The organism is Citrobacter sp. Cpo071, from assembly GCF_030332765.1.
GTDB classification, from domain to species: Bacteria; Pseudomonadota; Gammaproteobacteria; order Enterobacterales; family Enterobacteriaceae; genus Citrobacter; species Citrobacter portucalensis.
This window is the reverse complement of sequence record NZ_JAOWHE010000085.1, coordinates 219,766-276,652: the sequence shown is the minus strand read 5'-3', so window position 1 is coordinate 276,652 and position 56,887 is coordinate 219,766. Positions and strand designations below refer to the sequence as shown.

Annotated in this window: 57 protein-coding genes and 2 pseudogenes (1 of these 59 cut by a window edge); 31 read left to right on the top strand and 28 right to left on the bottom strand. The window is 50.8% G+C overall.

Annotated elements, in window-relative coordinates; all coding sequences use genetic code 11:
• The 3 genes from dgcJ to OGY09_RS18460 form a co-directional block, all read left to right on the top strand.
• A protein-coding gene (dgcJ, locus tag OGY09_RS18470) for a diguanylate cyclase DgcJ (protein ID WP_032943106.1) crosses the window boundary here: on the top strand, positions 1–1,281 show its 3' portion. 210 nt of this gene lie to the left of the window's left edge; 1,281 of the gene's 1,491 nt are visible here — the last part of the coding sequence; its start codon lies off the left edge, out of view; the stop codon is at positions 1,279–1,281.
• Positions 1,282–1,325: 44 nt separating this feature from the next.
• Positions 1,326–1,829 (top strand): YbaK/prolyl-tRNA synthetase associated domain-containing protein, encoded by a 504-nt coding sequence (locus OGY09_RS18465; RefSeq protein ID WP_032943105.1) that lies wholly within the window; start codon positions 1,326–1,328, stop codon positions 1,827–1,829.
• A gap of 138 nt (positions 1,830–1,967) precedes the next feature.
• Positions 1,968–2,414, top strand: coding sequence for a DUF441 domain-containing protein (locus tag OGY09_RS18460; RefSeq protein WP_003832453.1), 447 nt, complete (start codon positions 1,968–1,970; stop codon positions 2,412–2,414).
• Here OGY09_RS18460 and OGY09_RS18455 read toward each other — a convergent pair.
• Positions 2,391–3,189 (bottom strand): annotated as a pseudogene (locus tag OGY09_RS18455) (AraC family transcriptional regulator). The gene OGY09_RS18460 and the pseudogene OGY09_RS18455 overlap by 24 nt on opposite strands.
• Positions 3,190–3,288: 99 nt before the next feature.
• Here OGY09_RS18455 and OGY09_RS18450 point away from each other — a divergent pair.
• Positions 3,289–4,476: a CynX/NimT family MFS transporter gene (locus tag OGY09_RS18450; RefSeq protein ID WP_032943103.1), complete on the top strand. Its 1,188-nt coding sequence runs from the start codon at positions 3,289–3,291 to the stop codon at positions 4,474–4,476.
• Positions 4,477–4,513: 37 nt separating this feature from the next.
• On the opposite strand, the gene OGY09_RS18445 is transcribed toward OGY09_RS18450, so the two are convergent.
• A complete protein-coding gene (locus OGY09_RS18445) occupies positions 4,514–5,221 on the bottom strand; it encodes a CTP synthase C-terminal region-related (seleno)protein (RefSeq protein WP_020996459.1) in 708 nt (235 codons plus the stop codon).
• 198 nt (positions 5,222–5,419) lie between these two features.
• On the opposite strand from OGY09_RS18445, the gene OGY09_RS18440 reads away from it, so the two are divergent.
• Positions 5,420–5,767 (top strand): DUF488 domain-containing protein, encoded by a 348-nt coding sequence (locus OGY09_RS18440; protein WP_003832445.1) that lies wholly within the window; start codon positions 5,420–5,422, stop codon positions 5,765–5,767.
• A 7-nt stretch (positions 5,768–5,774) separates the two neighbouring features.
• On the opposite strand, the gene OGY09_RS18435 is transcribed toward OGY09_RS18440, so the two are convergent.
• The gene (locus OGY09_RS18435) at positions 5,775–6,023 is read right to left on the bottom strand and encodes a putative hemolysin (protein ID WP_275399025.1); all 249 of its coding nucleotides are present in this window, start codon (positions 6,021–6,023) and stop codon (positions 5,775–5,777) included.
• A 186-nt stretch (positions 6,024–6,209) separates the two neighbouring features.
• Here OGY09_RS18435 and OGY09_RS18430 point away from each other — a divergent pair, with 186 nt between their 5' ends.
• From OGY09_RS18430 to yoaJ, 3 genes are read left to right on the top strand one after another with little or no spacing between them, the layout of a single operon-like run.
• Positions 6,210–7,235: a GGDEF domain-containing protein gene (locus OGY09_RS18430; protein WP_032943100.1), complete on the top strand. Its 1,026-nt coding sequence runs from the start codon at positions 6,210–6,212 to the stop codon at positions 7,233–7,235.
• 47 nt (positions 7,236–7,282) lie between these two features.
• Positions 7,283–7,381, top strand: coding sequence for a YoaK family small membrane protein (locus OGY09_RS18425; RefSeq protein WP_032941789.1), 99 nt, complete (start codon positions 7,283–7,285; stop codon positions 7,379–7,381).
• A gap of 2 nt (positions 7,382–7,383) precedes the next feature.
• Positions 7,384–7,458, top strand: a complete 75-nt coding sequence (gene yoaJ, locus OGY09_RS18420; RefSeq protein WP_095533175.1) for a protein YoaJ — start codon at positions 7,384–7,386, stop codon at positions 7,456–7,458.
• A 48-nt stretch (positions 7,459–7,506) separates the two neighbouring features.
• Here the strand turns inward: yoaJ and OGY09_RS18415 are convergent, their stop codons facing one another.
• Entirely contained in the window at positions 7,507–7,755 is a 249-nt protein-coding gene (locus OGY09_RS18415) for a GlsB/YeaQ/YmgE family stress response membrane protein (RefSeq protein WP_003832440.1), read from the bottom strand.
• A gap of 361 nt (positions 7,756–8,116) precedes the next feature.
• Here OGY09_RS18415 and fdhF point away from each other — a divergent pair, with 361 nt between their 5' ends.
• Entirely contained in the window at positions 8,117–10,264 is a 2,148-nt protein-coding gene (gene fdhF / locus OGY09_RS18410; protein ID WP_032943098.1) for a formate dehydrogenase subunit alpha, read from the top strand.
• Between the two features lie 52 nt (positions 10,265–10,316).
• Here fdhF and OGY09_RS18405 read toward each other — a convergent pair whose 3' ends face one another.
• The 11 genes from OGY09_RS18405 to OGY09_RS18355 all read right to left on the bottom strand — a co-directional run bounded on the left by OGY09_RS18405 (position 10,317) and on the right by OGY09_RS18355 (position 18,712).
• The gene (locus OGY09_RS18405; RefSeq protein WP_032943096.1) at positions 10,317–10,961 is read right to left on the bottom strand and encodes a hypothetical protein; all 645 of its coding nucleotides are present in this window, start codon (positions 10,959–10,961) and stop codon (positions 10,317–10,319) included.
• Positions 10,962–11,178: 217 nt separating this feature from the next.
• Positions 11,179–11,361: a DUF1869 domain-containing protein gene (locus OGY09_RS18400; protein WP_003832433.1), complete on the bottom strand. Its 183-nt coding sequence runs from the start codon at positions 11,359–11,361 to the stop codon at positions 11,179–11,181.
• 3 nt (positions 11,362–11,364) lie between these two features.
• Positions 11,365–11,727 carry a DUF1971 domain-containing protein YeaR gene (yeaR, locus tag OGY09_RS18395; protein ID WP_003030735.1) on the bottom strand — a complete coding sequence of 121 codons (363 nt, stop codon included), beginning with the start codon at positions 11,725–11,727 and terminating at the stop codon, positions 11,365–11,367.
• A gap of 173 nt (positions 11,728–11,900) precedes the next feature.
• Positions 11,901–12,539, bottom strand: a complete 639-nt coding sequence (gene leuE / locus OGY09_RS18390) for a leucine efflux protein LeuE (RefSeq protein WP_003832429.1) — start codon at positions 12,537–12,539, stop codon at positions 11,901–11,903.
• A gap of 139 nt (positions 12,540–12,678) precedes the next feature.
• Positions 12,679–13,329, bottom strand: coding sequence for a metal-binding protein ZinT (gene zinT, locus OGY09_RS18385; protein WP_032943095.1), 651 nt, complete (start codon positions 13,327–13,329; stop codon positions 12,679–12,681).
• Positions 13,330–13,386: 57 nt separating this feature from the next.
• A complete protein-coding gene (locus tag OGY09_RS18380) occupies positions 13,387–13,923 on the bottom strand; it encodes a phospholipase D family nuclease (RefSeq protein WP_032943093.1) in 537 nt (178 codons plus the stop codon).
• 31 nt (positions 13,924–13,954) lie between these two features.
• Positions 13,955–14,542 carry an ATP-binding cassette domain-containing protein gene (locus tag OGY09_RS18375; protein ID WP_008784505.1) on the bottom strand — a complete coding sequence of 196 codons (588 nt, stop codon included), beginning with the start codon at positions 14,540–14,542 and terminating at the stop codon, positions 13,955–13,957.
• The gene (locus tag OGY09_RS18370) at positions 14,526–15,320 is read right to left on the bottom strand and encodes an ATP-binding cassette domain-containing protein (RefSeq protein WP_032943092.1); all 795 of its coding nucleotides are present in this window, start codon (positions 15,318–15,320) and stop codon (positions 14,526–14,528) included. Before OGY09_RS18370 ends, OGY09_RS18375 begins: the two co-directional genes overlap by 17 nt.
• Positions 15,314–16,126: an ABC transporter permease gene (locus OGY09_RS18365; protein WP_008784503.1), complete on the bottom strand. Its 813-nt coding sequence runs from the start codon at positions 16,124–16,126 to the stop codon at positions 15,314–15,316. The genes OGY09_RS18370 and OGY09_RS18365 overlap by 7 nt, the downstream gene beginning before the upstream one ends.
• Positions 16,116–17,090, bottom strand: a complete 975-nt coding sequence (locus tag OGY09_RS18360) for an ABC transporter permease (protein WP_032944402.1) — start codon at positions 17,088–17,090, stop codon at positions 16,116–16,118. Before OGY09_RS18360 ends, OGY09_RS18365 begins: the two co-directional genes overlap by 11 nt.
• On the bottom strand, positions 17,090–18,712 hold the full coding sequence (locus OGY09_RS18355) for an ABC transporter substrate-binding protein (RefSeq protein ID WP_122973783.1): 1,623 nt from the start codon (positions 18,710–18,712) through the stop codon (positions 17,090–17,092). The genes OGY09_RS18360 and OGY09_RS18355 overlap by 1 nt, the downstream gene beginning before the upstream one ends.
• Before the next feature lie 395 nt (positions 18,713–19,107).
• On the opposite strand from OGY09_RS18355, the gene OGY09_RS18350 reads away from it, so the two are divergent.
• The gene (locus OGY09_RS18350) at positions 19,108–21,195 is read left to right on the top strand and encodes a TonB-dependent receptor (protein WP_032943091.1); all 2,088 of its coding nucleotides are present in this window, start codon (positions 19,108–19,110) and stop codon (positions 21,193–21,195) included.
• Between the two features lie 116 nt (positions 21,196–21,311).
• Here OGY09_RS18350 and OGY09_RS18345 read toward each other — a convergent pair whose 3' ends face one another.
• Both OGY09_RS18345 and pdeG read right to left on the bottom strand, forming a co-directional pair.
• Positions 21,312–21,509 carry a hypothetical protein gene (locus tag OGY09_RS18345; RefSeq protein WP_003832412.1) on the bottom strand — a complete coding sequence of 66 codons (198 nt, stop codon included), beginning with the start codon at positions 21,507–21,509 and terminating at the stop codon, positions 21,312–21,314.
• 169 nt (positions 21,510–21,678) lie between these two features.
• Positions 21,679–23,202, bottom strand: coding sequence for a cyclic di-3',5'-guanosine monophosphate phosphodiesterase PdeG (gene pdeG / locus OGY09_RS18340; RefSeq protein WP_020996464.1), 1,524 nt, complete (start codon positions 23,200–23,202; stop codon positions 21,679–21,681).
• A 241-nt stretch (positions 23,203–23,443) separates the two neighbouring features.
• Between pdeG and OGY09_RS18335 the strand changes: the two genes are divergently transcribed.
• Positions 23,444–23,716, top strand: coding sequence for a hypothetical protein (locus tag OGY09_RS18335; protein WP_003832409.1), 273 nt, complete (start codon positions 23,444–23,446; stop codon positions 23,714–23,716).
• Positions 23,717–23,803: 87 nt separating this feature from the next.
• A pseudogene (locus OGY09_RS18330) lies at positions 23,804–23,923 on the top strand (cytochrome b); the annotation flags it as partial.
• 60 nt (positions 23,924–23,983) lie between these two features.
• Here the strand turns inward: OGY09_RS18330 and OGY09_RS18325 are convergent.
• The 3 genes from OGY09_RS18325 to icd form a co-directional block, all read right to left on the bottom strand.
• The gene (locus OGY09_RS18325) at positions 23,984–24,238 is read right to left on the bottom strand and encodes a hypothetical protein (RefSeq protein ID WP_032943089.1); all 255 of its coding nucleotides are present in this window, start codon (positions 24,236–24,238) and stop codon (positions 23,984–23,986) included.
• Between the two features lie 10 nt (positions 24,239–24,248).
• Complete coding sequence (locus OGY09_RS18320) at positions 24,249–24,734, bottom strand: Ail/Lom family outer membrane beta-barrel protein (RefSeq protein WP_032944396.1); 486 nt, start codon at positions 24,732–24,734, stop codon at positions 24,249–24,251.
• A gap of 521 nt (positions 24,735–25,255) precedes the next feature.
• Positions 25,256–26,506, bottom strand: coding sequence for an NADP-dependent isocitrate dehydrogenase (gene icd / locus OGY09_RS18315; RefSeq protein WP_003030769.1), 1,251 nt, complete (start codon positions 26,504–26,506; stop codon positions 25,256–25,258).
• Between the two features lie 202 nt (positions 26,507–26,708).
• Here icd and rluE point away from each other — a divergent pair, with 202 nt between their 5' ends.
• From rluE to roxA, 9 genes are all read left to right on the top strand, one after another.
• Entirely contained in the window at positions 26,709–27,332 is a 624-nt protein-coding gene (gene rluE, locus OGY09_RS18310) for a 23S rRNA pseudouridine(2457) synthase RluE (protein WP_003832405.1), read from the top strand.
• 34 nt (positions 27,333–27,366) lie between these two features.
• Positions 27,367–28,305: a hypothetical protein gene (locus OGY09_RS18305; protein ID WP_286590761.1), complete on the top strand. Its 939-nt coding sequence runs from the start codon at positions 27,367–27,369 to the stop codon at positions 28,303–28,305.
• A gap of 9 nt (positions 28,306–28,314) precedes the next feature.
• Positions 28,315–28,776, top strand: coding sequence for an NUDIX hydrolase (locus tag OGY09_RS18300; RefSeq protein ID WP_008784446.1), 462 nt, complete (start codon positions 28,315–28,317; stop codon positions 28,774–28,776).
• 53 nt (positions 28,777–28,829) lie between these two features.
• On the top strand, positions 28,830–29,936 hold the full coding sequence (mnmA, locus tag OGY09_RS18295) for a tRNA 2-thiouridine(34) synthase MnmA (protein WP_003832402.1): 1,107 nt from the start codon (positions 28,830–28,832) through the stop codon (positions 29,934–29,936).
• 34 nt (positions 29,937–29,970) lie between these two features.
• On the top strand, positions 29,971–30,612 hold the full coding sequence (hflD, locus tag OGY09_RS18290) for a high frequency lysogenization protein HflD (RefSeq protein ID WP_003832401.1): 642 nt from the start codon (positions 29,971–29,973) through the stop codon (positions 30,610–30,612).
• 3 nt (positions 30,613–30,615) lie between these two features.
• Positions 30,616–31,986: an adenylosuccinate lyase gene (gene purB / locus OGY09_RS18285; protein WP_032943086.1), complete on the top strand. Its 1,371-nt coding sequence runs from the start codon at positions 30,616–30,618 to the stop codon at positions 31,984–31,986.
• A 196-nt stretch (positions 31,987–32,182) separates the two neighbouring features.
• Positions 32,183–32,854, top strand: a complete 672-nt coding sequence (phoP, locus tag OGY09_RS18280; protein WP_003846709.1) for a two-component system response regulator PhoP — start codon at positions 32,183–32,185, stop codon at positions 32,852–32,854.
• Positions 32,854–34,317 (top strand): two-component system sensor histidine kinase PhoQ, encoded by a 1,464-nt coding sequence (gene phoQ / locus OGY09_RS18275; protein ID WP_008784442.1) that lies wholly within the window; start codon positions 32,854–32,856, stop codon positions 34,315–34,317. The genes phoP and phoQ overlap by 1 nt, the downstream gene beginning before the upstream one ends.
• Before the next feature lie 92 nt (positions 34,318–34,409).
• Positions 34,410–35,531 carry a [50S ribosomal protein L16]-arginine 3-hydroxylase gene (roxA, locus tag OGY09_RS18270; protein ID WP_032943034.1) on the top strand — a complete coding sequence of 374 codons (1,122 nt, stop codon included), beginning with the start codon at positions 34,410–34,412 and terminating at the stop codon, positions 35,529–35,531.
• Positions 35,532–35,633: 102 nt separating this feature from the next.
• On the opposite strand, the gene pepT is transcribed toward roxA, so the two are convergent.
• Positions 35,634–36,860, bottom strand: a complete 1,227-nt coding sequence (pepT, locus tag OGY09_RS18265) for a peptidase T (RefSeq protein WP_032943033.1) — start codon at positions 36,858–36,860, stop codon at positions 35,634–35,636.
• 250 nt (positions 36,861–37,110) lie between these two features.
• Here pepT and potA point away from each other — a divergent pair, with 250 nt between their 5' ends.
• From potA to OGY09_RS18240, 5 genes are all read left to right on the top strand, one after another.
• The gene (gene potA, locus OGY09_RS18260) at positions 37,111–38,247 is read left to right on the top strand and encodes a spermidine/putrescine ABC transporter ATP-binding protein PotA (RefSeq protein WP_003832287.1); all 1,137 of its coding nucleotides are present in this window, start codon (positions 37,111–37,113) and stop codon (positions 38,245–38,247) included.
• Positions 38,231–39,088: a spermidine/putrescine ABC transporter permease PotB gene (potB, locus tag OGY09_RS18255; RefSeq protein WP_032943032.1), complete on the top strand. Its 858-nt coding sequence runs from the start codon at positions 38,231–38,233 to the stop codon at positions 39,086–39,088. Before potA ends, potB begins: the two co-directional genes overlap by 17 nt.
• Positions 39,085–39,864 (top strand): spermidine/putrescine ABC transporter permease PotC, encoded by a 780-nt coding sequence (potC, locus tag OGY09_RS18250; protein ID WP_003030794.1) that lies wholly within the window; start codon positions 39,085–39,087, stop codon positions 39,862–39,864. Before potB ends, potC begins: the two co-directional genes overlap by 4 nt.
• A 27-nt stretch (positions 39,865–39,891) precedes the next feature.
• Positions 39,892–40,938 (top strand): spermidine/putrescine ABC transporter substrate-binding protein PotD, encoded by a 1,047-nt coding sequence (gene potD / locus OGY09_RS18245; protein ID WP_032940124.1) that lies wholly within the window; start codon positions 39,892–39,894, stop codon positions 40,936–40,938.
• Positions 40,939–41,075: 137 nt separating this feature from the next.
• The gene (locus OGY09_RS18240; RefSeq protein ID WP_032943030.1) at positions 41,076–41,582 is read left to right on the top strand and encodes a methyltransferase family protein; all 507 of its coding nucleotides are present in this window, start codon (positions 41,076–41,078) and stop codon (positions 41,580–41,582) included.
• A 21-nt stretch (positions 41,583–41,603) separates the two neighbouring features.
• Here OGY09_RS18240 and cobB read toward each other — a convergent pair whose 3' ends face one another.
• From cobB to lolC, 5 genes are all read right to left on the bottom strand, one after another.
• Positions 41,604–42,425 (bottom strand): Sir2 family NAD+-dependent deacetylase, encoded by an 822-nt coding sequence (gene cobB, locus OGY09_RS18235; protein ID WP_003832281.1) that lies wholly within the window; start codon positions 42,423–42,425, stop codon positions 41,604–41,606.
• A 15-nt stretch (positions 42,426–42,440) separates the two neighbouring features.
• Positions 42,441–43,352, bottom strand: a complete 912-nt coding sequence (gene nagK / locus OGY09_RS18230) for an N-acetylglucosamine kinase (RefSeq protein WP_020996481.1) — start codon at positions 43,350–43,352, stop codon at positions 42,441–42,443.
• Between the two features lie 89 nt (positions 43,353–43,441).
• A complete protein-coding gene (lolE, locus tag OGY09_RS18225) occupies positions 43,442–44,686 on the bottom strand; it encodes a lipoprotein-releasing ABC transporter permease subunit LolE (protein WP_003030804.1) in 1,245 nt (414 codons plus the stop codon).
• Positions 44,686–45,387, bottom strand: coding sequence for a lipoprotein-releasing ABC transporter ATP-binding protein LolD (lolD, locus tag OGY09_RS18220; RefSeq protein ID WP_003832278.1), 702 nt, complete (start codon positions 45,385–45,387; stop codon positions 44,686–44,688). Before lolD ends, lolE begins: the two co-directional genes overlap by 1 nt.
• Positions 45,380–46,579 (bottom strand): lipoprotein-releasing ABC transporter permease subunit LolC, encoded by a 1,200-nt coding sequence (gene lolC, locus OGY09_RS18215; protein WP_032943027.1) that lies wholly within the window; start codon positions 46,577–46,579, stop codon positions 45,380–45,382. The genes lolD and lolC overlap by 8 nt, the downstream gene beginning before the upstream one ends.
• A gap of 261 nt (positions 46,580–46,840) precedes the next feature.
• Here lolC and OGY09_RS18210 point away from each other — a divergent pair, with 261 nt between their 5' ends.
• The 3 genes from OGY09_RS18210 (at position 46,841) to ldtC (ending at position 52,590) form a co-directional block, all read left to right on the top strand.
• On the top strand, positions 46,841–47,905 hold the full coding sequence (locus OGY09_RS18210; protein WP_032943025.1) for an acyltransferase family protein: 1,065 nt from the start codon (positions 46,841–46,843) through the stop codon (positions 47,903–47,905).
• Positions 47,906–48,022: 117 nt separating this feature from the next.
• A complete protein-coding gene (gene mfd / locus OGY09_RS18205; RefSeq protein ID WP_032943023.1) occupies positions 48,023–51,469 on the top strand; it encodes a transcription-repair coupling factor in 3,447 nt (1,148 codons plus the stop codon).
• A gap of 155 nt (positions 51,470–51,624) precedes the next feature.
• The gene (gene ldtC, locus OGY09_RS18200) at positions 51,625–52,590 is read left to right on the top strand and encodes a L,D-transpeptidase LdtC (protein WP_032944376.1); all 966 of its coding nucleotides are present in this window, start codon (positions 51,625–51,627) and stop codon (positions 52,588–52,590) included.
• 86 nt (positions 52,591–52,676) lie between these two features.
• Here the strand turns inward: ldtC and bhsA are convergent, their stop codons facing one another.
• The gene (gene bhsA, locus OGY09_RS18195; protein ID WP_003030810.1) at positions 52,677–52,934 is read right to left on the bottom strand and encodes a multiple stress resistance protein BhsA; all 258 of its coding nucleotides are present in this window, start codon (positions 52,932–52,934) and stop codon (positions 52,677–52,679) included.
• Between the two features lie 243 nt (positions 52,935–53,177).
• Between bhsA and comR the strand changes: the two genes are divergently transcribed.
• Positions 53,178–53,813, top strand: a complete 636-nt coding sequence (gene comR / locus OGY09_RS18190; protein WP_008784432.1) for a TetR family copper-responsive transcriptional repressor ComR — start codon at positions 53,178–53,180, stop codon at positions 53,811–53,813.
• 254 nt (positions 53,814–54,067) lie between these two features.
• Positions 54,068–56,248 carry a TonB-dependent siderophore receptor gene (locus OGY09_RS18185; protein ID WP_275399028.1) on the top strand — a complete coding sequence of 727 codons (2,181 nt, stop codon included), beginning with the start codon at positions 54,068–54,070 and terminating at the stop codon, positions 56,246–56,248.
• Between the two features lie 57 nt (positions 56,249–56,305).
• Here OGY09_RS18185 and OGY09_RS18180 read toward each other — a convergent pair whose 3' ends face one another.
• Positions 56,306–56,845 carry a glycine zipper 2TM domain-containing protein gene (locus tag OGY09_RS18180; protein WP_003030814.1) on the bottom strand — a complete coding sequence of 180 codons (540 nt, stop codon included), beginning with the start codon at positions 56,843–56,845 and terminating at the stop codon, positions 56,306–56,308.
• Positions 56,846–56,887 lie beyond the last annotated feature (42 nt).

Below are 56,887 nucleotides of genomic sequence, written 5' to 3'. Positions count from 1 at the left end.
CCTCAGGGACCTGCTTCTCTCGAACAGCAAAAAGTACTTTGCAACGCTTTCGACAGCGTTAACGGCACTCATGGGCTCAATCTCACTAAGCGCAACTATCTGCCATTACACGGTACGTTGCAGACCACCTCAACAAAATGTAGCGAACAGCTTGATGACATTTTTCTGCTGCCCTCTTTTGATCGGGCGGTCAATGTTAATCGCCAGCAGAAAGATTACGGTCAGGGATTAGGGACGCTGGAGTATAAATTTCGATATTACGTCGATCTCAAAAATAACTACGTTTATTTCTATGATGTGATCGACTCGCGGAAATTTGCGATACACAACTGGTCGTTTTTGCAAAAAGGTACGTTGGGAATCGACCAGAATGATATTGACGGTATTTTTACTGGCCGCACGGTGATCTCCAGTATTTATGAAGATAACCTGACCGAGAAAAAGGTGATGAGCTTTTTAACACCGGTCTACTATGCCAGTAAGCTAAAAGGCGTGGTGATGGTGGATATTAATAAAGAGAATTTACAGAATATTTTCTATACCAGCGACCGCCCTCTCGTCTGGCGTTATCTTAACGTAACGGTCTCTGACACCAGTTCAGGTAAAGAGATCCTCGTTCATAAAAGTGAAACCGATCTGTTCCGCTATGTTCACTATGAGAAGGACATACCTGGCGGTATACGTATCACCCTCTCACTTGATGTTATGTACTTTATTGTCTCGTCCTGGAAGATATTCGCCTTCTATCTACTGGCAACGATATTGCTGTTGAATATGGTCAGAACGCATTTTCGTTTGTATCATAACGTCACACGGGAAAATGTCAGTGATGCGATGACAGGGCTCTACAACCGTAAAATTTTAACGCCAGCGCTTGAGCAGCGTTTGCAACAGTTGGTGAACACGGGAACGCTCGTGACCTTTATCGCCATTGATTGCGACAAACTAAAAGTTATTAATGATACGTTGGGGCATAAGGAAGGCGATCGCATTATCACCATTTTGGCCAAAGCTATTCAAACGTCCATTCGCAAAAGCGACTATGCCATCCGCCTCGGCGGCGATGAGTTTTGCATTATCCTCATCGATCACCCCAGTGAATTAACGCCCCGCCTGCTGGAGAGGATTCGTTATAACTTACAAATTATTGCGCAAGATAGATCAATCAGCTTCTCTGTCGGGATTTATAATATGCAGCCAAACGACACCATTGATGATGCCTACAAAGCATCTGATGCACAGCTCTACCTGAACAAACAGAAAAAACGCACCGATGCGTAATTATTTTTCTGACAGGATTTTCATTGTTGTACCAGGAGTAAGTCATGACGGAAGTAAACAAAGGTAACGCAACGCACCAGCGTTTAATCTCCCTGTTGTCAGAACACGGTGCGACCTACCGCGTAGTCAGCCATGAAGCCGTAGGCAAATGTGAAGCTGTCTCTGAAATTCGCGGTACCGCACTGGGTCAGGGTGCAAAAGCGCTGGTCTGCAAAGTAAAAGGCAACGGCGTCAATCAGCATGTTCTGGCGATCCTCTCTGCCGATCAGCAGGCCGACCTGAGCCTGTTGGCCAGCCATATTGGCGGGTTGAGAGCGTCACTTGCCAGCCCGGCGGAGGTAGATGAACTGACTGGCTGCGTATTTGGCGCTATCCCACCGTTCAGTTTTCATCCGAACCTCAAGCTGGTCGCCGACCCGCTGTTGTTTGAGCGTTTTAATGAAATTGCGTTCAATGCCGGAATGCTGGAAAAATCTGTGATCATGGATACCGCAGATTACCTGCGCATCGCGCAACCGGAATTAATCCCGTTCCGCAGAGAACAATAACTGCACAAGTTAGCAGTAAAAAACATCGCTTCGTGCGTTAGCCCAAAAAAAATCATAATCATTAAAAAAAGCCTGTTCCGTCACGCATTTACGCGTACAGTAAGCAGGCTTATTTTTTCTTTTGGCAAGGAAACTACGATGTTTGATGTCACTCTGCTGATCCTGCTCGGACTGGCAGCTCTGGGCTTTGTCAGCCACAACACCACTGTCGCTGTTTCAATTCTGGTGCTGATAATAGTCCGTGTTACCCCACTGAATACCTTCTTTCCCTGGATTGAAAAACAGGGCCTGACCGTCGGGATTATAATTCTGACCATTGGCGTCATGGCGCCGATCGCCAGCGGAACGCTACCGCCCTCCACGCTCATCCACTCCTTTGTGAACTGGAAATCACTGGTTGCTATTGCCGTTGGGGTATTTGTCTCCTGGCTTGGCGGACGCGGCGTTACGCTAATGGGCAGCCAGCCTCAGCTTGTTGCTGGTTTACTGGTGGGCACGGTACTGGGCGTGGCGCTGTTTCGCGGTGTGCCAGTGGGGCCGCTTATTGCGGCAGGTCTGGTCTCATTGATTGTTGGGAAGCAGTAGCCAGCCCGTTCAGGTAACGGCCTGGTGTCTGTCCCAGGCCTTTTTTGAACATAGTGATAAATGCCGTGGTCGAATCGTACCCGAGCATTTGCGCGACCTGTTGTACATTGCGACCATCAATTAACGCCTGCAGCGCCAGAATCAGCTGGAGCTGGTGACGCCAGCGGCGAAAACTTAACCCCGTTTCTTTGACGACCAGGCGAGCAAGGTTACGTTCACTCATCGCAAATACGCTGGCCCATTGCCCCAACGTCTGCCATTGTGCAGGCTCTCTCGCCATCGTTGCGACCATTCTGCGAATTTTCGGGTGATCGGAAACCGGCAACTGCATTTGCTCCTGGGGTTGCTGCGGCAGTTCATCAAACAACACTTGCGTCAGCCGCTGGGTTGCCGGCTCCAGCCGTTGGGCATCCGTTTTGGATGCCAGCGCCAGAATAAGCTCCCGGCACAACGGAGCAATTTTCAGCGTGCAGCAACGATCGGGCATCACGACGGCCTGCGGCTCAATAAACAAAAAGCACAATTGTGCGCCAACGGTAACGTGGTTGCTGTGTGGAATTTCACCGGGGATCCACACCGCATATTGCGGGGGCACCATCCACATAGCATTCTCAACCTCACAGGTGATCGCGCCATGCAACGCCAGAATCAACTGGCCTTTACGGTGCTGATGCAGCGGACTGAAAAGTTCATCTTCCCGGGCCTGAATACAAAACGCCACCGCCGCATCGTGGTGAAGATCGGGTTCGTATCCATCCAGCCTCAGTCCTAACATAAAAATGTCCGATTTAAGCGATAAACTGTCATTTTAGCTTGATTCATCCATTGAGTAAAAACGCTAAGGTATCGCCTCGCCTGACGATATGAGAAAAAAATGACAAATACTCCTTCCTCCCGTGGCAAGAACGCAGCATTGCTGATCGCGGGGATCCTGATGATTGCCACCACATTGCGCGTCACCTTTACCGGTGCAGCCCCGTTGCTGGATGCAATTCGCGCCGACTACGGTCTGAGCACCGCCCAGACGGGGCTTCTTACCACCCTGCCACTGCTGGCTTTCGCACTGGTTTCACCTCTGGCTGCCGCCGTTGCGCGCCGTTGGGGTATCGAACGCAGCCTGTTTGTCGCTATGCTACTCATTTGCGCGGGTATTGCGATACGTTCTCTGCCCTCACCAGGGTTCCTGTTTAGCGGCACCGCTATCATTGGTTGCGGAATCGCATTGGGAAATGTGCTTTTACCCGGACTGATTAAGCGTGATTTTGCTCAGCATGTGGCGAAACTCACTGGCGCATACTCGCTGACTATGGGCGCAGCAGCGGCACTGGGTTCCGCCATTGTGGTACCGCTGGCGTTGAACGGGTTTGGCTGGCGCGGTGCGCTGATGGTACTGATGGCCTTTCCGCTACTGGCACTGATTATCTGGTTACCCCAATGCCGCCAGATGGCCAATGCCAGCTTGAGCAGCTCGCGCGCTCTGCATTCCCGCGCGATCTGGCGCTCCAGCCTCGCCTGGCAGGTGACGCTGTTTCTGGGGATCAATTCGCTTATCTACTACGTCATCATCGGCTGGCTGCCCGCTATTTTGATCAGCCATGGCTACAGCGAGGCGCAGGCCGGTTCGCTGCATGGTTTACTGCAGCTGGCGACCGCCGCGCCGGGATTATTGATTCCTCTCGTCCTGAACAGATTTAAGGATCAGCGCGCCATCGCCGCACTGGTTTCATTAATGTGCGCCGTCGGCGCGGCGGGATTCGCCATAATGCCCGACCAGGCATTGCTATGGACCATCCTGTTTGGCTTTGGCTCAGGCGCGACGATGATTCTCGGCTTGACCTTTATTGGCCTGCGCGCAAGCTCAGCGCATCAGGCTGCTGCCCTGTCCGGCATGGCACAGTCTGTCGGATATTTACTGGCGGCCTGCGGACCACCACTGATGGGGAAAATTCACGACCTCAACGATAGCTGGCTGATTCCTCTTGGCGGGGTCGCCGTGTTAGCGATGCTGATGGCGGTATTTGGTTTGTGCGCGGGGCGCAATCGGGAGATCGCGAGCGCATAATGCACAGGGCAGGTTCGTGAACAACCTGCCCGTTTTTTTATCCGCGCGCGGCGCGCAGCATCGCCTGAACTAACGGCACGGGTTTTCCCGCCAGCGCTCCGCGTTCATGCTGAAAGAGCGTGCCAACATAAAATGGATGCGTCACCAGCTCAATGGCACGAATATCACCAGCCTCATCCCAACCGGTCACCCGAAGATCGCCGCTTTCAAGCTCGGCGGCAAAATCCTCCGATACGCCATAGTTGCAGTGATATCCCTCGGTGATAACATCCCGCCCGTAGGCTTTGGCAATCAGCGTATTGGCCCGCAGCTCAATATCATCCGTTTTTTCTACCAGCGAGCAGGTCAATGGTGCTATCACCATCCGACCCGTGGTGTCAGTCTCGGCGTGGGCGGCATCGCTCCAGCCCAGCACGTTGCGGGCGTACTCCAGAATTGCATGTTGAAAGCCGCCGCAGGTCCCCAGGAATGGGATGCTGTTTTCACGCGCGTAGCGTATCGCTATCAGCGCCCCTTCAAGATGGCGATATGGACTGCCTGGAACGACCCAGATGGCATCATAACCAATCAAGTCCTCACTGCTGTTGATATCAGATGTAGTTAGCCAGTCATAATCAGCCACCAATTCCAGGACGGCGGCAGCATCATCGATAGCAAGGGGAATAGCCTGGTGCGCCACAATATCGGGGCTGTAATCGCCCACCAGCGCAATGCGAAGCGTATCTTTAATTGGGGAAATTTCCATTAAGCTTTCCTTGTGTCCTGACAATAAGGGACAGCATAAGGAGCCTCAGCCTACCGACTTTTTAGTGGTATCACAATCCCTTAAATTGGGAGTCAGGGCGGGCAAAATGCTATAATGGTCACGTTTTACGATCTTATTTAACCGTAATAAAGTTGATGATAAATACCTGAGCGGTAGCTGAAAGGAGCGGATGAAGAGATGAAGATTCAGTGTAAACGCGTGTATGACCCGGCAGAAAAAAGCGATGGTTATCGCGTGTTGGTCGACCGGTTGTGGCCACGCGGGATAAAAAAGACTGACCTTGCTTTCAACGAATGGAATAAAACGCTGACGCCATCCTCTGAATTGCGCAAAGCATTCCACGCAGAACTGATCGATTTTTCACACTTTTCCGAGCAATATCGCGCAGAGCTGGCCCAACAGCAGCAGGAAGGAAAGCGCCTCGCAGAGATTGCCCGACAGCAAACCTTAACGCTACTGTATGCGGCGAAGAATACCCAGCAAAACCACGCGCTGGTGCTCGCTGAATGGCTACGTCAATGCTGACCGCGTATTACTTGGCCGTTGCCGGATGATCTCTACGCCAGAGTGACCATTCATCAATTACTTCCCTGTTGGGTAGTTTGCAGTCAGACTTAACACCTTGCGGAGTCTGCACCGCAATCAGCGAGCCGCCCTTTTGTTCGCAATACACCGATGCTGGATTCGCCATGCCAACTTTCGGTGGCACAGGCGCTTCCGGTTCCGTGGTACACCCCGCCAGCACCAGCAAGCCGGGCAAAACAATAAATGCCAGTTTCATATTTACTCCTGTTAAAAACCTTATCCTGGCAGGTTACCCCGACTTTCCATCTATCTCCATGTTTTCCTGCCAGCTATCCATTTTATGTTTACATTCTGAGCTGGATGGCGTGTTTCATCTTTCACCTCGATGTTCTATCATGCGGGCAACGTCAGCCCAGTCATTACTCAGGAGCATTTACATCTCATGTCGGACATGATCCTTGCCAGAGTCTCACAGTCCTTAGCTACGGAGCAGTCAGTTGAGAGTCTGGTTCGCCAACTTCTGGAGATGCTGGAGATGGTGACTGAGATGGAATCAACCTACCTGACCAAGGTCGATCTGGATGCCCGTCTGCAGCATATTCTGTATGCACGTAATAGCCGCCAAATGCAGATCCCCGAAGGGCTATCCATGCCGTGGGATGAAACGCTGTGCAAACGCGCTATTGAGGAAAACTGTCTGTACAGTGACAACGTGCCCGCACGCTGGCCGGAATGTACCGCCGCTCGCGCACTGGACATCACCACCTTTCTGAGCACTCCCGTTCATCTTCCGGACGGAACGTTTTACGGTACACTTTGCGCTACCAGCCGCCGCCAGCAGGCATTGAGCCAACGTGGAGAACAAGTATTACATCTGTTTGCCGGTCTGATCGCCCAGTCGATTCAAAAAGAGTCGCTGGTTGCTCAGTTACGTGAAGCGAACGCCGCGCTGATTGCTCACTCCTACACCGATGCCCTGACCGGTTTACCGAATCGGCGCGCAATATTTGAAAATGTGGAAACCCTTTTTTCGCTTGCCCGCCATCTCAGGCAGAAGATAGTTGTCGCCTATATCGATTTGGATGATTTCAAACTGATTAATGACCGCTTTGGCCACGAGGTTGGTGACCAGTTCCTGATACAGATTGGGCAGCGCCTGCTCCGTAAATGTAATGATAATGACATTCTCGGTCGACTAGGCGGTGACGAATTTTTAGTCGTTCGCCTGTCAGCGGAAGATGAACTGGATCAACTTATGCGTCTGCAGCAGGTGAAAAATCAGCTACAACAGCAGATTTGCGGTGACTACCAGCTGGGTGACATTCATCTGTTTTATCCTGGTGCCAGTCTGGGTGTGGTGGAAATTGATCCGCTGGAGACTGATGTAAACTGTGCGCTTCATCTTGCAGACAGCGCAATGTATCAGGATAAAAAGCGTCAGGATAAAACCCCTTTTGTCGTACATTAAGCCCTGCTATGCTGGCTCGTCTTTAAATAACTCTGGTAGATAATCGTATGCGACTCGGTATTATTTTCCCTGTCATTATTTTCATTTCCGCTGTCGTTTTCTTATCCTGGTTTTTTATTGGCGGCTACGCTGCGCCGGGAGCATAACGATGAAAAAAACAACGATTATTATGATTGGCGTGGCTATCATCGTGGTTCTGGGCACGGAACTGGGGTGGTGGTAACCAAAATAAAGGCCACTTATCAGTGGCCTCTATTATCTGCATGTTTAGTTAGCTTTTGATTTTTCTGTAGATAAACAACACCACAATCGCACCGATAACCGCTACCACGAAACTGCCGAAGTTGAAACCATCAACTTTACCAAAACCAAAGAAGGTACTGATCCAGCCACCCACTACCGCACCGACAACCCCTAAGATAATGGTCATAAAGAACCCGCCGCCATCTTTACCCGGCATAATCCATTTTGCCAAAATCCCAGCGATAAGACCGAAAACCACCCATGAAATAATGCCCATAATTTTCCTCGCTTATGTTTTTAAATTAACGATTCACTCGTTGTATAAAAGCATAGCATAGCGCTGAAAAATTAAAATTTGTGATCGTCATCACTTCATATTTTCATCTTTTTCCGATATTTCATAAGGTTATGACTGCTGACCGGCAGGCAAAATTTTTGCCGCTCCTCGTCATTAATGTCGAATCGTCAGTCATTATACTTAACTCTTTTGCCCTCAGCCCCGTTATTGCTGGGTTTTCACTTCTGGCACACTTTATGCTTAAACAACTTGTCGCTACGACAAATCGTAGTCCGCGGTGCTTATCGCGTGGCTGCGTCTACAATTCGCGCTATTTCAGCATTTAACAGGTCTGTTATTGATGAAAAAAATCACCAGTGTTTGCCCATACTGTGGGGCCGGGTGCAAGCTCAAGCTTGTTGTCGAAAATAACAAAATCATCCGCGCCGAAGCCGCAGAGGGTGTAACGAACCAAAATCAGTTATGCCTGAAAGGCTATTATGGTTGGGACTTTCTTAACGACACTCGCCTTCTGACTCCCCGTCTGACTCGCCCGATGATCCGTTATGAAAAAGGTGGCAAATTCACGCCCGTTAGCTGGGATGAAGCCATTCGTTACACCGCAAAACGCCTGTCTGAAATCAAAAATACCTATGGCCCTCGCGCCATCATGACTACCGGCTCTTCCCGGGGAACCGGAAATGAAACTAACTACGTGATGCAAAAATTCGCACGTGGCGTACTTCATACCAATAATGTCGATTGTTGTGCCCGCGTCTGTCACGGTCCTTCCGTTGCCGGGTTACAAGAAACGTTAGGCAATGGCGCCATGAGCAATTCCATCAGCGACATTGAAAACTCAAAATGCCTGCTGATCTTTGGTTATAACTGCGCCGACTCGCACCCAATCGTAGCCCGCCGGGTAATTAAAGCTCGCCAGAACGGCGCAAAAATCATTGTCTGCGACCCACGTCGTATTGAAACCGCCCGTATTGCTGACCAACATTTGCAGTTGAAAAACGGTTGCAACATGGCGCTGGTTAATGCCTTCGGTCATGTTCTTATCGAAGAGCAACTCTACGATCTCGAGTATGTGCAAAAGCATGCGGAAGGGCTGGAAACATACTGGGAAACCGTTAAGGACTATGCGCCTGAAGCCGTTGAACATTTAACCGGCGTTCCCGCACAGCAGGTTCGTCAGGCAATGCGTACATTTGCCGCAGCACCATCGGCAACCGTAATGTGGGGGATGGGCGTCACCCAGTTTGGTCAGGCCGTTGATGTGGTTCGCGGTTTGTCGAGCCTGGCGTTGTTGACCGGGAATCTGGGTCGCCCTAACGTCGGCGTTGGTCCGGTGCGCGGGCAAAATAACGTGCAGGGTGCGTGCGATATGGGGGTACTACCTAACCAGTTCCCGGGGTATCAGGATGTGACCGATTCCGCCGTCAGGGAAAAATTCGCCAGCGCATGGGGCGTTGACGTTAATCAGATGGATGACAAGGTTGGAACGCGCATCACTGAAGTTCCACATCTGGCTCTCGAAGGCAAAATAAAAGCCTACTACATCATGGGAGAGGATCCGCTGCAAACTGAAGCCGATCTGGGCCTGGTCCGCGAAGGGTTTAACGCGCTCGATTTTATCGTCGTGCAAGACATCTTCATGACTAAGACAGCGGAAATGGCCGACGTTCTCCTGCCTGCCACCTCATGGGGCGAACATGGCGGCGTCTTTACCTGCGCCGATCGCGGCTTCCAGCGTTTTGAGAAAGCGATTGAGCCCACCGCTGACGTAAAGCGTGACTGGGAGATTATCAGCCTTTTGGCCAGCGAAATGGGCTATCCAATGCGGTATCAAAATAACCAGCAAATCTGGGATGAGATGCGCGAGCTGTGCCCGCTGTTCTACGGCGTGACCTATGAGAAAATGGGGGAAATGGGGCATGTTCAGTGGCCATGCCCGGATCTCGATAGTCCTGGTACGCCGTACCTTTACGCGCACAGCCAGTTTGATACCGCCAACGGCAAAGGCAAACTGTTTGCCGCACCGTGGCGAGCGCCCGCAGAAGTTCCGGATGACAATTATCCGCTGGTACTGTGTACCGTGCGTGAGGTTGGGCATTACTCCTGTCGCTCGATGACCGGTAACTGCGCAGCGTTACAAGCGTTGGCTGATGAACCAGGATATGTGCAAATCAATACCCATGATGCCGAAAAACTCGGTATCCGTCATCGTGATCTGGTGTGGGTCAGCTCGCGTCGGGGTAAGGTCATCAGCCGTGCGGATGTATCCGAGCGTATCAATTCCGGAACGGTGTATATGACCTATCAATGGTGGATTGGTGCATGCAACGAGTTGACCCAGGATAACCTCGATCCAATCTCGAAAACGCCGGAAACCAAATATTGTGCCGTAAATATCGAGCACATTAGCGATCAGAGATGGGCTGAAAAGTATGCCGCTCAATCGTATAGCGACATGAAATCACGCTTATGTGAGGCCATTGCGTAATTCCCCACCATCGCGACCTGAGTCTGGTTACCCAGACTCAGGTCTTATCTCATTACTTTACCAGGTGAGGTTCGCTGAAGCGGATGGAGGCAGTTTCCTCCTGCTTATCCCGCTGCATAAAGCCAAGGTTCATCAGGAACAATCCCGCCATAAACGGTAGTTCATACAGTTCTTCAATCAGATCGCCATAATGGGCATTGTGCAGGAAGATGGGAGCCAGCAGACGATGATGCTCTACCGTATCAGAGATTAAAAATGCACAGGTGGTGATCGCCAACAGCCAGAGCGGTAACGGTTCATTACGCACACGGCGGGCAATATCCTGGCGTAAGCGCTTCGACAGCAGCACCGGCAGAATAAGCATGGCAATTAATACAACTGAGATAGCTCTGAACAGAAGTTTAGGATGCTCAGGGAAGTAATCGCGTCCCCAACTGGTGCTTCGGCCCAGCAAGACCACCCACCACGCTGCCGCCCAAAGCCAAAATTGCTTCTCTCCTTCAGGGCGTGATAAAGGCCGGATATAGCCAAGGGTAAATACCGCACCAAACAGTAGCCATAGCGCCTGCCCATTTTCGATCCATCTGACGACAGTGCCGTTAAGCAGCGGAAGATTCCAGTTCGCGGTGAACGGAATCGCCACAATGACCAGTCCTAGAATAAGTGTGGGGAATGTAATTTGGGTATTCAGTTTCATAAGCGCGATGTTCTGTATTGTTACTTTTTTGCGATCATAACGCCTGTGAATGATCGACAATTAGCATTCAATGCGGATTTCTTAAGGTATTCTTAAGGAATCTTTTTCGGACATCACTACGTTCAACACAAATAAAAAAACCGCACGGCGCCGTCAAAACGCTGTGCGGTTAGTACATTAAAATTCTGTGTATTCAATCAGTAAGAGTATTTAATACCTACCATCCGCAGACTTCGTGCTCATTCTCGGTATCGTACGAACGGACGGTATTGACCAAGTCTTTGACCACTTCTGCTGCCACATCCGGCACCAGTAATGTCATAGGTGCTTCTGTTTCATAATCCACAGAAACACCGTTGCTGTTATTGGTCACTGTTACGGTATAGGTTGCTTTCCCCATGATTTACTCCTTGCCGGTGCGCACGACTTTTCGTTGATTTGCGCTCTCCATCAGAACTTCCGGGGCAACGAAAAAATCGATATTAAAGTAAGTGTCGTCGGTCATCACTTCGATGTTATGCCATTTTTCCGGTGGAAAAACGCCAAACTGACCGGCTTCAATAACCATCACCTCTACTGGCTCCGGACTGTGTTCATCGGCGTATCCGAGATATTTGACCGCCCCCTGCATAACAGAAAGTCGTGGATAAACCCCGGCACGAGTTCCTTTATCAAGGTGGCGTTCGAAAATTCCGGCAGGCGCGGTTTCTTTGTTCCAGAATGGTGTAGAGCGTGTATGGATATGATTCTGTGGAATTTGAAGCATTTTTCTTCCCTTTTCCAGTCGACAACCAGCGAGTCTTATTGAATCGCTGCTGTACACAGGGTACGCCTCAAAATATACATTTAAAATACCATTTATTGGTTATAACCCTACAATTACAAATGAAAAGCAAAGCGTCATATTGAAGACCCGCCGCAACCAGCGGGCCGATAGCATCACGACTGAAGCGTGGCCAGACGAGCGGCAAAACCAACGAAAATCAGGCCGATTAGGGAATTACCCACTTTGGCCAGTTTTTTCTTCGTACGAATATACTGCGTCACGAACGCGCCGGAGAAAATAAGGAAGCTCAGATAGAAAAAACTCACTACTTCAAGCGTAATGGCCAAAATAAAGAATGACAGCCCTGAGTGCGGTGCATTGACATCAATAAACTGCACGAAGAACGAAACATAAAACAAAATAGCTTTGGGATTCGTCAGGCTTAGAATTAATGCTCGCTTAAAAATAGCGCCAAACGGGACTTCCTCAGGTGCGGCGTCGCTTGCTTTCGATTTCAGTGTCGCATACAGGATCTTCGCACCGAGATACAGCAGATAAAAAGCGCCGAGATAACGAACGATGTTGAACAAAACGGGCGTTGTTTTGATCAATGCGGCAACACCGGCATAGGCCAAAAACATCAACACGGCATCACCGATAAACACACCGCTTGCGGCGAGATAACCACCCTTCACTCCCCGACCGACGCTGTTCTTCAACACAAATATCGTATTTGGCCCCGGTACCAACACGATAAAAATGGCTCCCACCAGATACGTCCAGTAATTCAGAACTCCATACTCTGCGAACACGTTAACCTCTTCCTGAAAAAACACATGCACTTGCTGCGATACAATATGCTAACGAATGCATCGGGTGATGGAAAGAGAAGGTTATGAATTAAAAAACCCGCCACTGGTGACGGGTGTGTACAGATAAGGTTAGTCCGGATTAATGGTGCAGCATCTCATCCACAACCTCTTCTCCCTTCAACTGATAAGGGTAGTAGGTAGGCCAGTTTTCCATCTCTTCAAGCAAGGCTGCCTGCGAGGTATTTCCCATAAAGATATGGAAGTGGCTCGATTTACGCGGCGCGATAATATGATCGCTAAATTGCACATATTTAGGCGCTTTGCTGTCAGCAGCTTTACACTCAAACAGATACCGTACACCTTTCTTGCCTGATTTATAATTCAGGATCTTATATCCGGCGTAGTTGTATTTACATGATGCAACCTGATTCCCGGTATGAAACTCCATCACGCCATTTTCAATACCGATAGTGTCTACGTTGGTTGCATAGCCTGTACGGTAATACGCTTTGATTTGTTCTGCCGTTTTGCTTTTATCTTTCTCCGCTTTCTTTTTGAATACTGGGTCAAGTTCGCCGCTGACCAGATACGGATAAACAGATTGCCACATGCCATCCCAGTCGGTCAGCGCCCTGTTCTGCACCTGGTTGTCATCAAATACCCCTTCCGACGCCTTTTGTTCTGCTTCACTCATTGGCGCACCATGGGAATGATGACCATGCGCCAGAACCGAACTACTGACTAAAAGCATCCCCAGAGCGATTGTCAGTTTCTTAAAACGAATAGCCAAAATTTCACCCTCAAATCATTTGTGAGTGAGTTGTTATAATATAACATCACATTTAAATCAACGGCGTTGTGAAGTATTTAACCGCTTCTGGTGCGCGATTTTCCAACGGCTGTCAAAATGGGCCTGATACTGCGCAACAACGGCAGGTTCGTCACGAATAACTAACACATTTTCAGAGTTGGCAAATTCTGCGGATTTGGCAAAGTTGAATGAACCGGTTTCCAGCGTGTCGCCATCAATAATCATTACCTTGTCATGCTGGATGTGGTAGTGACCATCCAGTTGCACATCAACCCCATTCGCGGCAGCAAAAGCGATGGCCTTCTGGCTAACCTTGCCCTGGTTTCGTTTCTTATCGATAACAGCCCGAACCACTACGCCTCTCTTTTCAGCGTTTACCAGGGCCTGAACAATATCTGCAGACTGAAATGAATAAGCCATCATATCGATGCTGTGCTGCGCATGGTTAATTGAATCCAGCACTAAAGCCCGAGCCGACCCTTCCGGTGAAAAACCCACCTGAATGGAAGCATGTGCTGCAAAAGCACCCGCCCCGTACATTAGCGCAGCCACAGCGATAGTTTTTACGATCACGTTAGTTATTTGCCTGAAATGCGAAAGAGACCTAAGAGAGTAGCGCTCGCGTGCAGATCTGATCAAGCAGCGCCTGCTGATGACTGATAATGAGCATACCCAATGGTCGACGCTGAGATTCTTCAAGCAGCAGCGCCCAGATATCCCGTTGAATAGAAGGATCAAGCTGGGCTGTAATTTCATCGGCAATAAGAAAACGTGTCCGCGGGTCCAGCGCGCGAAGTAAAGCAATTCGCGCCAGTTCACCACCAGAAAGTTGTCCGGGACGGCGGGTTAACCACTCTGGATTGATGTGAAGACGGGTAAGCATTGCAGCATCCGGTCGCCATGCATCATGCACCGCATCACCGGTGCTGCGTCGGGGGTTAAAAGTTAATTCTGGATGCTGTGGCACCAGTTGCACCGGACAATACTGGTGCATCGGCAACGGTTGGTCATCAATCAGAATGTCACCGGAAGTTGGTTTCTGCCAGCCCGCCAGCACGCGTCCCAGCGTCGTTTTGCCAGTTCCACTGGGCGCACAAATCCCAATACGTTCTCCAGGGCGTAGAGAAAAGGTCAGATTTTGCCACAGAACCTTTTCCCCCTGACGGATTGTTACATCACGACAGCACAGCATCGCGCTCTCCAAAAAGTTGATTTCTTTCAGGCAGCGCCCGCCATTGTCGTTGTAGGTGTTCGCTAATCTCTCCGCGTAACAGCTGTTCCCGGCTGACGTTATCCGACACCCTTCCCTGATGCAGTGCGACAATACGATCCGCATGGCGGGCCGCCAGCGTGAGGTCATGCGTTACCCACAAAACACCAGCCCCTTGCTCACATTGCTCACGCAACTGTTCAAGCAGTTGATTAGCGAGAGGTGCATCAAGCCAGGCGGTAATTTCATCCGCCAGAATATAGCGAGCCTGACTCAGAGACGCATGACAAGCCAGAACACGTTTTGCCATACCGCCTGAAAGCTGACGCGGAAAAGCATCTAATACGCGACTTTCCAGTCGGCTACGCTGGAGCAATCGTTCAATTTTTCCGGCATTCCACTGCTGGCCAGAAAGCTGGCATGCCCTGCGCAGATGCTTTTCAATCGAGAGCAGCGGGTTAAGTGCCTGAATACCTTGTGGGACGTAGCTGAAGGTATTGCCACGACATTTGCGAATATCATCACTGCCCAGCGTTTTACCTTCCAGGGTAATAACGCCGTTGAAACGCAAATTGTCTGGTAAGAGATCGAGTAGACATTGCAGCAACAGGCTTTTACCTTCTCCACTTCCTCCAACTAGCGCCACCATCTGACCAGGCGCTACGTCGAAAGAGATATCCTGCAACAGCGAAGACCAGTTTTTCGCGCCGTACCAGCGATAACGCGCCACGTCCAGCGAGACCTGCCTTAAACTCAACATGCGTCACCTCGTAACCACAAACGATGCACCGCCCTTGCGAGCTGATCGAATAACATCACCAGACTGAACAGCATCAGTCCTGGAAACAGCACTAACCACCAGTCACCATGACTGATAAACCGCAGCGCATCCGCCAGCAGCAGGCCCAGTGACGGTTCATGCGGCGCCAGTCCAAAACCGAGGAAGCTTAACGCCGCGCTGTGCAACACCGCGTGGGGAAACATCAGCAATGTTCCCGTTAGCCACTGGGGTAATAACGCCGGTAGATAGTGATGCCGCCAGCAGTAAAAATGGCCGTGTCCCAGACGCCAGGTCAACGTCAGATAGTCACTGTGGGCCACGCGCTGCGCTTCAGCACGCAGGATCAGCGCCAGACGCGGCCAGTGCGTTAGTGCAACCGCCATGATTACCCCGTTTTTCCCACCACCCAGCGTAAAACAGATCAAAATAAGCAACAGCAGATGCGGCATCGATAGCATGGCATCAGTAATTAGACGCATAAGCACATCCAGACGCGGATGTATGCGCGAAACCGCCGCCATCATTAACGCAATGAAACCGCTGCACAACGCCGCACCAATACCAATTTGCAGACTGGTTAGTGCACCTTGAAAACAACGGATCCACAGATCGCGACCGAGGTTATCGGTGCCAAACCAGTACATCGCATCAGGTGGAAGATGACGGGCAAGCAGATTAACGCTCAACGGGTTATCCAGCATTGCGGCACCATACACTGCAATGAATAACAGGCAGCTAAAAGAGAACAAAAGACGAATTAGCGTCGGCGTCGGGTTATAGAGCATCAGGTCGCTCCAGAGCACGGTTCAACATACGGACAAGCCAGGTAGACAGCGAGTTGCCAATGAATACCAGTACGGTACTGAACAACACAATCCCCATCAGTAACGGCAGATCGCCGCGTAACCCGGCATCAATAGTGGCCTGCCCCAGTCCTGGGTAAGCAAAGACTTTTTCGGCCAATAGTGCACCTCCCAACAGTTCTCCCAGTGAGGCAAACTGCAAACACAGCGCAGGCGTAATTGCATGACGCAGAACCTGATGGCGTAACAGTGACCAGCCTTTATCTCCCTGGGAATGCGCAAAACGGACAAACTCGCTTTTCATTACGCTGGCGATGCTTTCCCGCGTATGAAGCGTAATTTGTCCCAGCCCCAGCAAACTGAGCGCGCAAACGGGAAGCACCAGATGACGCAGACGCTCGGTCAGCGTCGCCATATCGCCGCTGTTGCCCGGCTCCCACGCGCAGCAGACCGGAAATACCGGCCAGCGCACGGCAAATAACGCCAGCAGCAACATGCCAATCCAGAAGGTCGGCAGCGAAGAAAGCAGATAGCTGATGCGACAGATTGCTTTGTCCGGCCAGCGATTCAGGTAGCGACCCGCGACAAATCCCATTGCCGTTCCCAATATGCCGGAGAGTAGCCACGCGCCGCCAAGCAGCGCAAACGAGGTGGAAAAGCGTTCTTTGATCACGCTGGCAACCGGCGCATTAAACAACATGGAATAGCCGAGATCGCCCTGCAATACACGAACAAACCAGTGACCAAAACGCTCCCATAGCGGCTGGTCCAATCCCCAGCGAGCAGCAATGCGTGCATATTGCTCCGGCGGCACATGCAGGAGATCGTTGCCGATATAAGCACGAATCGGATCGACTGGAGAAAAGCTGAGCAGCACAAAAGTGCCAGCCGCAACCAGCACTAATAACACTATCAGCCGTAGAAAATGGCCCACAACAGACTTCATCAACGGCAGGTCCAGGTCCATTCGTCCAGATTATTGAGCAGTGACCAGCTACCGTGAATCTCCGGTGCGCCTTTGCCTAAATCAATACACGGATTTGCCAGGTAGGTATGCTGAATATTCAGCAGCCATGCCCAGGCAGCATCGCCCTGCACGCCAGCCCCTTGCTTACCATCCCACTCCACCTGTTGCCAGAAAGGCAACGCCTTTTGCCAGTCTGGGGCGTCGATAGCCTGTTTAAGGTGCTGTTCAACAACAGGATTGCTGTAATAGCCTGGGTTGTAATATTCCACGCCCGCGGCCTGATTACTGTAATGATGGAAAAGCTCCATCGGATCCAAGCTTCCCCAACCAAATAACGTCGGGTTCGCATGCATGTGACGTTCAACGGTTTCCCAGCTTCCTGATTGCAGCGAGATCTGAATACCCACCGGCTCCAGCATTGCGCGAACAGCTTCGGCTAAATCCCGGCGCGTACTGTCACCGCTGGCGTACCATAAAGTCAGTCGAGCCTCTTTGCCGTCTTTCACTCGCACGCCATCTTTACCTACCTTCCAGCCGGCTTCTTCCAGAATCGTACGTGCTTTTTCGCTATCACCATCTTTGAACGCAACGGATTGCCCCTGCCATGGCAGCCCCTGCACTGCGCTATACGCAGGAATCGCATGACCCTCCATGACCTGATCGGCAAGCTGCTTACGGTCGATGGCATAGTTTATGGCGCGCCTGATGGCAACATCGGCAGTGATATCGTTCCCAATCGGATAGCCATTGGCGTCTTTTTTACCTGCAGGAACCATCGGGAACACAATGCCCCGGTTTTCCACGCTATCGCGTACCCAAAGTTTCAAATTTGTCTGCTGAGGAGCGACCGCCATCGACGGCGCGATACGTACGAGTCCCAGTTGGCCACTGCGCGCTGCGGCATACGCGTTATCTTCATCAAGGAAGACAAACACCAGCTTACTGAAATCATTTTTCTTACCGGCATACCAGGGGTTAGCCTCCACGATCAACTGCTGTCCCGGCTGAAAACTCACCAGTCGATAAGGACCCGCGCCAATCGGATTTTTGGCAAATGTTTTTTCGTCATACCGTTTCGCCGGAACAATACCCAAAGAACCCAGCACATTCACAAAGGTGCTCTGTGGGCTATTTAGCGTAATTTCTACCGTGCGATTATCTTTCAGGCTGGCATGGGTGAAGTTTCCCATGTCGATTTTGCCGCCGCTTTTTGCTGCTTTGTTATAGGTGAACACAACATCTTCAGCGGTTAGCGGGGAACCATCAGAGAATTTAAGGTCAGGTTTTAACGTCAACGTCCAGGTTTTGCCGTCTGCGCTGGTCTCTACTTTTTCCGTCAGCAGGTTTCCCCAGCTCATATCTGCATTTTGTTTTAATAATGGTGCATGCAAAAGCAAATAGCTGCCATGACTCCAGCCCAGCATCGGGTCAAACCCTTCCGTTGGTTCTGGGCCAATTGCCAGTTTTAACGTCTGCCCTTCGTTCGCATTTTGCGCGGCAAGAAGTGGTGAAGTTAATGCGAGAGTCAATGCGCACGTAAGCAGTGCCAGCTTGCCTTTGATCATTATGTTATCCAGATTTACGTTATTTTTATGCCGCATAACGATTTACCGTCGTTAAGCAGTCTCCTGGGGAAGGGATTATGGCGGACAGAAATGATGAAAAAAATGATGCGGCGCAGAAAAGTATGACGATTTTCTAAAATTATCATACTTTTTTCTGATACTCCGTTATGAGTACGATGTGAATCTCAGAAAATAGATTAATCCCTCGCCATTTATTCACAGGAATATTAATCCCGAACTAATAATTGCCTGTGCGGACTATTGACCCTTCCTGCTAATTCCTTATCTAAAACTCATGACAATTTATGTATATTTATTCAAGAAAAACACCAGAAGTGACAAGTTATGTAAATTTGTAATGATAATTATTTGTATTATCATTTCCATCAATTATCTTACTGCCTTTGAATTTTAACAAAGGAAGTTTGACTATGCGTTTAAAACCTGTTGCCTCTGTCGTTCTGTCCTGTTTAGGATTTTCCAGCCCCCTGGTATTTGCTGAAGATGTCATGGTGGTAACCGCTTCCGGTTATGAAAAGAAAATCACCAATGCCGCCGCCAGCGTCTCTGTTATTTCTCAACAAGAGTTACAAACCAATAAATATAATGACTTAGGTGAAGCCCTGCGTTCTGTTGAAGGGGTAGATGTTGAAAGCAGCACCGGTAAAACCGGCGGTCTGGAGATCAGCATCCGTGGCATGCCTGCCAGCTATACCTTGATCCTGATTGACGGTATTCGTCAAAACGGCAGCAGCGACGTAACGCCAAACGGTTTCTCTGCCATGAATACCAGCTTTATGCCCCCGCTGGCGGCGATCGATCATATTGAGGTGATCCGCGGCCCGATGTCGACGCTTTATGGGTCCGACGCAATCGGTGGCGTGGTGAATATCATCACCAAAAAAAGCACCGATAAATGGAGCACTTCCATCAATACCGGCGTTAACCTGCAAGAGAGTAATAAATGGGGTAACAGTACGGTCGCCAACTTCTGGTCAAGCGGCCCGTTGATTGCGGGCGTACTGGATATGCAGGTTCGGGGGAGCACAACCCAACGTCAGGGTTCCAGCGTCACCTCCCTCAGCGATACCGCCTCCACCCGCGTACCTTATCCTACCGAATCGGAAAACTATAATATTGGCACGCGCCTCGACTGGAAAACCAATGAGAACAATACGCTGTGGTTAGATCTCGACTCCGCCAGACAGCGCTATGACAACGATGACGGGCAGTTGGGCAACCTGACAGGGGGGTATGATAAAACGCTACGCTATGAGCGTAACAAAGTGACCCTCGGCCACGATACAGCCTTAACGTTCGGCACCTGGAAATCCTCCCTCGGCTGGAATGAAACCGAAAACAAAGGCCGGCAATTGGTATCTTCCGCACTCACACCAGAGAACGCAGGCCGGGCCGGTGACGCGCGTGAACTGAAGAACACCAACGTCATTCTTGACTCAGTGCTGCTGACGCCATTAGGTGATTCACACCTCTTAACCCTTGGCGGAGAATACTGGGATGCACGGATGAAAGATGGTGTGGTACTGGCCAATACCGGCGAGACGTTCCATCAAAAAACGTGGGCAGCTTATGCGGAAGATGAATGGCATATTCTCGACTCGCTGGCCTTAACCGCAGGAACACGCTATGAGCATAACGATGTCTTTGGCGGTCATCTCAGCCCGCGTGCCTATATGGTCTGGGACGTTTCCGACGCCTGGACGCTCAAAGGCGGCGTAACGACAGGTTATAAAGCACCATCACTAAGCCAGTTGCATAACGGGATCAGCGGTGTAACCGCACAGGGAACGGTGAATACGGTCGGTAACCCGGACCTCAAACCTGAGGAAAGTATCAGCTACGAAACCGGGCTGTATTACGAGAACGACGCCGGGCTTAACGCCAACATTACCGGCTTCTATACCGAATACAAAAATAAAATTGTCTCATATTCTATCGATGATAATACCAACAGCTATACCAACAGCGGCAAGGCGAGGACCGATGGCGTTGAATTTGCCAGCACCTTCCCTCTATGGTCGGATGTGCTGACCCTATCTCTCAACTACACCTACACTCAGAGCAAGCAAAAAGATGGTGACAATAAAGGCGCGCCATTAAGTTACACCCCAAAACATATGGCTAACGCCCGTCTGAACTGGCAGGCAACGGAAGATATGAACGCCTGGCTCAGCGCACGTTATCGCGGCAAAGCCCCACGCTTTACCGAAAATTACGACAACCTTAGCGCGGTACAAAAGGCCGTCTATGACGATAAAGGCGCTGATTTAAAAGCCTGGACCGTTGTCGATATGGGGATGTCTTATAAGCTGACTAAAGATCTGACGCTTAATACGGCGGTTAATAACGTGCTGGATAAAGACTTTAGTGAGGTCAAATTGTACCAGGTGGGGCGTAATAGTACCTACGCAGGTGATTATTATCAGACTGCACAATCCACTACCGGATACGTAAACCCTGGTCGTAACTACTGGGTGTCTTTAAATTATCAGTTCTAATTTTATATGATCCTGTTGGTCGGGGCACACTAATACCCTGACCAGCAGAATATTATTGAGAGAAGACACAAGATATAATCATCATCTTATTTTAACATATAAGAATATTTAAACAATTAATACAGAAATACCCCTTCCTGCACCATTAGATATAATGCCAAAACAATAATCCCGACGATACCGCCTAAAAACAGGACTGCGGCAATCGCAAGCTGATTGCGATTTGTGTTCTTCGCTTTGCTTCGCACATCCAACTTATTTTTCGCCGCTTTGTGACTTGAATCACGCTCCATCGCGAATGTTATATCTGCCATACCATTATCCAGTTGCTGTATATGAAAACACAAATAACCACCACATCGATAAGGGTATAGATTTTAAATAACAGAATCCGAGATTTGCCTCACGATAAAGATAATCGTCGGATTTTTGCTACCGAAGCAGATTTCATGCTCACTTTTCATCAATTAGGTTATCTTTTATTTATTCGACAAAAACCTTCACTTTAGGCTTTGACAGCAGAATCATGACGAACTCAGTGAAGGTTACTGGTTTATAGAAATAGTACCCTTGCAGGAAAACAATGTTGTTTTTGTTGAGATAATCAAGCTGAGCCTTCGTTTCAACCCCTTCAGCAACGATGCTTAAAGACAGCTTGCGCGCCAAATCGAGAACACAATCCAAAATTCGGGTTGAATCGGGAAGCTCATTTACCCTTCCCACAAAGCTCTGATCGATTTTAATGTAATCAATGTGCAGGTCATGCAAATAAGAAAGCCCAGAATAGCCCGTACCAAAATCATCCAGCGCAATCACAAAGCCATTCTCATGCAGGATATTGAGCCTCTGCACAAGATCTTCATCCACATCTAACGGCTCGCGCTCAGTAACTTCGATTACCAGATTGAGGTCATCGCGGTTAAAGCTATCCCTGTAATGCAGGCACTCCTGCACGAATGTAGGGGATGTGATATGGGATGCGCTGAAGTTAATGCCGACATGGAAGCCGGATGGCAGTTTGCTGGCAATGGCGTTCATATTCGCAGCGACCTGCCTCATCAGACTTTGAGTTAGTGGCACTATCAGGCCTGATTTTTCCGCTACAGGTATAAAGGAAGCAGGAGAAATATACCCGGCTTTTGGATGTTTCCATCGGGCCAGCACTTCAACACCGCGTAACGTCCCCTCGCGACCATTTACGATAGGTTGATAAAAAGGCACGATCTCTCCTTTTACTATCGCCCTGCGCAACGTTTCTTCAGGGGTATCGTTCTTGTTCAGATACTTATCAATGGCATAAGCGGCTGCAAAAGACATTAACAGGATAAAAACCAGAATCCCTGAACCCTGTGTAACCAGTCTTTTTGCACTAAACAGTGGCGGTTTATTATAAATAATACTGAACGGATACTTTGCGGAATTAACTTGACCAGACGCACGTGCGCTTGTTGTAACGGTTTTTACATCGCCCAATAAACCGAGTGCTGCGTCACCCACAAGCAACGAGTACGTTACTCCCGCTAACGGGACATTCATTGCCCCTCGGATATGCACGCCACTTATGGTGACGATGATACGGCCTGTGTGAAAACGTGTTTGATACAGCAGAACAGGTATTTCATTCTCGGTATTGCTTGCGGGAGTCAGTTGTAAATTAGTATCAGCTATAACGGGAATATGCTTAAGTAATATCCGATTACCCGGCAAAGATGTACACCAAACCTTCCCCTGTCGAATAATGATCAGCGTTCGCAAATGGGGTCGGAGCGCAGCTTCGGTTCCAAGTTGGTATTGCCCCTCCAAATCGCATTTTTTTTCAGCGATGTTCATAGCGGTACGGGTTGCCTGGAAAGCTTCATCAAGTATGTTATCCATATTTTTCGCGGCATATCTGGCCCCCCCGAGGTTTTCCATCGAAGATGAATACCAAAGCTGCATATTAAGAATAAAAACACCGATTAAAAAAAGACACACCGCAGCAGTTACCGGTAAAAGTGCTTTGCGCATTCTCATATCCTGTGGTGAAAGCCGATCGGTCGTTGCGATGAGCATTGACGTGTTCTAATTTATATCTACAGAGCATGGTAGACAGAAACAAAAGCCGCCATGCGCCCAGTCACATTTCCTCAATAACAACGTAACTTACTAATTTATTGATAAAATCATTACTGAAATTTGCAGTACAAAACCGGCGTTGCACCTCATCCAATTTTGCTATCATAGGAATGCACTAATAAGAGGTAATCAAATGAAAATCTTTATCACTGACAATGACGGGCACCTGATTCCTGTTGACGGAAAAAGCGTTGTCATCGAATTGAATAGTGGCGGAACCATCGAGATCGCCGAGGAGTACAGCCGGGACGATGTTCCTGAAGGCATTAATCTGTGGGGCGGACGAGAACCCTCCCCTTCACTCTCTTTCGAGGAAATCAAAGCCAGAACAGAAGGCCTGGGCGTTTATCCCATCGCAGCCAACGCTCTGCATGTATTTCCGTACAAACTTTCATCAAAAGAATGATCGCACACAGCAGACGAAGCGTTTTTCTCAAACCAAAGTAAGGCCATGGTTATCATAAAAAACTCTGGCTTTGGGGGAAGTCAGTTCGCCGATATCTGTTACTTTCTGATTGCAGCCCATGCTGGCGCTGCATTATTTCATCACTATATACAGAAGGATAATACGCTTTTGAGAGTGATGCCTGAGCAAAACCATTTGAATAATTAATAGATGATTAAAATATTAAGAACATAAGCACTCAAGACCGTATCTGCGTGTTCTTAAATATTAATCGTCATCATGATGCTTATGTTTCTTGTGATCACTCATAGCCTCTTTGAAAGCATCCGCTTGTGTATTAGCGGCCTGCAGTCGACTCATATTAGCACTGTAATTATTCCAATATTCTTTTTCTTCGTGATAACAAACATCACGGCTAATTCCCTTCGCTTCGCACTTTGCTAAGCGTTGTTCTTCTGATACACAACCAGACATCAAGGAAACAGCAGAAAACGCACCCAATATTATCATTAATTTATTCATATAAATAACCTTAGAATTTCCAGCCGGCGCCGACTACAATACTATTAGCTTGTGCGCCAAAGACCTTAGAACCTTCATAGCCTGCATCAACAGTGAAACCTGCAATGGGGATAAACTGAATACCAGCGCCATAGGCAAAACCTGTAGAAGTGTCAGTTTCACCATTAGCTTTGATCGCACCTCTCCCAATACCCGCCATTACATAAGGTTTTACCACATCATTTACTTTATAACTTGCGCCGACTAATGCAGAACCATAACCACGATCTATATCATTATCGTCATTTGCTGAAATGGTTAAGGATGTCATAACACCAAAATCACTCTCATCTGGGGTATAACCATATTTAGCGTTAAAACCATTAAGGTTCTGCCCATCTGTCCGGGTATGTACATAACCGCCGGTGACTACGCTTTCTCCTGCATAAACCGTCATAGCAAAACATAATGTAACAGCCACTAAACCTGTTTTTAAACTTAGCTTTTTAATAACCATTTTCATCATCAACTAATAGTAAGTAACACACATAATAAGGAATCATGCTTTGAGTTTTATTTCTCAAGCATGTTGCCAACAGAAAAACAGAAAGGTAAAAAAACATCAATCGGAGAAAATGTTCTTTTTTGGACATTACTAATATTCAGAATAATCAACTGTCATAACACGCTGATAAAAATGGATTTAAAATTAGAGTAAAAAATCTTAAAACGCTTCTTCCTTTTACATATTTCCGATATTTTCCTTATTGTTAAAATGATTATTTCCCATCTGATAATCAATAAGATACAAACACCACTCAATTATAGTTAGTTCTCATACCCGAATAGAGTTAAATAAAGAAATATTGACAGCCATGGATATTTTTTATCAAAAAATAAAATTGTAATGGCAAAGATAAAAATTTGATCTTCAGTGCTATTTAAATGAGTTTAATAGTATGAGCGCCAGGAAAGCATTTTGCAGGTAAAAAAACGGGAACCACTCGGCTCCCGTTCTCATACAACCCAGTATCTTGATTACATGTTTTCGATGATCGCGTCACCAAACTCTGAACATTTCAGCAGTTTAGCGCCGTCCATCAGACGTTCGAAGTCATAGGTTACGGTTTTCGCGTTAATCGCGCCTTCCATACCTTTAACAATCAGGTCAGCCGCTTCTACCCAACCCATGTGGCGTAACATCATTTCAGCAGACAGAATGATGGAACCTGGGTTCACTTTATCCTGACCTGCATACTTCGGTGCAGTACCGTGGGTTGCTTCGAACAGAGCGCATTCGTCACCAATGTTTGCACCCGGCGCGATACCAATACCACCAACCTGTGCGGCCAGCGCATCGGAGATGTAGTCACCGTTCAGGTTCATACAGGCAATCACGTCATACTCAGCCGGGCGCAGCAGGATCTGTTGCAGGAACGCATCGGCGATAACGTCCTTAACCACGATCTCTTTACCGGTTTTCGGGTTCTTGATTTTCACCCATGGACCGCCGTCGATCAGTTCACCACCGAATTCTTCACGCGCTAACTGGTAACCCCAGTCTTTGAACGCGCCTTCGGTGAACTTCATGATGTTGCCTTTGTGTACCAGGGTAACTGAATCACGATCGTTGGCGATGGCGTATTCAATCGCTGCACGTACCAGACGTTTAGTCCCTTCTTCAGAACACGGTTTGATACCAATGCCGCAATGTTCCGGGAAGCGGATTTTCTTCACGCCCATCTCTTCGCGCAGGAATTTAATCACTTTCTCAGCATCGGCAGAGTCAGCTTTCCACTCGATACCCGCGTAGATGTCTTCGGAGTTTTCGCGGAAGATGACCATGTCGGTCAGTTCAGGGTGTTTAACCGGGCTTGGTGTGCCCTGATAATAACGCACCGGACGCAGGCAGACATACAGGTCAAGTTCCTGACGCAGAGCTACGTTCAGAGAGCGAATACCGCCGCCAACAGGAGTGGTCAGAGGGCCTTTAATGGCAACACGATATTCACGAATCAGATCTAAGGTTTCAGCAGGCAGCCAGACGTCCTGGCCATAAACCTGAGTGGATTTCTCGCCGGTGTAGATTTCCATCCAGGAGATTTTACGCTCGCCTTTATAGGCTTTCTCGACAGCAGCATCGACAACTTTGATCATCGGTGGGGTTACATCAACGCCGATACCGTCGCCTTCAATGAACGGGATAATCGGATTTTCAGGAACGTTGAGTTTGCCGTTTTGCAGGGTGATCTTCTTACCTTCCGCCGGAACAACTACTTTGCTTTCCATTCACCTCTCCTTCGAGCGCTTCTGGTTCTGCTCGTCTGTCATCACGCTGCATGTGCGTTTGCGTCCTGCTACACGGATGCGTTAGAGCAACTTTTTGTTAATGATTTGTAATGAGCGTGTCAATACTACCCTATTGTTCGCCGCCATGAAAGACACTCGTTCTTAGGCTATAATGCGGCAATTGATATAATCTGAAAATACCATGCAAAAAACTTCTTTTAGAAATCACCGGGTTGAGCGATTCAGCTCACGACAAGTCACTAAGCAGCGTAAAGAAAACCAGCCAAAACGCGTGGTTTTGTTCAATAAACCCTACGATGTTTTGCCACAATTTACTGACGAGGCTGGCAGAAGCACATTAAAAGATTTTATTCCCGTGCCGGGAATTTATGCGGCGGGCCGACTCGACCGGGACAGCGAAGGGCTTTTGGTGCTGACCAATGACGGCGCGCTGCAGGCGCGGTTAACACAACCCGGTAAGCGTACCGGGAAAATTTATTACGTCCAGGTTGAAGGCGAGCCGACAGCAGAAGCGCTGGACGCCCTGCGTAACGGAGTAACGCTCAATGATGGCCCCACGCTACCCGCAGGCATTGAAGTAGTAGAGGAACCCGTATGGCTGTGGCCGAGAAATCCGCCGATTCGGGAACGGAAAAACATTCCCACCAGCTGGTTGAAAGTTACCTTATATGAAGGTCGCAACCGTCAGGTACGTCGTATGACAGCGCATGTTGGATTTCCTACGCTGCGCCTCATCCGCTATGCCATGGGGGATTACACGCTGGAAAATCTTGCTAACGGCGAGTGGCGGGAACTGAAATCGTAACTGTACGGTTTAACGTGAGTGTTAACAGGGAAGAATGAAAAAAATGGATAAGCAGCTTTTTGCAGCATTCATCCTGCTCGGCGCGTCACCGTTTTGTTCAGCAAAACTGGACTGTGAGACGATTGCCGGAACAGCAGTAGGAGAGGCAAACTACCTTTATGAGTCTGCCAAGGTAAAAACCGACTCACGCCTGCATTTCTATTCTGCACCAGCAACAGAGTGTCAACTCCCCGCGTTCATGGTCAATGGCGACACCGTCGAGGTGCTCAGGAGTTCACAGCGCTACAAAAGCACGGGCATGCTTTCCAAAGATGAGCCTTATCGTTACGTACGTTATCGGGACGCTAAAGGAACCTTCGCCACCGGCTGGGTCTTGGTTAATGGATTAACGCCGTTATCCAGTCCGCTTGCAGTAAGCGCGTCTTGCCAGACATGGGCAAATAAAGCGATGTCGCAGCGCGGGTTCTTACCCTCCTCCTCCGCAAACCACTATCAGGTAACAGGAGACACCCGCGCATGGTTCTATGCGATGCCAACCGAACAGTGTCGCAGCCCGTCCGTATTTTTAGTGCCCGGCGACCTCATCTCTGTACAAGAACAATCCAACGATGATTTTATGGAAGCGGTCTATTACACCACCGATCGCCAAATCATACGCGGCTGGTTAAAAAAGTCGCAGTTACAAGCTATAAACAGCGGTGACCACTATCGCGACGACATCAACCCGCTGTCGACAGACAAAGCAACGAGAGTCGCCACCCTTGGGCTACGTCACGACCACCAATGTATTTTTTATGAAAGCTGGAATGCTAAAAAGGCCATTGAGATTATCGTGCGCGAGGATCATCAAACCGCATTGTGCCGTGGAGGGGCCGACCCGCAAACATCGCCTCCTGTGGCTTATATTAGTATCGACAAGGCCAGCGGCGAAATTAGCTGGCCAGATGTTGCCGAAGGATTTGCTGAGGAATAAGAGGAAAACATGTTCAAACCGCACGTCACGGTCGCCTGCATTGTGCATGCAGAAGATAAATTCTTAGTCGTTGAAGAAACGATCAATGGCAAAGCCTTGTGGAATCAGCCTGCAGGACACCTGGAAGCCGATGAAACGCTGGTGCAAGCCGCAGCACGCGAACTGTGGGAAGAAACGGGCATTAAAGCGCAGCCGCAGCATTTCATTCGTATGCATCAATGGATTGCGCCGGACAGAACGCCCTTTTTGCGTTTTCTTTTCTCTATCGAGCTTGCCAATATGTGCGCTACAGAACCCCATGACAGCGATATAGATTGCTGTCGTTGGGTCAGCGCAGAAGAGATTTTCTCTGCGCCAAACCTGCGTTCGCCGTTGGTTGCGGAGAGTATTCGCTGTTATCAGAGCGGACAGCGCTACCCACTGGCCATGATCGGCGAATTTAACTGGCCGTTTACAGAGGGTGTCAAGTAAAGGGCTGCGTGCTAGAATATGCCGCCTTGAAGTTCAATGTCGTGAGTATTCCTATGTCTGAAAGCCCAAAAAAAGTGATCGTCGGCATGTCCGGCGGTGTCGATTCCTCCGTTTCTGCCTGGCTGTTACAACAACAGGGCTATCAGGTAGAAGGCCTGTTCATGAAGAACTGGGAAGAGGACGATGGCGAGGAATACTGCACAGCGGCCGCCGACCTTGCGGATGCGCAGGCTGTCTGTGACAAACTCGGCATTGAACTGCATACCGTCAACTTTGCCGCAGAATACTGGGACAACGTCTTTGAACTGTTCCTTGAAGAGTACAAAGCGGGCCGTACGCCGAACCCGGATATTCTGTGCAATAAAGAAATTAAGTTTAAAGCCTTCCTTGAGTTTGCCGCCGAAGATTTAGGTGCCGATTACATCGCCACCGGTCACTACGTGCGTCGCGCGGATGTCGACGGCAAAAGCCGCCTGCTGCGTGGGCTCGATGGCAATAAAGACCAGAGTTATTTCCTCTATACGCTCGGCCATGAGCAAATCGCGCAAAGCCTGTTCCCGGTCGGTGAACTGGAAAAACCGCAGGTGCGTAAAATTGCCGAAGATCTTGGTCTGATTACGGCCAAGAAAAAAGACTCCACCGGCATCTGCTTCATTGGCGAACGTAAGTTCCGCGAGTTTCTTGGTCGTTACCTGCCGGCTCAGCCAGGCAAAATCATCACCGTTGACGGCGAAGAGATTGGCCAGCATCAGGGGCTGATGTACCACACTCTGGGTCAGCGTAAAGGTCTGGGTATTGGCGGAACGAAAGAAGGGACAGAAGATCCATGGTATGTGGTGGATAAAGACGTTGAGAACAACATTCTGGTTGTCGCTCAGGGTCATGAACATCCACGTCTGATGTCCGTTGGCCTGGTGGCGCAACAGCTGCATTGGGTCGATCGCGAACCGTTCACCGGCACCATGCGCTGCACGGTGAAAACCCGCTATCGTCAGACCGACATTCCGTGCACCGTTAAGGCACTGGATGCTGAGCGTATTGAAGTCATTTTCGACGAGCCAGTCGCGGCGGTCACGCCGGGTCAGTCGGCTGTCTTTTACAATGGCGAAGTGTGCCTCGGCGGCGGCATTATCGAACAACGATTGCCTCTGCCGGTATAATTACTTACACATTTGATACAAGGAAGCAGTGAACGTGGCAAAGAATTATTATGACATCACCCTCGCCCTGGCAGGCATTTGTCAGTCGGCACGCCTGGTGCAGGAACTGGCGCACCAGGGGCATTGTGATGCCGATGCATTACACGTTTCACTCAACAGTGTCATCGACATGAATCCCAGCTCTACGCTGGGCGTGTTTGGCGGCAGCGAAGCCAACCTGCGTCTTGGCCTAGAAACGCTGCTTGGCGTGCTGAACGCCAGCAGTCGTCAGGGACTGAACGCGGAACTCACCCGCTATACGCTAAGCCTGATGGTGCTGGAGCGTAAGCTGTCAGCGGCCAAGGGCGCTATGGACACGCTGGGAGACCGTATTAGCGGCTTGCAGCGCCAGCTGGACCATTTTGATTTGCAGTCAGAAACGTTGATGAGTGCGATGGCTGGCATTTATGTTGACGTCATCAGCCCACTCGGCCCGCGTATTCAGGTCACGGGTTCCCCGGCCATCCTTCAGAGCCCACAAGTACAGGCTAAAGTACGCGCTTCGCTGCTTGCTGGCATCCGTGCTGCCGTGCTCTGGCATCAGGTTGGTGGAGGCCGTCTGCAACTCATGTTTTCTCGTAATCGCCTGACGACTCAGGCAAAACAAATTCTTGCTCATTTAACCCCGGAGTTGTGATCTATGGAATTATCCTCACTGACCGCCGTTTCCCCTGTCGATGGACGCTACGGCGATAAAGTCAGCGCGCTGCGCGGGATTTTCAGCGAATACGGTTTGCTGAAATTCCGTGTACAGGTTGAAGTACGCTGGCTGCAAAAACTGGCCGCGCACGCAGCGATCAAGGAAGTTCCTGCTTTTGCTGCCGACGCAATCGGTTTCCTTGATGCGATCGTCGCTAACTTCAATGAAGAAGATGCTGCGCGCATCAAAACCATTGAGCGTACGACCAACCATGATGTGAAGGCAGTTGAGTATTTCCTGAAAGAGAAAGTGGCGGATATCCCGGAACTGCATGCTGTTTCCGAATTTATCCACTTTGCGTGTACCTCAGAAGACATCAACAACCTGTCTCACGCGCTGATGCTGAAAACCGCACGCGACGAAGTGGTTCTGCCGTACTGGCGTAAGCTTATCGACGCGGTGAAAGATCTGTCTGTACAGTATCGCGATATTCCTCTGCTCTCCCGTACCCACGGTCAGCCAGCCACCCCGTCTACGCTAGGCAAAGAAATGGCTAACGTGGCTTACCGTATGGAGCGTCAGTATCGTCAGCTCAACCAGGTTGAAATTCTTGGTAAGATCAATGGTGCAGTCGGTAACTATAATGCCCACATCGCTGCTTACCCGGAAGTTGACTGGCATCAGTTCAGCGAAGAGTTTGTCACCTCGCTGGGCATCCAGTGGAACCCGTACACCACGCAGATTGAGCCGCACGACTACATTGCCGAACTGTTTGACTGCATCGCCCGTTTCAACACTATCCTGATCGACTTTGACCGCGATGTCTGGGGTTACGTGGCGCTGAACCATTTCAAACAGAAAACCATCGCGGGTGAAATCGGCTCTTCCACCATGCCGCACAAAGTTAACCCCATTGATTTCGAAAACTCCGAGGGTAACCTGGGTCTGTCTAACGCGGTACTGCAGCATCTGGCGAGCAAACTGCCGGTCTCCCGCTGGCAGCGTGACCTGACTGACTCTACCGTTCTGCGTAACCTGGGCGTAGGTATTGGCTATGCGCTGATCGCGTATCAGTCCACGCTGAAGGGCGTGAGCAAACTGGAAGTGAACCGCGATCATCTGCTGGATGAACTGGATCATAACTGGGAAGTTCTGGCAGAGCCGATTCAGACCGTGATGCGTCGCTACGGTATTGAGAAGCCGTACGAGAAGCTGAAAGAACTGACCCGCGGTAAGCGCGTTGACGCCGAAGGTATGAAGCAGTTTATCGACAGTCTGGCGCTGCCGGAAGAAGAGAAAACTCGCCTGAAAGCAATGACGCCTGCCAATTATATTGGTCGCGCCATCACCATGGTTGATGAACTGAAGTAATCTATTTGATGCCGGAGCGCGCTTGCGCCTGTTCCGGCCTTCCGTTCATATCGTAGTAAGCCGGAAAGCATCAGCGCCTCCGGCTTTTTTATTGCCTGCGAGATTATCCCTTCCCCCCGGTTTATTAAATGTTTATCCCCACAGCCACATAATCAGCGTTAAACTATTCATACCATTATTTTAGGGAGAAACGATGATGCGCGTACTGGTTGTCGAGGATAATGCTTTATTACGCCACCACCTCAAGGTTCAGTTACAGGATTTAGGGCATCAGGTGGATGATGCAGAAGATGCGAAGGAAGCGGACTATTATCTGAATGAACATCTGCCGGATATCGCGATCGTTGATTTAGGACTCCCCGATGAAGATGGTTTGTCGCTGATCCGCCGCTGGCGCAGTAATGAGGTTTCGCTGCCGATTCTGGTATTAACCGCACGCGAAGGCTGGCAGGATAAAGTGGAAGTCCTCAGCGCCGGTGCTGACGATTACGTCACCAAACCGTTTCACATCGAAGAAGTGGCTGCGCGCATGCAGGCACTGATGCGCCGCAACAGCGGTCTGGCATCGCAAATTATCTCCCTTCCGCCTTTTCAGGTGGACCTCTCTCGACGCGAGTTATCCGTCAATGATGAAGTTATCAAGCTCACTGCGTTTGAATACACCATTATGGAAACGCTCATCCGTAATAATGGCAAAGTGGTCAGTAAAGATTCGCTCATGCTGCAGCTTTACCCGGATGCCGAGCTGCGCGAAAGTCACACCATTGATGTTCTAATGGGACGTCTGCGTAAGAAAATTCAGGCGCAATATCCGGACGACGTCATCACCACCGTGCGTGGTCAGGGATATCTTTTTGAACTGCGCTAATGAATAAACTATTGCGTCATTTTTTCCCGCTATCGCTACGGTTGCGCTTTTTACTGGCAACCGCAGGCGTTGTATTAGTGCTCTCGCTGGCCTACGGCATGGTTGCTCTGGTGGGCTACAGCGTCAGCTTTGATAAGACAACGTTTCGCCTGCTGCGGGGTGAAAGTAATCTGTTCTATACCCTGGCAAAGTGGGAAAACGGCAAGATAAACGTCGAGTTGCCTGAAAATCTCGATATGCAAAGCCCAACAATGTCGCTGATCTATAACGAAAGCGGTGAGTTGTTGTGGGCTCAGCGCAATGTTCCCTGGCTGACGAAAAGTATCCAACCGGACTGGCTAAAAACGAACGGTTTTCATGAAATTGAAGCCAATGTAGACGCCACCAGCACTTTACTGGGCGAAGATCACTCCGCTCAGCAGCAGTTAAAAGAAGTCAGAGAAGATGATGACGACGCCGAAATGACCCACTCCGTGGCGGTGAACGTCTACCCCGCCACAGCCAGAATGCCGCAACTGACCATTGTAGTTGTCGACACTATTCCTATAGAGCTAAAGCGCTCGTATATGGTCTGGAGCTGGTTTATTTATGTGCTGGTCGCCAATCTGTTGCTGGTCATTCCGCTGTTATGGGTGGCTGCGTGGTGGAGCCTGCGACCGATTGAATCACTGGCGCGTGAAGTCCGTGAGCTTGAGGAACATCATCGTGAGATGCTAAACCCCGCCACCACACGCGAATTGACCAGCCTGGTTCGTAATCTCAATCGACTTTTAAAAAGCGAACGTGAGCGCTACGATAAATACCGCACCACGTTAACCGATCTCACTCATAGCCTGAAAACGCCACTGGCGGTACTGCAAAGTACGTTGCGCTCAATGCGTAATGAAAAGATGAACGTCAGCGACGCAGAGCCTATCATGCTGGAACAAATCAGCCGTATTTCCCAACAGATAGGCTATTACCTGCATCGCGCCAGTATGCGTGGCAGCAGTGCCCTACTCAGCCGCGAGCTGCACCCGGTCGCGCCGTTGCTGGATAAGCTCACCTCGGCGCTGAATAAAGTGTATCAGCGTAAAGGGGTCAACATTAATCTCGATATCTCACCTGAGATCAGCTTTGTGGGCGAACAGAATGATTTTGTCGAGGTATTGGGCAACGTCTTGGATAACGCCTGTAAATATTGTCTGGAGTTTGTCGAGATTTCGGCGCAACTGTCTGAGGATCAGCTGCATATTCTGGTCGAAGACGATGGTCCTGGTATTCCGCAAAGCAAACGGGAAGTGGTGTTTGACCGCGGACAGCGCGTAGATACGCTACGTCCAGGACAAGGCGTCGGTCTGGCGGTGGCGCGAGAAATCACCGAACAGTATGACGGGCAGATTATTGCTGGTGATAGCCTGCTGGGTGGTGCGCGCATGGAAGTTATTTTTGGCCGCCAGCAGCCGGGCCAGAAAGACGAGTAATCATCGCATGTAATAAATATGTACTGACTTCACGCTTGAGGTTAAGTATCCGTTATAATCGGTTGCAGATACCAGCCTGCGGGATGCTCACTATGGAATACCAACTCACACTTAATTGGCCCGATTTTCTTGAACGCCACTGGCAGAAACGCCCGGTGGTCTTAAAACGCGGGTTTAATAACTTTATTGATCCTCTTTCTCCTGACGAACTGGCTGGACTGGCAATGGAAAGTGAAGTCGACAGCCGACTCGTCAGCCATCAGGATGGTAAATGGCAGGTTAGCCATGGTCCCTTCGAAAGCTACGACCATCTTGGCGAGAACAACTGGTCTTTGCTGGTGCAGGCGGTCAACCACTGGCACGAACCTACCGCCGCGCTGATGCACCCGTTCCGTGAATTACCGGACTGGCGTATCGACGATCTGATGATTTCTTTCTCTGTACCCGGTGGCGGCGTTGGCCCGCACCTGGATCAGTACGATGTATTTATCATTCAGGGAACCGGTCGTCGTCGCTGGCGCGTAGGCGAAAAGCTGCAGTTGAAGCAGCACTGCCCTCACCCGGATCTCCTTCAGGTCGACCCGTTTGAAGCTATCATCGATGAAGAGCTGGAACCCGGCGATATCCTGTACATTCCACCGGGATTCCCGCACGAAGGCTATGCGTTAGAAAACGCGATGAACTATTCGGTTGGCTTCCGTGCGCCAAACACTCGCGAGCTGATCAGCGGCTTCGCCGATTACGTTTTACAACGCGAACTGGGCAGCACCTATTACAGCGATCCTGATCTGCCACCGCGCGATCATCCGGCAGATGTTCTGCCGCAGGAAATGGACAAGCTGCGCGAAATGATGCTGGGCCTGATTAATCAGCCAGAACATTTCCAGCAGTGGTTTGGCGAGTTTATTTCTCAGTCTCGTCATGAGCTTGATATTGCCCCGCCGGAGCCACCGTATCAGCCAGACGAAATTTATGATGCCCTGAAACAAGGTGATGTGTTAGTGCGTCTGGGCGGGTTGCGCGTATTGCGCATTGGCGACGACGTCTACGCTAACGGTGAGAAAATTGACTCGCCACATCGTCCTGCGCTGGAAGCGCTGGCCAGTCATATTGTGCTGACGGCTGAGAACTTTGAGGATGCGCTGGAAGATCCTTCTTTCCTTGCCATGCTTGCCGCGCTGGTCAACAGCGGGTACTGGTTCTTCGAAGGGTAATGCGGACTGTGCCTGATGCGACGCCATGCGTCTTATCAGGCCTACTGGAGTGAAATATTGTAGGCCGGATAAGCAAAGCGCCATCCGGCAACTACACATATTTTATTTTTGTTTCGCGGCCAATTCAGCAATACGCACAATCACCTGCACCGCTTTTTCCATTCCTTCCAGGGTTACAAACTCATGCTTGCCATGATAGTTGTAGCCGCCGGTGAACAGATTCGGACACGGTAATCCCATAAATGACAGCTGTGCGCCATCAGTGCCGCCACGGATCGGTTTCAGCACCGGCTCAATATCGCAATCGCGCATCGCCTGCTGGGCGATATCCAGCACGTGCGGATGCTCAATCACTTTTTCGCGCATATTGTAGTAACTGTCTTCAATCACCAGTTCGATATAGCAGTCCGGGTGTAACCCTTTGCCGACCTTCTTGGCGATATCCATGATCTTGCGTTTACGCGCTTCAAACTGCTTACGGTCAAAATCACGAATAATGTAGTGCATATCCGCCCGATCGACCGTCCCTTTCATGCTCGCCAGATGATAAAAGCCTTCGTAGCCTTCCGTCTTCTCCGGGCTTTCATCTGCCGGGACCTCAGCGTGAATACGCGCCGCCAGCGACAGCGCATTCACCATCACCCCTTTTGCGGTGCCGGGATGCACATTGTTGCCAACAATTTTGATATTGACCGACGCGGCGTTGAAGTTTTCAAACTCCAGCTCACCTACGCCACCACCGTCAACGGTATAGGCCCACTGCGCATCGAATGCCGCAACATCAAAATGCTTCGCCCCTTTACCCACTTCTTCGTCCGGCGTAAAGGCTACGCGGATATCACCGTGCGGAATATCTTTTTGGATAAGCACAGCCAGCGCGGTCATGATTTCCGCCACGCCTGCTTTATCATCCGCGCCCAGCAACGTTTTACCGTCTGTGGTGATCAGCGTCTGACCCAGAAGTTGATGCAGCACCGGGAACATCACCGGCGATAAAACTTCATCACCAATGCCTAACGCAATATCGCCACCGCGATAGTTTTCAACGATTTGCGGATTGACATTTTTACCGCTGAAATCCGGTGAGGTATCCACATGGGAAATAAAGCCGATCGCAGGAATATTACCAGCAACGTTAGCGGGTAACGTTGCCATCAGCGTGCCTTTTTCGCTCAGTGAAATATTAACCAGCCCCATCTCTTCGAGCTGTTGTTTGAGCAGTTGCAATAATTTCCACTGTCCTTCGGTGCTGGGTATCTGCCGCACGCCCGATTTTGATTGGGTGTCCAGCGACACGTAGTGTAAAAAACGCTCAAGTAGTTTATCCATGCAGTCACCCTCACTTTTTGTGACAACATTATCAATAAGCAACAAAAGACAAATATTGCGTCAGGTCACTTTTATCCCCGCAAGTGAGAATATTTCGCCCTGACATCCCCTCTGACTATAGGGCTAAGTCAGTAATTCGCAACAAGGATTGGCGATTACAATGGTTTGCCGTAGAATAACGGCCCTCATTAAGAGTCATCAAGGTGGTTAACCACAAACCCCGCATCGGTCAGCCATCCGTTGCGTTTACATGGGACAGAGTAAAAAATTGAATAAACAACCGCGTTCGCTTTCTCCACTGGTGCAATTAGCGGGAATTCGCAAAAGTTTCGATGGCAAAGAGGTGATTTCCAGCCTGGATTTGACCATCAATAATGGCGAGTTTCTTACGCTGCTTGGCCCCTCTGGCTGCGGTAAAACAACCGTTCTTCGCCTGATTGCCGGTCTGGAAACGGTTGATTCCGGTCATATTTTGTTGGACAACGAGGACATCACTCACGTTCCAGCGGAAAATCGCTACGTGAATACCGTCTTCCAAAGCTATGCGCTATTCCCCCACATGACTGTGTTTGAAAATGTGGCCTTTGGTTTGCGCATGCAAAAAACGCCCGCAGCCGACATTTCTCCCCGCGTTACCGAAGCCCTGCGCATGGTGCAACTGGAAGAGTTCGCCCAGCGAAAACCGCATCAACTTTCCGGCGGACAGCAGCAGCGCGTAGCGATTGCCCGAGCAGTGGTCAACAAACCCCGCTTACTCTTGTTAGATGAATCCCTCTCTGCGCTGGACTACAAACTGCGTAAGCAGATGCAGAATGAACTGAAAGCACTGCAGCGTAAGCTTGGTATCACTTTTGTCTTTGTCACACACGATCAGGAAGAAGCGCTGACTATGTCTGACCGCATCGTGGTGATGCGCGATGGTAAGATTGAGCAGGACGGTACGCCGCGCGAAATCTACGAAGAGCCAAAGAATCTGTTTGTCGCCGGGTTTATCGGTGAGATCAATATGTTTAACGCCACGGTGATTGAACGTCTGGATGAACAGCGTGTTCGTGCTAACGTTGAAGGCCGCGAGTGCAATATTTATGTCAACTTCGCGGTAGTTCCTGGACAAAAGCTGCACGTCCTGTTACGCCCTGAAGATTTGCGCGTTGATGAAATCAATGATGATAATCATATCGAAGGCCTGATCGGCTACGTGCGCGAACGCAACTACAAAGGCATGACGCTGGAGTCGGTTGTAGAACTGGAAAATGGCAAGATGGTGATGGTCAGCGAATTCTTCAACGAAGACGATCCTGACTTTGACCACTCGCTCGACCAGAAAATGGCAATTAACTGGGTAGAAAGCTGGGAGGTCGTACTGGCTGATGAAGAGCACAAGTAAATTCCAGAGTGTGGTGATCTTCACCATTGTCGGTTGGCTTGTGTTATTTGTCTTTCTGCCCAACCTGATGATCATCGGCACCAGCTTTTTGACCCGTGACGACGCCAATTTCGTCAAAATGGTCTTTACGCTGGAGAACTATACGCGCCTGCTCGATCCGCTCTATTTTGAGGTACTGGTTCACTCCCTCAATATGGCGCTGATTGCCACGCTCGCCTGTCTGGTACTCGGCTACCCGTTTGCCTGGTTTTTGGTGAAACTGCCGGAAAAAGTACGCCCGCTGCTGCTGTTCCTGCTGATTGTTCCGTTCTGGACCAATTCTCTGATTCGCATCTACGGACTCAAAATTTTCCTCAGTACCAAAGGCTATCTCAACGAGTTTCTGTTATGGCTCGGCGTTATCGATACACCCATTCGCATTATGTTTACTCCCAGCGCGGTGATTATCGGGCTGGTATACATCCTGCTGCCGTTTATGGTGATGCCGCTCTATTCCAGCATTGAAAAGCTCGATAAACCGCTGCTGGAAGCCGCACGCGATTTAGGCGCCAGTAAGCTTCAGACCTTCACCCGTATCATTATTCCGTTAACGATGCCGGGGATTATCGCCGGATGCCTGCTGGTCATGCTGCCCGCAATGGGGCTGTTTTACGTTTCCGACTTAATGGGCGGCGCGAAAAACCTGCTGATTGGTAACGTAATTAAAGTTCAGTTCCTGAACATCCGCGACTGGCCGTTTGGTGCAGCCACCAGCATTACACTGACCATCGTGATGGGTCTGATGCTGCTGATCTACTGGCGCGCCTCCCGCTTACTGAACAAGAAGGTGGAACTCGAATGATCGGTCGACTGCTTCGCGGCGGTTTTATGACCGCTATCTACGCGTATCTGTATATTCCAATCATCATTCTGATTGTGAACTCCTTTAACAGTTCGCGCTTTGGCATCAACTGGCAGGGTTTTACTACTAAATGGTACGGCCTGCTGATGAATAACGACAGCCTGTTGCAGGCGGCGCAGCACTCGCTGACGATGGCGGTGCTATCCGCCACCTTTGCCACCTTGATCGGCTCACTCACTGCGGTTGCGCTGTACCGTTACCGTTTTCGCGGTAAACCGTTCGTCAGTGGCATGCTGTTCGTGGTGATGATGTCGCCGGATATTGTGATGGCAATATCTCTGCTGGTGCTGTTTATGCTGATCGGCATTCAACTGGGCTTCTGGTCGCTGCTGTTCTCGCATATCACTTTTTGTCTGCCTTTTGTGGTGGTGACGGTTTACTCTCGCCTGAAAGGTTTTGATGTCCGCATGCTTGAGGCGGCTAAAGATTTGGGTGCCAGCGAAGTAACTATTCTGCGCAAGATAATACTGCCACTGGCTATGCCTGCGGTGGCTGCGGGTTGGTTGCTGAGTTTTACGCTGTCGATGGATGATGTTGTTGTTTCATCTTTCGTCACCGGACCGGGTTATGAAATTTTGCCATTAAAAATCTACTCAATGGTTAAAGTCGGCGTATCACCAGAGGTGAACGCGCTGGCGACCATTTTGTTGGTTCTGTCGCTGGTTATGGTGATTGCCAGCCAGCTTATTGCACGTGATAAAACCAAGGGCCGCTAAGGCCCTTAATTCAGGGGACGTTAAATGATGAAAAAATGGTCACGCCACCTGCTCGCGGCGGGTGCTCTGGCACTGGGCATGAGCGCCGCTCACGCGAATGACAACAACACGCTCTATTTCTATAACTGGACCGAGTATGTCCCACCGGGGCTGCTGGAGCAGTTCACCAAAGAAACCGGCATTAAGGTTATCTATTCGACCTACGAGTCGAATGAAACCATGTACGCCAAGCTCAAAACCTATAAAGACGGCGCATACGATTTGGTGGTCCCGTCCACCTATTACGTCGATAAAATGCGTAAAGAAGGCATGATCCAGAAGATCGACAAGTCGACGTTGACCAACTTCCACAACCTCGATCCGGAAATGCTCAACAAGCCGTTTGACCCAAACAATGACTACTCCATCCCGTATATCTGGGGTGCAACGGCCATTGGCGTCAACAGCGATGCTATCGATCCGAAAACCGTCACCAGTTGGGCCGATCTGTGGAAGCCGGAGTACAAAGGCAGTCTGCTGTTAACGGATGATGCGCGAGAAGTGTTCCAGATGGCGCTGCGCAAGCTGGGATATTCCGGCAATACCACCAATCCTAAAGAGATTGAAGCCGCCTATAACGAGTTGAAGAAGCTGATGCCTAACGTTGCGGCATTTAACTCTGACAACCCGGCCAACCCGTATATGGAAGGCGAAGTTAATCTGGGGATGGTGTGGAACGGCTCCGCGTATGTTGCGCGTCAGGCGGGCACACCGTTGGAAGTAGTATGGCCGAAAGAAGGTGGCATTTTCTGGATGGACAGCCTGTCTATTCCGGCTAACGCGAAAAACAAAGAAGGTGCGCTGAAGCTGATTAACTTCCTGCTGCGCCCGGACGTCGCGAAAGAAGTCGCAGAAACTATCGGTTACCCGACGCCGAACCTGGCAGCACGCAAGCTGTTAAGTCCTGAGGTCGCGAACGACAAAACGCTCTACCCTGACGCGGAAACCATCAACAAAGGGGAATGGCAAAACGATGTCGGTTCCGCCAGCGCTATCTACGAAGAGTATTATCAGAAGCTAAAAGCAGGACGCTAATACTCGTGCAACCCGGCAGGCGTCGCTGCGCCGGGTTGCTACCTGCCAATCCCTACTTTTTACGCCTTTCGGCTGATTCCCGCTCCCCAGTTTCTGGCTATGCTTACAGTATTCCAGGCCGGCTTCTGAGGCTTCCAATGACAACGCTCTGGCTGCTACTTGAGTTGGCTAATCTGATCGTATTTACGCTGGTGATTCTCCCACGTAAGCAGCCGGTAAACGCTCGTCCTTTGCTGCCTGTCACCGCAACCCGCCTGCTACGGCTCACCTTTTTAATACCGATCCTGGTTTTTGGTTATAGCCTGTTTTTCAGTCATCAGATTGGTCCGGTGGAGTGGGGATGTCTGATTTTGGCGATCGTAGGTAACGCGCTGGTCATCAAAGGAAAATGGGATTTGGGGGAGAGCCACACATGGACAGGCTACTATTTACCTCGTGCAAAAAGGGTTACGCGCGGCATTTTTGCCTGGATTGCGCACCCCATGTATACCGGAATTATTCTGGTGATTATCTCGTGCAGCCTGGTTTACATTACCCGACTACCCATGTGGCTGAGCGCACTGGGGCTGATCTGTTGTTTTTACATCGTTGGATTTTTGATTATGGCGGCCCTGCGTGAGGACCGCCAGCTTGTACAGGCTTAAACAGTATTATCCGGATAGCCGTTACAGCCCTTTCAATAACTTCTCAACGAACTCAGGCACTACCTGGCTTGCCGGACCGTAATACTTCTCTTCAAACTCACTGCCTACCTGGCTCGGTTCGAGATTGAGTTCTACCGTATGTGCCCCATGCAGCCGCGCCTCATGCACAAAACCCGCTGCCGGATAAACATGTCCCGATGTGCCAATCGCAATGAACACATCTGCCATTGCCAGCGCCATATAAATTTCATCCATACCCAGCGGCATTTCACCAAACCACACTACGTGTGGTCGCAGCGGTGCCGGAAACTGGCAGCAATGACATTTATCTTCCGGTGTCACATCGCCCGTCCATTCCAGAATCTGCCCGCTTTGCGAACAGCGAACTTTGAGCAGCTCGCCGTGCATATGGATAACGTTCTGGCTGCCCGCACGCTCATGCAGGTTATCAATGTTCTGTGTCACCAGTAAAAAACGATCGCCCAGCTCGGCTTCGAGTTTTGCCAGTGCGATATGCGCCGCGTTGGGTTGGATTTCAGGCTGCTGCAACTGATGGCGACGGGCGTTATAAAACGACTGAACCAGTTCCGGGTTCCGACTAAATCCTTCCGGAGTCGCAACGTCTTCTACCCGATGTTCTTCCCAGAGACCATCCGCCGCGCGGAATGTTCGAATTCCTGACTCAGCGGAGATTCCCGCTCCAGTCAGTACCAGCACTCTTGGTTTTTCCATCAATTCAGGCACCACTCTGTCTCTGAAAAAGATTCGTTGACGCAGGCGATCGCGCAAATGGCGTTTATTTTTACGAAAGCGGCTTAACCGATGACCCCGACGCGACAGCATAACAACCTCTTTGTATTAATCGGTAAGATGTAGGAAAGCAGCCCCGCGCATCCCGCCGGCATCACCGTGCCGTGCCTGCTCAATACGCGGTACCCGGGCAACCGGCAGCAAATGACGTGGCAGTCGATCCGCCAGTTGCGTCGTAATAGCGGTAAAATTCGACAAGCCTCCGCCAATCACCACCAAATCAGGATCGACGATAGTCAGGATATTCCCAAGACACACTGCCAGCAAATCCAGATAGCGTTCAACGTGGGCACGCGCGTGTTCGTCACCCTGCTCCCACAGCGCGATGATTTCGCGGGCATCCAGCGGTTGATGGTAGTAATGCTGATACAACCACGCAAATCCACCGCCGGAAAGATAGCTTTCGATGCATCCCAGTTGACCGCATCCGCAGCGGCGCAGCGGGAAATCAAAGCCCATCAGCGTCAGCGCATCGACCGGCAAACGAATATGACCAAACTCACCGGTGATATAGCTGCGTCCGGTGATGGATTTCCCATTAAGCACCAGGCCGCCGCCGACGCCCGTACCGAGGATCAACCCCATCACCAGCGGATATTGGGTGAACTCGTCATCCCAGGCTTCGGAGAGAGCAAAACAGTTCGCATCGTTATCCAGACGCACATCGCGGTCAAGGCGAGCGCTGAGATCGGCGCGGAGCGGTTTGCCACTTGCGGCAGGAACATTGGCCGCGTACAGCGTGCCGTCTTCGGTTTCCGGCATGCCCGGAATGCCGATGCCTACCGAACCTTTGATGCCGAACCGCTGATCCGCTTCCGTCACCAGATTGCAGACCGCATCAAGGAAAGCGTCGTAGCTGTCGCGAGGCGTAGGAACGCGAGTTTCCCATTGCAGACGACGTTGCTTATCAAACACGCCCAGCGCAATTTTGGTCCCGCCGATGTCAAATCCGTAATACATCACCGCTCCTTGATACACGTCATCCTTCAAGATGCCTCTACGTTGGCTACGCCTTGATGCAGCATGAATGCTGTCGTGTATTATTGTTGTTATTGGCCGCTAAGTACTCTCGCAGGATCAATATTGCTGGCGCGACGCGCCGGATACCAACTTGCCAAAAGACTCAGCACGAGTGCTGTCACCAGCACGTAAATCACATCCAGCCAGTGTAATTCCGATGGCAGGAAGTCAATGAAATAGATATCGCCGGACAGGAACTGATGGCCGATAAGCGCCTCAATCCCGTTTATGATCGGCGTCAGTTGCAACGACACAACCACCCCGATGACGACGCCTATCAGGCTACCGAACAGACCCGCCAGCAGGCCGTACCAGACAAAAATGGCACGGATCAACCCATCTTTCGCCCCGAGGGTTCTTAATACCGCAATATCGCCGCTTTTGTCTTTTACCGCCATCACTAACGTGGAAACGATATTAAAACAGGCCACGCCAATAACCAGCACCATAGCCAGATACATAATGGCGCGGATCATCTGAATATCGCGGTACATATAGCCGTAGGTGCCGATCCAGCTCTTGATGTAAACATAGTTATTGGTGACTTCACCCGCGTCTCGCACCAGCTTATTGGCGTTAAACACGTCGTTAACCTTCAGCGCGATCCCGGAAACGCTGGTTCCCATATCAAGATATTGCTGCGCATCTTCCATTGGGATCATGGCAAAGCTGTGATCGAGCTGACCGCTCAGTTGCAGGATCCCCGTCACGTGCAAACGCACGCGTTTAGGCTGCTGTAGCTTATGATCCGCACTGGCGTTAGGGATCATAATCGACACCCAGTCACCCTGCTTCACCTTCAGCGCATCGGCAATACCCTTACCAATGATGATTTGTTGTTCACCGGCTTTAAAATTATCCCAGGCGTGGTTTTGCACAAAGGATGGCAGCGCGCTTAAACGCTGTTCCTGTTTCGGGTCTACGCCCTTCACCTGCACCGCGCGTAAGTTCGCCCCGCTCTCCACCAGTCCGGTAAAGTTGATATAAGGCGCCGCGGCGACAATACCCGGCACTTTTTGTACCTTGTCGAGCGCTTCCTGCCAGTTATTCCACGGCTGATTTACGGCTTCAATCTCTCCGTGTGGGACTACGGCCAGAATACGGTTGTTCAGCTCACGCTCAAATCCGTTCATGGCACTTAAACCGACGATCAACACCGCCACACCCAACGCGATGCCAACGGTAGATATCACCGAAATCAACGAAACCATACCGCCGCGCCGCCGACCACGGCTAAAGCGCAGACCAATCAATAACGATAAAGGCGAAGCCATTACTCAGCTCCCATCAGGCTCAGTTCAGCCGTCAGGCGACCATCGCGCATTTCAAGCTGGCGACTCATCCGCTTCGCCAGTTGCAGATCGTGCGTCACCACCAGAAATGCCGTGCCCTGAGAGCGGTTCAGCTCGCCCAGAAGCTCGAAAATGCTGTCCGCGTTACGCGCATCCAGGTTACCCGTTGGCTCATCTGCCAGAACCAGGCGCGGGTTATTCACCAGCGCACGCGCGATGGCCACCCGCTGGCGTTCGCCGCCAGACAGTTCAGACGGGCGATGACTGGCACGATGATCCAGCCCTACCGCTTTCAGCATATCCCGTGCGCGCTCGGTGATTTCAGCCGGTTTTTTCTTGCCGATCAGCAGCGGCATCGCTACGTTTTCCAGCGCGGTAAAATCCGGCAGCAAATGGTGGAACTGGTAAATAAAGCCCAGCTTCTGATTGCGCAGTTCCGCTTTCGCCGCCGACGAGAGCTTGCTCATTGGCTGACCGCTAAAAATGACGTCGCCGGAAGTCGGGGTATCCAACCCACCTAACAGATGCAGCAACGTACTCTTGCCGGAGCCTGAGCTGCCGACAATCGCCATCATCTCACCTTCGCCGACGCAAAAACTGACATCGTGCAGTACATCGGTCTGCACAGTGCCTTCCTGATAGCGTTTGCACAGGTTGTCGCATTGCAACAGGATCTTATTCATAACGTAAAGCCTCAGCGGGTTGAGTGGCGGCAGCGCGCCAGGAAGGATAAAGCGTAGACAGCAGCGCGATGGCCATCGCCACCAGCGCAATGGCGATAACCTGCAGCGGCTCGATAGCGACCGGCAGCGCAGCGCCATCCAGCAGCACACCAATAATTGGCATCAGATTGTTCAGTTGGCTGGCGAGCAATGCACCCAGTACAGCGCCCAGCAGCGCGCCAATCACCCCGGCACTGGCCCCCTGAACCATAAACACCATCATTATCTGCCGCGGCGTTAGCCCCTGCGTTTGTAAAATCGCCACTTCCCCTTGCTTCTCCATTACCATCAGACCCAGCGAGGTAATAATATTAAAAGCCGCCACCGCCACGATCAGGCTAAGCAGCAGCCCCATCATGTTCTTTTCCATGCGCACGGCCTGGAACAGTTCCCCTTTGCGCTCGCGCCAGTCCTGCCATTTGGTGCCCTGCGGCAGCGTTTGCTGGCTCAGCGTGTCAACTTTTAACGGTTCGTTCAGCCACAGACGCCAGCCAGTGATATTACCCACCGGATAGCGCATCAGACGCGAGGCATCCTGAATGTTGGTCAGCATCTGGTAGCCATCGACTTCGCTGTTGGCGGCGAAAGTGCCAATCACCGTAAACAAACGCTGGCTCGGCAAACGCCCCATCGGCGTAAACTGGCTGGCCGAGGGCACCATCACACGGATTTGATCGCCACGGTTCACGCCCAACTGCCCGGCAAGCTGCTCGCCGAGGATGACATTATACTTACCCGGTTGCAGATCTGTTTGCTTCACATTGACCAGATACGGCGTTAACGGATCTTTTTGCGCCGGATCGATACCGAGCATCACGCCGACCGCCACGCTACGCGCACTTTGCAGCACCACATCTCCCGTAGTTATGGGTGCAACGCGGTTGACGCCGTTCAACACCACCGCTTTTTCCGGCAGTTGTTGCGGGTTGAGGGAACCCTGTTCAGACGAGAGTACGGCCTGAGGCATCAGGCCAAGAATATTGTTTTGCAGCTCGCGCTCGAAACCGTTCATCACCGACAACACCGTGACCAGCGCCATTACCCCGAGAGTAATGCCTATGGTGGAGAGCCAGGAAACGAAGCGACCGAAGCGATCTGCTGCACGCCCACGCATATAACGCAGGCCGATGAATAGAGCGACAGGTTGGTACATGAAATCCGTCTGGTTGCTGTTAGCAAAGTCACGAGTATATAAGCGAAAGCGGAATGGGTAAATGACTGAACCGTAAGTGTTCGTCAGCACTATTCCTAAAAGTATAAATAAATCAATTCGCTAAAGTTGTCCCTCTACCCTTCAGCCCGGGTCCCTGATCTTTATCTTAAAAAAACAAAATGCAGACAGTTACGCATTACAGCGCACAACGGGTTGCGCAGGATGGCAGGCTATAGCCAACAATATGGATACGCCGTCTCGATGAAGAAAAAAGAACTATGGATTAATCAAATCAAAGGGTTATGTATTTGTCTGGTGGTGATTTACCACTCGGTAATCACGTTTTACCCGCACCTCACTACTTTTCAGCATCCGCTTTCAGAGCTGCTGAGCAAATGCTGGATTTACCTCAATTTGTACCTGGCGCCGTTTCGCATGCCGGTCTTTTTCTTTATTTCTGGGTATCTGATCCGTCGCTACATTGATAGCGTCCCGTGGCCCACCTGCGTGGATAAGCGGATCTGGAGCATTGCCTGGGTGCTGGTGCTTTGGGGAGTGGTGCAATGGCTGGCGTTAGTCGCGCTCAATAACTGGCTGGCCCCACAGCGCGATCTGAGCCATGCTGCCAACGCCGCTTATGCCGATTCGATCGCGGGTTTTACCCACGGAATGCTGACCGCCAGTACCAGCTTGTGGTATCTGTACGCGCTGATTGTCTATTTTGTTCTGTGTAAAATTTTCAGCCGCTGGGCGGTGCCGCTGTTGGCGTTATTTGTGGTGCTGAGCGTGGCGATCAATTTTGTCCCGACGCCGTGGTGGGGAATGAACAGCGTGATTCGCAATCTGCCCTGGTACAGCCTCGGTGCATGGTTTGGCGCAACGCTGATGGTATGGATCAAGGAGGTGCCCCTGCGCCGCCATGCGGTCATTGTTCTGGTTAGCGCAATCGCCGCCGTCGTCGCGTGGCTGGCAAATGTCTCACTATTACTTTCTCTGCTTTCCATTGTGCTGATCATGAAGCTGTTTTATCAATTTGAGCTGCGCTTTGGTATGCGTGAGTCCGGCCCGTTAAGCGTGATTGGTGCCAATACCATCGCCATCTACACCACCCACCGTATTCTGGTTGAGCTGTTCAGCTTAACGCTAATCCCCAAAATCAATCATACCGCCTGGCCTGCATATGCGGAGCTGGCCCTGCTGCTGGTGTATCCGTTCGCCTGCCTGCTACTGTGCACCTTGTTTGGCCTGTTGGTACGGAAAATTTCACAAAAAACAGTGGCCGACCTGCTCTTTTCCCCGCCTTCTTTATCGGCTGTCTCGCGCTAACCCCTACGCGCTTTTGCCCCCATCAGGGGGCGAATCAATTTGCTTATGAGAAACGATCACGGATAATAAAGAACATTGCTTATCAGATGTATATCTAAACGAGATCCTGACAACCGAATGCCTGAACAACATCGTTACACGCTCCCGGCGAAAGCTGGCGATCAGCGCCAGTTAGGTGAGCTTACCGGTGCCGCCTGCGCAACGCTGGTCGCCGAAATCGCCGAACATCACGCGGGTCCAGTGGTCCTGATCGCGCCGGACATGCAAAATGCGCTGCGTTTGCATGATGAAATTCGTCAGTTTACTGACCAGATGGTGATGAACCTGGCCGACTGGGAAACGCTACCCTACGACAGCTTTTCTCCCCATCAGGAGATTATCTCCTCGCGGCTCTCCACGCTGTATCAGCTGCCTGCCATGCAGCGCGGCGTGCTGATCGTTCCGGTAAATACACTGATGCAGCGCGTTTGTCCGCACAGCTATCTGCACGGTCATGCGCTGGTCATGAAAAAGGGCCAACGACTTTCACGTGATGCTCTGCGTGAACAGCTGGACAGTGCGGGCTATCGCCATGTTGATCAGGTCATGGAACACGGCGAATATGCCACGCGCGGCGCGTTGTTGGATTTGTTCCCGATGGGCAGCGAGTTGCCTTATCGTCTGGATTTCTTTGATGACGAAATCGACAGCCTGCGTCTGTTTGATACCGACACCCAGCGCACGCTGGAAGAAGTCGATGCCATTAATTTGCTTCCCGCACACGAATTCCCGACTGACAAAACGGCCATCGAACTATTCCGTAGCCAGTGGCGCGATACCTTTGAGGTGAAACGCGACGCCGAACATATTTACCAGCAGGTCAGCAAAGGCACGTTACCTGCGGGTATTGAATACTGGCAACCGCTGTTTTTCAGCGAGCCGCTGCCGCCGCTGTTCAGCTACTTCCCCGCCAATACGTTATTGGTGAATACCGGTGATATCGAGACCAGCGCAGAACGCTTCCAGGCCGATACCCTGTCGCGCTTTGGAAATCGCGGTGTTGATCCGATGCGCCCGCTTCTGCCGCCGGAATCGCTGTGGCTGCGGGTTGATGAGCTGTTTTCTGAACTTAAACGCTGGCCGCGCGTTCAACTGAAAACCGAGAGTCTGGCGAACAAAGCAGCGAATACTAACCTCGGGTTCCAGAAGCTGCCGGATATCGCCGTTCAGGCACAGCAAAAAGCGCCGTTAGATGCGTTACGTAAATTCCTTGAAGGCTTCACCGGTCCGGTGATTTTCTCGGTGGAAAGTGAAGGCCGCCGTGAAGCACTTGGCGAACTGCTCGCCCGTATCAAAGTGGCGCCGAAGCGGATATTGCGACTCGATGAAGCCGTAGATAACGGTCGTTATCTGATGATTGGCGCAGCTGAGCACGGCTTCATCGATAGCAAACGCAATCTGGCGCTGATTTGTGAAAGCGATCTGCTTGGGGAACGCGTGGCGCGCCGCCGCCAGGATTCTCGTCGCACCATCAACCCGGATACCTTAATTCGTAACCTCGCAGAGCTGCATCCCGGTCAGCCGGTGGTGCATCTGGAGCATGGCGTGGGTCGTTATGCCGGTATGACCACGCTGGAAGCGGGCGGCATAACCGGTGAATATCTGATGCTCACCTATGCCAACGACGCCAAACTGTACGTGCCGGTGTCGTCACTGCATCTCATCAGCCGCTATGCAGGTGGCGCAGAAGAGAATGCGCCGCTGCATAAACTTGGCGGCGATGCCTGGTCACGTGCCCGACAGAAAGCCGCTGAGAAGGTGCGCGATGTTGCGGCAGAGCTGCTGGATATTTATGCCCAGCGCGCGGCGAAAGAAGGCTTTGCCTTTAAACACGACCGTGAACAGTACCAGCTGTTTTGCGACAGCTTCCCGTTTGAAACCACGCCTGACCAGGCGCAGGCGATTAACGCGGTACTCAGCGATATGTGTCAACCGCTGGCCATGGACCGCCTGGTCTGCGGCGACGTCGGCTTTGGTAAAACCGAAGTCGCGATGCGCGCGGCCTTTCTCGCCGTAGAGAACCACAAGCAGGTTGCCGTGCTGGTGCCGACCACCCTGCTCGCACAGCAGCACTTCGACAACTTCCGCGACCGCTTTGCCAACTGGCCGGTACGCATTGAGATGTTGTCCCGTTTCCGTAGCGCCAAAGAGCAAGCGCAGATTCTGGAGCAAGTTGCCGAGGGAAAAATTGATATTCTCATCGGCACGCACAAACTGCTGCAAGCGGATGTGAAGTTAAAAGATCTGGGTCTGCTGATTGTCGATGAAGAGCACCGTTTCGGCGTGCGCCACAAAGAACGCATCAAGGCGATGCGCGCAGATGTCGATATTCTGACCCTGACAGCAACGCCTATTCCACGTACGCTCAATATGGCAATGAGCGGCATGCGCGATCTGTCGATTATCGCCACGCCGCCCGCTCGTCGTCTGGCGGTCAAAACCTTCGTGCGCGAATACGACAACCTGGTGGTACGCGAGGCGATCCTGCGTGAAGTTCTGCGCGGGGGACAAGTTTATTATCTGTTTAACGACGTCGAAAACATTCAGAAAACCGCTGACAGATTAGCAGAACTGGTGCCGGAAGCGCGTATTGGTATCGGTCACGGACAAATGCGCGAGCGCGAACTGGAACGCGTGATGAACGATTTCCACCATCAGCGTTTTAACGTGCTGGTGTGTACCACCATTATCGAAACCGGGATCGACATCCCCACCGCTAACACCATCATCATCGAACGAGCGGATCACTTCGGTTTAGCGCAATTACACCAGTTGCGCGGTCGTGTGGGACGTTCTCACCACCAGGCTTACGCCTGGCTGCTGACGCCGCATCCGAAAGCGATGACCACCGACGCGCAAAAACGTCTGGAAGCCATCGCCTCGCTGGAAGATTTGGGTGCAGGTTTTGCGCTGGCGACCCACGACCTCGAAATTCGCGGCGCCGGGGAATTACTGGGTGAAGATCAGAGTGGTTCCATGGAAAGCATCGGCTTCTCACTGTATATGGAACTGCTGGAAAACGCGGTCGATGCGCTCAAAGAAGGGCGTGAACCGTCACTGGAAGATCTCACCAGCCAGCAAACCGAAGTTGAACTGCGCATGCCGTCTCTGCTGCCGGATGACTATATCCCGGATGTAAACACCCGACTGTCGTTCTACAAGCGCATTGCCAGCGCGAAAGGCGAAAACGAACTGGAAGAAATTAAGGTTGAGCTGATAGACCGTTTTGGCTTGCTGCCCGACCCGGCTCGTACGCTGCTGGATATCGCCCGTTTACGCCAGCAGGCGCAGAAACTGGGGATCAGAAAGCTCGAAGGCAATGAAAAAGGCGGTACCATTGAATTTGCCGAGAAAAACCACGTCAACCCGGTCTGGCTGATTGGTTTACTGCAAAAGCAGCCGCAGCACTTCCGTCTGGACGGTCCAACCCGGCTGAAATTCATGCAGGAGTTGAGCGAGCGTAAAACGCGGATCGACTGGGTCCGCCAGTTTATGCGTCAGCTTGAAGAAAACGCCGTAGCATAAGCATAGTGAACAGGCCGGGTGAGCACACCACTCACCCGGCCTGATGAATTTACAAACTCTTTGCACTTCCCTGCACTTCCCGACACAGCAAACAGCCATAATTCTCGTTTACTTTTACATAATAAAAACCACGTAAAAACAATGGATTTATGGTGATGTTAAACAATAAACGACTCTCTCGCTGGCTCGCGTTTTTTACGCTTGCAGCGACATTCGCGTTAGCACTTCCGGCTCAGGCAAACACCTGGCCGCTGCCGCCACCGGGAAGCCGTCTGGTGGGTCAGAATGCCGTTCACGTTGTTGAAGACAATGGCGGTTCTCTGGAAGCGATTGCGAAAAAGTACAATGTCGGCTTTCTCGCGCTGCTGCAGGCCAACCCTGGCGTTGACCCTTACGTACCACGTCCGGGCAGCGTTTTGACGATCCCGTTACAAACTCTGCTACCTGATGCCCCGCGCGAAGGTATTGTTATCAACCTCGCCGAACTGCGTCTTTATTATTACCAGCCGGGGACCAATTCGGTGACCGTGTATCCTATTGGTATTGGCCAGTTAGGTGGTGACACGCTGACGCCTACGATGGTAACCACCATCTCTGATAAACGCGCCAACCCCACCTGGACGCCGACGGCAAATATCCGCGCGCGATACAAAGCAAACGGGATTGACCTGCCTGCCGTTGTGCCTGCCGGTCCGGATAACCCGATGGGCCATCATGCGATTCGCTTAGCGGCATACGGCGGCGTGTACCTGTTGCACGGTACAAATGCTGATTTTGGCATCGGAATGCGCGTCAGTTCCGGCTGTATTCGTCTGCGCGACGGTGATATAGAAACCCTGTTCCGTCAGGTAACGCCCGGAACTAAGGTCAATATTATCAATACGCCGATCAAAGCATCCGTTGAGCCTAACGGCGTGCGCCTGGTGGAAGTACACCAACCGCTGTCCGAAAAAATCAATGACGACCCGCAACTGCTGCCGATCGTGCTGAACGCGTCCATGCAGACATTTAAAAATGCGGCGCAAACAGATACCGCCGTCATGGATCATGCGATGGAGATTCGCTCTGGCATGCCGGTCGATGTGACTCGTCATCATGATGTTGCTCAACAACCGCTGTAAACGTAGCGTATAAAAAAACCCCCGCTGGATTTTATTCCGCGGGGGTTTTTTATTTAACTCGCAGTGGCATTGCGATGGGTTAAATCTTATTTGTAGATAACAGCAGTTCCGTGAAGAGTGTTAGGACCGGTAACGGAAGTAATACGGAAAGACTTCGCACCCATCTCATCGGCTTTCTGCGCCAGTTGATCTTCCAGAGAACCTAAGTTAGTCCCCGCATTCGCAGAAATAGTACCGACTTTCTCTTGGCCCGCAGGAGTGGACTGAACTTCAACAGCGGCAAAGCTTGCAAATGACAGTGAGCTAAGAACAGCAGCGACAAACAGTGTTTTTACGTTTTTCATGATAGTGACCTTTAGCAGATGAATAGGTGTCGAAAAGATTAACTTAACGATCGATAGGTAAATCATAGATGTGATCCAGGTCACACGTCAACATTTTTTTATAATGATCGTTATATAAAATATAAAGGTCTTATTTTTCATGCTAATAGCTATAAATTATTTTTATCGTGAATCCGCTGGAGTGTGCAGTCGAATATTTTTATAATGGTTATTCAATAAACCCAACAAAGGTACATCGGCGCCATGACAACTGAAACGACAGGTTGTGCAAAAAAAAGCCGTGGCCGACCAAAAGTGTTCGACAGGGAAGCCGCGCTTGATAAGGCCATGACACTCTTCTGGCAGCACGGATATGAAGCGACCTCGCTCGCCGATCTCGTGGAAGCCACCGGCGCAAAAGCGCCCACGCTGTATGCGGAGTTCACCAATAAAGAAGGGTTGTTCCGTGCCGTACTGGACCGCTACATCACCCGCTTTGCGGCGAAACACGAAGCCCAGCTGTTTTGTGAAGAAAAAAGCCTTGAGTCCGCACTGGAAGACTATTTCACCGCTATAGCGACCTGCTTTACCAGCAAGGACACCCCGGCGGGATGTTTCATGATTAATACTTCTGCGACGCTGGCAGCCTCTTCCCGCGATATTGCACACACGGTGAAATCCCGCCATGCAATGCAGGAACAGACGCTTACCCAGTTCCTTCACCAGCGCCAGCAACGAGGCGAAATTCCGGCCCATTGCGACGTGCAAAAACTGGCCGAATACCTGAACTGTATTTTACAAGGTATGTCGATCAGCGCCCGTGAAGGCGCAACGTTTGAAAAACTGATGCAGATCGCACACACAACCCTGCGGCTGTGGCCCGAACTCGTCAAAGCTTAACCCTTTCCCGCAATTCCCCCGCTTTACTCACACCACCGGGAGCTGATAAAGCCCCCGGTTAGATTCCCGTTACATTGTCCCTACATTTCTCATTGTTTTCATCATGTTACCCGATCATTTTTTGTAAAAAGTATTGATAACGACAATTATTATCAGCAATATTCGCATTTGTTTTAATACCTGTTTCATAATGTAACCATCGGTTTCTCTACCGCTATAACAAAAACAGACCGACTCTTTTAAAAGGAATACAAATGCATAAGCGTCTCTGGGTGCTCAATCCTCTTCTGTTATCTTTAACTCTACCCGCTGTTGCGGCTGAGGAAGAGAACCTCATCGTCAGCGCCAACCGTAGCCAGCGCACCGTGGCAGAAATGGCGCAAACGACCTGGGTTATTGAAGGAAGCGAGATTGAACAACAGGTTCAGGGAGGAAAAGAGTTCAAGGATGTTCTTGCTCAGCTAATCCCAGGAATCGATGTTAGTAGCCAGGGACGCACAAACTACGGCATGAACATGCGCGGTCGCGCCATTGTCGTGCTAATTGACGGCGTCCGTCTGAACTCCTCGCGAACCGACAGCCGTCAGCTTGACTCCATTGACCCATTTAACATTGCGCATATTGAAGTCATTTCAGGCGCAACCTCTCTTTATGGCGGTGGCAGTACCGGCGGATTAATCAACATTGTCACCAAAAAAGGTCAGCCGGAGCGTGAAGTAGAACTCGAACTGGGGAGCAAAAGCGGCTTCAACAATAGCAACGATCATGATGAACGCGTTGCCGCGGCGGTGAGTGGCGGAACCGATCGCGCTTCCGGGCGTATGTCCGTCGCGTATCAACGATTTGGCGGCTGGTATGACGGTAATCACGATGCCCTGCTGCTCGATAACACCCAAACCGGGCTACAGCACTCCGATCGCCTGGACGTCATGGGCACCGGGACGATTGAACTTGACGACAACCGTCAGTTGCAACTGGTTACGCAGTACTATAAAAGTCAGGGGGATGACGATTACGGGCTGGATCTCGGCGAGAACATGTCCGCCGTGACCGGAAACGGCAAAGCATACACCAGCAGCGGACTGAATTCCGATCGTATTCCCGGCACCGAACGTCATCTTATTAGCCTGCAATATTCAGATGCGGATTTTTTTGGCCAGAACCTGGTCAGCCAAATCTATTATCGTGACGAATCGCTGAAATTCTACCCCTTCCCTACGCTCAGCAAAGGCAAAGTCACCAGTTTCTCCGCATCACAGCAGGACACCGACCAGTTTGGTGCCAAAATTACCCTCAACAGCCAGTTGATGGATAACTGGGAGCTGACGTGGGGTGTCGATGCCGATCACGAAACCTTCGACTCCAATCAGAAATTCTTCGATCTGGCCTGGTCCCTGCCCTCCGGCGGCATGGACAACCGTACCGCTTATACCACCGGGCGTTACCCCGGTTACAGCATCACCAACTTCGCGCCTTTCCTGCAAAACAGCTATGACATTAACGACATTTTTACCCTCAGCGGCGGCGTGCGCTATCAGTGGACCGAAAACAGGGTTGATGATTTCGTTGGCTATGCTCAACAGCAGGGAATCGCGACCGGGCTTGCGAACTCTGCCGATACTATTCCGGGCGGCAAAACCGATTACGATAATTTCCTGTTCAACGCCGGTATCCTTGCCCACCTGACCGACCGTCAGCAAACGTGGTTTAACTTTTCTCAGGGCGTGGAGCTTCCGGACCCAGGGAAATATTACGGTAACGGTACCTATTCGCTGGTTGGCGATCATTACCAGCTCCAGCGCAGCGTCAACGTGGCGGATTCACGTCTGGAAGGGATTAAAGTTAACTCGTACGAACTGGGGTGGCGCTACACCGGCGATAGTCTGCGCACGCAACTGGCCGCTTACTACTCGACTTCAGATAAATCGATCGTTATCAACCGCAGCGATATGACCATTAACGTTCAGCCCGACGATCGCCGCATTTATGGCGTTGAAGGTGCGGTGGATTATTTCATTGCGGACACGGACTGGAGCCTGGGTGGCAACTTCAACGTCATTAAATCGGAAGTGAAACAGAACGGTAAATGGCAAAAATGGGATGTCACGCTGGCCTCACCGTCCAAAGCAACCGCGTGGGTCGGCTGGGCACCAGAACCGTGGATCTTGTGCGTACAGAGCCAGCAAACATTTGATCTGACCGACGCCAGCGGTAACAAGCTGGATGGCTATAACACGATGGACTTTATCGGCAGCTATCAGCTCCCGTTGGGTAAGCTGACCTTCAGCGTGGAAAACCTGCTGAATGAAGAGTACACCACACTGTGGGGACAACGTGCGCCACTGCTGTATAGCCCAACCTACGGCAGCCCGTCACTGTATGAATACAAGGGCCGGGGTCGTACTTTTGGTCTGAACTACGCCTTAACCTTCTGATAAAAAAAGCCCCCCAGCCTGAGCGAATGGGGGGCTAATGTTCAGGATAATGCTATTTTACGCTTTGTTATTCAGTACCAACTGTCCGTTGTTATCCAACGGAATTTGCGCGCCGGGGTCCTTATCCATACGGATTTTCCCCTGCTGATCGCCAATTTTGTACGTCACGTCGTAGCCCAGCATCTTTTCAGATTTGTCATACACCGTTTTACAACGCTGCTGCGTGGTGGTGTAAGTATCGTTTTCCTGCATCGAACCCTGAATCTGGTTACCTGCATAGCCGCCGCCTAAAGCACCGGCCACGGTAGCAATATCTTTACCACGTCCACCGCCAAACTGATGCCCAATAACACCACCCGCAACCGCGCCCAGTACGGAACCCGCGATACGGTTTTCATCTTGTACCGGCTTGCGGTGGGTGACCGTTACGTTCCGGCACTCCTGACGCGGTGTTTTTACCGACTCTTTAATCGGTGTTGCAGAGACAACTTGCGCATACTGTGGGCCACGCTCGAAAACGTTCAGACTGGCCACCGCTGCAACACCCAGCGCAGCAGCTACGCCAATCCCTATACCCGCCAACATTGATTTATTCACGGGACTACCTCCTTTTTTGCTATTAGCAACAACTTTGCAACA

Bases quoted from the DNA above. Each gene is read 5' to 3' on its own strand.
- OGY09_RS18450 (WP_032943103.1), top strand. From the start codon at position 3,289: ATGACAAATACTCCTTCCTCCCGTGGCAAGAACGCAGCATTGCTGATC.
- mfd (WP_032943023.1), top strand. From the start codon at position 48,023: ATGCCTGAACAACATCGTTACACGCTCCCGGCGAAAGCTGGCGATCAG.
- OGY09_RS18405 (WP_032943096.1), bottom strand. From the start codon at position 10,961: ATGAAACTGAATACCCAAATTACATTCCCCACACTTATTCTAGGACTG.
- OGY09_RS18350 (WP_032943091.1), top strand. From the start codon at position 19,108: ATGCGTTTAAAACCTGTTGCCTCTGTCGTTCTGTCCTGTTTAGGATTT.
- bhsA (WP_003030810.1), bottom strand. From the start codon at position 52,934: ATGAAAAACGTAAAAACACTGTTTGTCGCTGCTGTTCTTAGCTCACTG.
- ldtC (WP_032944376.1), top strand. From the start codon at position 51,625: ATGTTAAACAATAAACGACTCTCTCGCTGGCTCGCGTTTTTTACGCTT.
- OGY09_RS18430 (WP_032943100.1), top strand. From the start codon at position 6,210: ATGTCGGACATGATCCTTGCCAGAGTCTCACAGTCCTTAGCTACGGAG.
- mnmA (WP_003832402.1), top strand. From the start codon at position 28,830: ATGTCTGAAAGCCCAAAAAAAGTGATCGTCGGCATGTCCGGCGGTGTC.
- comR (WP_008784432.1), top strand. From the start codon at position 53,178: ATGACAACTGAAACGACAGGTTGTGCAAAAAAAAGCCGTGGCCGACCA.
- OGY09_RS18440 (WP_003832445.1), top strand. From the start codon at position 5,420: ATGAAGATTCAGTGTAAACGCGTGTATGACCCGGCAGAAAAAAGCGAT.
- OGY09_RS18360 (WP_032944402.1), bottom strand. From the start codon at position 17,090: ATGAAGTCTGTTGTGGGCCATTTTCTACGGCTGATAGTGTTATTAGTG.
- OGY09_RS18365 (WP_008784503.1), bottom strand. From the start codon at position 16,126: ATGCTCTATAACCCGACGCCGACGCTAATTCGTCTTTTGTTCTCTTTT.
- roxA (WP_032943034.1), top strand. From the start codon at position 34,410: ATGGAATACCAACTCACACTTAATTGGCCCGATTTTCTTGAACGCCAC.
- OGY09_RS18445 (WP_020996459.1), bottom strand. From the start codon at position 5,221: ATGGAAATTTCCCCAATTAAAGATACGCTTCGCATTGCGCTGGTGGGC.
- OGY09_RS18320 (WP_032944396.1), bottom strand. From the start codon at position 24,734: ATGGTTATTAAAAAGCTAAGTTTAAAAACAGGTTTAGTGGCTGTTACA.
- potA (WP_003832287.1), top strand. From the start codon at position 37,111: ATGGGACAGAGTAAAAAATTGAATAAACAACCGCGTTCGCTTTCTCCA.
- OGY09_RS18240 (WP_032943030.1), top strand. From the start codon at position 41,076: ATGACAACGCTCTGGCTGCTACTTGAGTTGGCTAATCTGATCGTATTT.
- potD (WP_032940124.1), top strand. From the start codon at position 39,892: ATGAAAAAATGGTCACGCCACCTGCTCGCGGCGGGTGCTCTGGCACTG.
- OGY09_RS18185 (WP_275399028.1), top strand. From the start codon at position 54,068: ATGCATAAGCGTCTCTGGGTGCTCAATCCTCTTCTGTTATCTTTAACT.
- icd (WP_003030769.1), bottom strand. From the start codon at position 26,506: ATGGAAAGCAAAGTAGTTGTTCCGGCGGAAGGTAAGAAGATCACCCTG.
- OGY09_RS18465 (WP_032943105.1), top strand. From the start codon at position 1,326: ATGACGGAAGTAAACAAAGGTAACGCAACGCACCAGCGTTTAATCTCC.
- lolD (WP_003832278.1), bottom strand. From the start codon at position 45,387: ATGAATAAGATCCTGTTGCAATGCGACAACCTGTGCAAACGCTATCAG.
- OGY09_RS18415 (WP_003832440.1), bottom strand. From the start codon at position 7,755: ATGGGCATTATTTCATGGGTGGTTTTCGGTCTTATCGCTGGGATTTTG.
- OGY09_RS18335 (WP_003832409.1), top strand. From the start codon at position 23,444: ATGAAAATCTTTATCACTGACAATGACGGGCACCTGATTCCTGTTGAC.
- rluE (WP_003832405.1), top strand. From the start codon at position 26,709: ATGCAAAAAACTTCTTTTAGAAATCACCGGGTTGAGCGATTCAGCTCA.
- nagK (WP_020996481.1), bottom strand. From the start codon at position 43,352: ATGTATTACGGATTTGACATCGGCGGGACCAAAATTGCGCTGGGCGTG.
- OGY09_RS18460 (WP_003832453.1), top strand. From the start codon at position 1,968: ATGTTTGATGTCACTCTGCTGATCCTGCTCGGACTGGCAGCTCTGGGC.
- OGY09_RS18305 (WP_286590761.1), top strand. From the start codon at position 27,367: ATGAAAAAAATGGATAAGCAGCTTTTTGCAGCATTCATCCTGCTCGGC.
- yeaR (WP_003030735.1), bottom strand. From the start codon at position 11,727: ATGCTTCAAATTCCACAGAATCATATCCATACACGCTCTACACCATTC.
- pepT (WP_032943033.1), bottom strand. From the start codon at position 36,860: ATGGATAAACTACTTGAGCGTTTTTTACACTACGTGTCGCTGGACACC.
- purB (WP_032943086.1), top strand. From the start codon at position 30,616: ATGGAATTATCCTCACTGACCGCCGTTTCCCCTGTCGATGGACGCTAC.
- OGY09_RS18300 (WP_008784446.1), top strand. From the start codon at position 28,315: ATGTTCAAACCGCACGTCACGGTCGCCTGCATTGTGCATGCAGAAGAT.
- potC (WP_003030794.1), top strand. From the start codon at position 39,085: ATGATCGGTCGACTGCTTCGCGGCGGTTTTATGACCGCTATCTACGCG.
- lolE (WP_003030804.1), bottom strand. From the start codon at position 44,686: ATGGCTTCGCCTTTATCGTTATTGATTGGTCTGCGCTTTAGCCGTGGT.
- OGY09_RS18370 (WP_032943092.1), bottom strand. From the start codon at position 15,320: ATGTTGAGTTTAAGGCAGGTCTCGCTGGACGTGGCGCGTTATCGCTGG.
- potB (WP_032943032.1), top strand. From the start codon at position 38,231: ATGAAGAGCACAAGTAAATTCCAGAGTGTGGTGATCTTCACCATTGTC.
- phoP (WP_003846709.1), top strand. From the start codon at position 32,183: ATGCGCGTACTGGTTGTCGAGGATAATGCTTTATTACGCCACCACCTC.
- OGY09_RS18425 (WP_032941789.1), top strand. From the start codon at position 7,283: ATGCGACTCGGTATTATTTTCCCTGTCATTATTTTCATTTCCGCTGTC.
- fdhF (WP_032943098.1), top strand. From the start codon at position 8,117: ATGAAAAAAATCACCAGTGTTTGCCCATACTGTGGGGCCGGGTGCAAG.
- OGY09_RS18375 (WP_008784505.1), bottom strand. From the start codon at position 14,542: ATGCTGTGCTGTCGTGATGTAACAATCCGTCAGGGGGAAAAGGTTCTG.
- pdeG (WP_020996464.1), bottom strand. From the start codon at position 23,202: ATGCGCAAAGCACTTTTACCGGTAACTGCTGCGGTGTGTCTTTTTTTA.
- phoQ (WP_008784442.1), top strand. From the start codon at position 32,854: ATGAATAAACTATTGCGTCATTTTTTCCCGCTATCGCTACGGTTGCGC.
- OGY09_RS18355 (WP_122973783.1), bottom strand. From the start codon at position 18,712: ATGCGGCATAAAAATAACGTAAATCTGGATAACATAATGATCAAAGGC.
- OGY09_RS18400 (WP_003832433.1), bottom strand. From the start codon at position 11,361: ATGGGGAAAGCAACCTATACCGTAACAGTGACCAATAACAGCAACGGT.
- lolC (WP_032943027.1), bottom strand. From the start codon at position 46,579: ATGTACCAACCTGTCGCTCTATTCATCGGCCTGCGTTATATGCGTGGG.
- OGY09_RS18325 (WP_032943089.1), bottom strand. From the start codon at position 24,238: ATGAATAAATTAATGATAATATTGGGTGCGTTTTCTGCTGTTTCCTTG.
- OGY09_RS18210 (WP_032943025.1), top strand. From the start codon at position 46,841: ATGAAGAAAAAAGAACTATGGATTAATCAAATCAAAGGGTTATGTATT.
- cobB (WP_003832281.1), bottom strand. From the start codon at position 42,425: ATGCTGTCGCGTCGGGGTCATCGGTTAAGCCGCTTTCGTAAAAATAAA.
- OGY09_RS18435 (WP_275399025.1), bottom strand. From the start codon at position 6,023: ATGAAACTGGCATTTATTGTTTTGCCCGGCTTGCTGGTGCTGGCGGGG.
- OGY09_RS18345 (WP_003832412.1), bottom strand. From the start codon at position 21,509: ATGGCAGATATAACATTCGCGATGGAGCGTGATTCAAGTCACAAAGCG.